The organism is Phenylobacterium sp. (assembly GCF_004299445.1).
In the GTDB taxonomy this organism is placed as follows: Bacteria; Pseudomonadota; Alphaproteobacteria; order Caulobacterales; family Caulobacteraceae; genus Phenylobacterium.
In genome coordinates this window covers 1-54,400 of record NZ_SCTC01000070.1, presented here as the reverse complement: position 1 = coordinate 54,400, position 54,400 = coordinate 1, and the positions used below count along the sequence as shown (strand labels likewise).

General features: G+C 68.5%; 59 protein-coding genes and 1 tRNA gene (1 of these 60 cut by a window edge). 37 read left to right on the top strand and 23 right to left on the bottom strand.

Annotated features, from left to right (window positions below; translation table 11 throughout):
• Positions 1-868: the 5' portion of a phosphoribosylformylglycinamidine cyclo-ligase gene (gene purM, locus EPN98_RS19930; RefSeq protein WP_293364676.1), read on the bottom strand. It extends 158 nt beyond the left edge of the window; 868 of the gene's 1,026 nt are visible here — the first part of the coding sequence; its start codon is at positions 866-868; the stop codon falls past the left edge of the window.
• Positions 869-945: 77 nt separating this feature from the next.
• Here purM and rnd point away from each other — a divergent pair, with 77 nt between their 5' ends.
• Positions 946-2,124, top strand: coding sequence for a ribonuclease D (rnd, locus tag EPN98_RS19925; protein ID WP_293364675.1), 1,179 nt, complete (start codon positions 946-948; stop codon positions 2,122-2,124).
• Between the two features lie 493 nt (positions 2,125-2,617).
• On the opposite strand, the gene EPN98_RS19920 is transcribed toward rnd, so the two are convergent.
• The 6 genes from EPN98_RS19920 to EPN98_RS19895 all read right to left on the bottom strand — a co-directional run bounded on the left by EPN98_RS19920 (position 2,618) and on the right by EPN98_RS19895 (position 10,523).
• The gene (locus EPN98_RS19920; protein WP_293364674.1) at positions 2,618-4,117 is read right to left on the bottom strand and encodes a Ppx/GppA phosphatase family protein; all 1,500 of its coding nucleotides are present in this window, start codon (positions 4,115-4,117) and stop codon (positions 2,618-2,620) included.
• Positions 4,098-6,308: an RNA degradosome polyphosphate kinase gene (locus EPN98_RS19915; protein ID WP_293364673.1), complete on the bottom strand. Its 2,211-nt coding sequence runs from the start codon at positions 6,306-6,308 to the stop codon at positions 4,098-4,100. The genes EPN98_RS19920 and EPN98_RS19915 overlap by 20 nt, the downstream gene beginning before the upstream one ends.
• Before the next feature lie 18 nt (positions 6,309-6,326).
• The gene (locus EPN98_RS19910; RefSeq protein WP_293364672.1) at positions 6,327-7,910 is read right to left on the bottom strand and encodes a CYTH and CHAD domain-containing protein; all 1,584 of its coding nucleotides are present in this window, start codon (positions 7,908-7,910) and stop codon (positions 6,327-6,329) included.
• A 117-nt stretch (positions 7,911-8,027) separates the two neighbouring features.
• Complete coding sequence (locus EPN98_RS19905) at positions 8,028-8,693, bottom strand: DnaA/Hda family protein (RefSeq protein WP_293364671.1); 666 nt, start codon at positions 8,691-8,693, stop codon at positions 8,028-8,030.
• A gap of 85 nt (positions 8,694-8,778) precedes the next feature.
• Positions 8,779-9,543, bottom strand: coding sequence for an arginyltransferase (locus tag EPN98_RS19900; protein WP_293364670.1), 765 nt, complete (start codon positions 9,541-9,543; stop codon positions 8,779-8,781).
• Positions 9,544-9,617: 74 nt separating this feature from the next.
• Positions 9,618-10,523 (bottom strand): flagellar motor protein MotB, encoded by a 906-nt coding sequence (locus EPN98_RS19895; protein WP_293364669.1) that lies wholly within the window; start codon positions 10,521-10,523, stop codon positions 9,618-9,620.
• Between the two features lie 102 nt (positions 10,524-10,625).
• On the opposite strand from EPN98_RS19895, the gene EPN98_RS19890 reads away from it, so the two are divergent.
• Together EPN98_RS19890 and EPN98_RS19885 are read left to right on the top strand one after the other, a co-directional pair.
• A complete protein-coding gene (locus EPN98_RS19890) occupies positions 10,626-11,135 on the top strand; it encodes a GNAT family N-acetyltransferase (RefSeq protein ID WP_293364668.1) in 510 nt (169 codons plus the stop codon).
• 95 nt (positions 11,136-11,230) lie between these two features.
• Complete coding sequence (locus EPN98_RS19885; protein WP_293364667.1) at positions 11,231-12,106, top strand: alpha/beta hydrolase; 876 nt, start codon at positions 11,231-11,233, stop codon at positions 12,104-12,106.
• A gap of 117 nt (positions 12,107-12,223) precedes the next feature.
• Here the strand turns inward: EPN98_RS19885 and EPN98_RS19880 are convergent, their stop codons facing one another.
• Positions 12,224-12,610 carry an NUDIX domain-containing protein gene (locus EPN98_RS19880; RefSeq protein ID WP_293364666.1) on the bottom strand — a complete coding sequence of 129 codons (387 nt, stop codon included), beginning with the start codon at positions 12,608-12,610 and terminating at the stop codon, positions 12,224-12,226.
• Between the two features lie 26 nt (positions 12,611-12,636).
• Between EPN98_RS19880 and EPN98_RS19875 the strand changes: the two genes are divergently transcribed.
• Complete coding sequence (locus EPN98_RS19875; RefSeq protein ID WP_293364665.1) at positions 12,637-13,515, top strand: SMP-30/gluconolactonase/LRE family protein; 879 nt, start codon at positions 12,637-12,639, stop codon at positions 13,513-13,515.
• Here EPN98_RS19875 and hemB read toward each other — a convergent pair.
• Positions 13,512-14,528, bottom strand: a complete 1,017-nt coding sequence (hemB, locus tag EPN98_RS19870; RefSeq protein WP_293364664.1) for a porphobilinogen synthase — start codon at positions 14,526-14,528, stop codon at positions 13,512-13,514. The two genes, EPN98_RS19875 and hemB, sit on opposite strands and share 4 nt — an antisense overlap.
• A gap of 46 nt (positions 14,529-14,574) precedes the next feature.
• The gene (locus tag EPN98_RS19865) at positions 14,575-15,159 is read right to left on the bottom strand and encodes a hypothetical protein (protein WP_293364663.1); all 585 of its coding nucleotides are present in this window, start codon (positions 15,157-15,159) and stop codon (positions 14,575-14,577) included.
• Between the two features lie 121 nt (positions 15,160-15,280).
• Between EPN98_RS19865 and EPN98_RS19860 the strand changes: the two genes are divergently transcribed.
• The 6 genes from EPN98_RS19860 to EPN98_RS19835 all read left to right on the top strand — a co-directional run bounded on the left by EPN98_RS19860 (position 15,281) and on the right by EPN98_RS19835 (position 21,156).
• The gene (locus EPN98_RS19860; RefSeq protein ID WP_293364662.1) at positions 15,281-16,420 is read left to right on the top strand and encodes an isobutyryl-CoA dehydrogenase; all 1,140 of its coding nucleotides are present in this window, start codon (positions 15,281-15,283) and stop codon (positions 16,418-16,420) included.
• Positions 16,417-17,481 carry an enoyl-CoA hydratase/isomerase family protein gene (locus tag EPN98_RS19855; protein ID WP_293364661.1) on the top strand — a complete coding sequence of 355 codons (1,065 nt, stop codon included), beginning with the start codon at positions 16,417-16,419 and terminating at the stop codon, positions 17,479-17,481. Before EPN98_RS19860 ends, EPN98_RS19855 begins: the two co-directional genes overlap by 4 nt.
• A gap of 40 nt (positions 17,482-17,521) precedes the next feature.
• Positions 17,522-18,268: a methyltransferase gene (locus tag EPN98_RS19850; RefSeq protein ID WP_293364660.1), complete on the top strand. Its 747-nt coding sequence runs from the start codon at positions 17,522-17,524 to the stop codon at positions 18,266-18,268.
• A gap of 22 nt (positions 18,269-18,290) precedes the next feature.
• Positions 18,291-19,184, top strand: coding sequence for a 3-hydroxyisobutyrate dehydrogenase (gene mmsB, locus EPN98_RS19845; protein ID WP_366558503.1), 894 nt, complete (start codon positions 18,291-18,293; stop codon positions 19,182-19,184).
• A 198-nt stretch (positions 19,185-19,382) separates the two neighbouring features.
• Positions 19,383-20,612 carry a 5-aminolevulinate synthase gene (hemA, locus tag EPN98_RS19840; protein ID WP_293364658.1) on the top strand — a complete coding sequence of 410 codons (1,230 nt, stop codon included), beginning with the start codon at positions 19,383-19,385 and terminating at the stop codon, positions 20,610-20,612.
• A 79-nt stretch (positions 20,613-20,691) separates the two neighbouring features.
• Positions 20,692-21,156, top strand: coding sequence for a GFA family protein (locus EPN98_RS19835; RefSeq protein ID WP_293364657.1), 465 nt, complete (start codon positions 20,692-20,694; stop codon positions 21,154-21,156).
• A gap of 184 nt (positions 21,157-21,340) precedes the next feature.
• Here EPN98_RS19835 and EPN98_RS19830 read toward each other — a convergent pair whose 3' ends face one another.
• Entirely contained in the window at positions 21,341-21,778 is a 438-nt protein-coding gene (locus EPN98_RS19830; protein ID WP_293364656.1) for a MucR family transcriptional regulator, read from the bottom strand.
• 212 nt (positions 21,779-21,990) lie between these two features.
• On the opposite strand from EPN98_RS19830, the gene glyA reads away from it, so the two are divergent.
• Together glyA and nrdR are read left to right on the top strand one after the other, a co-directional pair.
• Entirely contained in the window at positions 21,991-23,280 is a 1,290-nt protein-coding gene (glyA, locus tag EPN98_RS19825; protein ID WP_293364680.1) for a serine hydroxymethyltransferase, read from the top strand.
• Between the two features lie 31 nt (positions 23,281-23,311).
• Positions 23,312-23,785 carry a transcriptional regulator NrdR gene (nrdR, locus tag EPN98_RS19820; protein ID WP_293364655.1) on the top strand — a complete coding sequence of 158 codons (474 nt, stop codon included), beginning with the start codon at positions 23,312-23,314 and terminating at the stop codon, positions 23,783-23,785.
• A gap of 48 nt (positions 23,786-23,833) precedes the next feature.
• On the opposite strand, the gene EPN98_RS19815 is transcribed toward nrdR, so the two are convergent.
• Complete coding sequence (locus tag EPN98_RS19815) at positions 23,834-24,745, bottom strand: hypothetical protein (protein ID WP_293364654.1); 912 nt, start codon at positions 24,743-24,745, stop codon at positions 23,834-23,836.
• 67 nt (positions 24,746-24,812) lie between these two features.
• The gene (locus EPN98_RS19810; RefSeq protein ID WP_293364653.1) at positions 24,813-25,097 is read right to left on the bottom strand and encodes a DUF4242 domain-containing protein; all 285 of its coding nucleotides are present in this window, start codon (positions 25,095-25,097) and stop codon (positions 24,813-24,815) included.
• Positions 25,098-25,205: 108 nt separating this feature from the next.
• On the opposite strand from EPN98_RS19810, the gene EPN98_RS19805 reads away from it, so the two are divergent.
• The 7 genes from EPN98_RS19805 (at position 25,206) to EPN98_RS19775 (ending at position 30,738) form a co-directional block, all read left to right on the top strand.
• Entirely contained in the window at positions 25,206-26,144 is a 939-nt protein-coding gene (locus EPN98_RS19805; RefSeq protein ID WP_293364652.1) for a LysR substrate-binding domain-containing protein, read from the top strand.
• A gap of 45 nt (positions 26,145-26,189) precedes the next feature.
• Positions 26,190-26,837, top strand: coding sequence for a RibD family protein (locus EPN98_RS19800; RefSeq protein ID WP_293364651.1), 648 nt, complete (start codon positions 26,190-26,192; stop codon positions 26,835-26,837).
• Positions 26,838-26,851: 14 nt separating this feature from the next.
• The gene (locus EPN98_RS19795) at positions 26,852-27,442 is read left to right on the top strand and encodes a riboflavin synthase (protein WP_293364650.1); all 591 of its coding nucleotides are present in this window, start codon (positions 26,852-26,854) and stop codon (positions 27,440-27,442) included.
• 33 nt (positions 27,443-27,475) lie between these two features.
• Entirely contained in the window at positions 27,476-27,940 is a 465-nt protein-coding gene (gene ribH / locus EPN98_RS19790) for a 6,7-dimethyl-8-ribityllumazine synthase (protein ID WP_293364649.1), read from the top strand.
• Positions 27,937-28,398: a transcription antitermination factor NusB gene (nusB, locus tag EPN98_RS19785; RefSeq protein WP_293364648.1), complete on the top strand. Its 462-nt coding sequence runs from the start codon at positions 27,937-27,939 to the stop codon at positions 28,396-28,398. Before ribH ends, nusB begins: the two co-directional genes overlap by 4 nt.
• A 74-nt stretch (positions 28,399-28,472) precedes the next feature.
• Complete coding sequence (gene thiL / locus EPN98_RS19780) at positions 28,473-29,432, top strand: thiamine-phosphate kinase (RefSeq protein ID WP_293364647.1); 960 nt, start codon at positions 28,473-28,475, stop codon at positions 29,430-29,432.
• A 34-nt stretch (positions 29,433-29,466) separates the two neighbouring features.
• A complete protein-coding gene (locus EPN98_RS19775; RefSeq protein ID WP_293364646.1) occupies positions 29,467-30,738 on the top strand; it encodes a sulfatase in 1,272 nt (423 codons plus the stop codon).
• On the opposite strand, the gene EPN98_RS19770 is transcribed toward EPN98_RS19775, so the two are convergent.
• Together EPN98_RS19770 and EPN98_RS19765 are read right to left on the bottom strand one after the other, a co-directional pair.
• Positions 30,726-31,457 (bottom strand): HAD family hydrolase, encoded by a 732-nt coding sequence (locus tag EPN98_RS19770; RefSeq protein ID WP_293364645.1) that lies wholly within the window; start codon positions 31,455-31,457, stop codon positions 30,726-30,728. The two genes, EPN98_RS19775 and EPN98_RS19770, sit on opposite strands and share 13 nt — an antisense overlap.
• 6 nt (positions 31,458-31,463) lie before the next feature.
• Positions 31,464-32,405, bottom strand: a complete 942-nt coding sequence (locus EPN98_RS19765) for a retroviral-like aspartic protease family protein (RefSeq protein ID WP_293364644.1) — start codon at positions 32,403-32,405, stop codon at positions 31,464-31,466.
• A 118-nt stretch (positions 32,406-32,523) separates the two neighbouring features.
• Here EPN98_RS19765 and EPN98_RS19760 point away from each other — a divergent pair, with 118 nt between their 5' ends.
• Both EPN98_RS19760 and EPN98_RS19755 read left to right on the top strand, forming a co-directional pair.
• Entirely contained in the window at positions 32,524-32,961 is a 438-nt protein-coding gene (locus EPN98_RS19760; RefSeq protein ID WP_293364643.1) for a hypothetical protein, read from the top strand.
• 215 nt (positions 32,962-33,176) lie between these two features.
• Complete coding sequence (locus EPN98_RS19755) at positions 33,177-35,321, top strand: sodium-translocating pyrophosphatase (protein WP_293364642.1); 2,145 nt, start codon at positions 33,177-33,179, stop codon at positions 35,319-35,321.
• A 201-nt stretch (positions 35,322-35,522) separates the two neighbouring features.
• On the opposite strand, the gene bamE is transcribed toward EPN98_RS19755, so the two are convergent.
• Positions 35,523-36,014, bottom strand: a complete 492-nt coding sequence (bamE, locus tag EPN98_RS19750) for an outer membrane protein assembly factor BamE (RefSeq protein ID WP_193976405.1) — start codon at positions 36,012-36,014, stop codon at positions 35,523-35,525.
• Between the two features lie 108 nt (positions 36,015-36,122).
• Here bamE and EPN98_RS19745 point away from each other — a divergent pair, with 108 nt between their 5' ends.
• The 6 genes from EPN98_RS19745 to EPN98_RS19720 all read left to right on the top strand — a co-directional run bounded on the left by EPN98_RS19745 (position 36,123) and on the right by EPN98_RS19720 (position 40,085).
• Positions 36,123-36,650 carry a ubiquinol-cytochrome C chaperone family protein gene (locus EPN98_RS19745; protein WP_293364641.1) on the top strand — a complete coding sequence of 176 codons (528 nt, stop codon included), beginning with the start codon at positions 36,123-36,125 and terminating at the stop codon, positions 36,648-36,650.
• Positions 36,647-37,162: a DUF177 domain-containing protein gene (locus tag EPN98_RS19740; RefSeq protein WP_293364640.1), complete on the top strand. Its 516-nt coding sequence runs from the start codon at positions 36,647-36,649 to the stop codon at positions 37,160-37,162. Before EPN98_RS19745 ends, EPN98_RS19740 begins: the two co-directional genes overlap by 4 nt.
• Positions 37,163-37,221: 59 nt before the next feature.
• A complete protein-coding gene (gene plsX, locus EPN98_RS19735) occupies positions 37,222-38,274 on the top strand; it encodes a phosphate acyltransferase PlsX (RefSeq protein ID WP_293364639.1) in 1,053 nt (350 codons plus the stop codon).
• A gap of 1 nt (position 38,275) precedes the next feature.
• On the top strand, positions 38,276-39,256 hold the full coding sequence (locus EPN98_RS19730; RefSeq protein ID WP_293364638.1) for a beta-ketoacyl-ACP synthase III: 981 nt from the start codon (positions 38,276-38,278) through the stop codon (positions 39,254-39,256).
• A 100-nt stretch (positions 39,257-39,356) separates the two neighbouring features.
• Positions 39,357-39,659, top strand: coding sequence for an integration host factor subunit alpha (locus EPN98_RS19725; protein ID WP_293364679.1), 303 nt, complete (start codon positions 39,357-39,359; stop codon positions 39,657-39,659).
• A 15-nt stretch (positions 39,660-39,674) separates the two neighbouring features.
• Entirely contained in the window at positions 39,675-40,085 is a 411-nt protein-coding gene (locus EPN98_RS19720) for a MerR family transcriptional regulator (RefSeq protein ID WP_293364637.1), read from the top strand.
• Between the two features lie 85 nt (positions 40,086-40,170).
• Here EPN98_RS19720 and EPN98_RS19715 read toward each other — a convergent pair.
• The 3 genes from EPN98_RS19715 to EPN98_RS19705 all read right to left on the bottom strand — a co-directional run bounded on the left by EPN98_RS19715 (position 40,171) and on the right by EPN98_RS19705 (position 41,492).
• Positions 40,171-40,247, bottom strand: a tRNA-Pro gene (locus tag EPN98_RS19715).
• A gap of 83 nt (positions 40,248-40,330) precedes the next feature.
• Positions 40,331-41,260: an MBL fold metallo-hydrolase gene (locus tag EPN98_RS19710; RefSeq protein WP_293364636.1), complete on the bottom strand. Its 930-nt coding sequence runs from the start codon at positions 41,258-41,260 to the stop codon at positions 40,331-40,333.
• 34 nt (positions 41,261-41,294) lie between these two features.
• Positions 41,295-41,492, bottom strand: a complete 198-nt coding sequence (locus EPN98_RS19705; protein ID WP_293364635.1) for a DUF2842 domain-containing protein — start codon at positions 41,490-41,492, stop codon at positions 41,295-41,297.
• Positions 41,493-41,583: 91 nt separating this feature from the next.
• On the opposite strand from EPN98_RS19705, the gene EPN98_RS19700 reads away from it, so the two are divergent.
• The 6 genes from EPN98_RS19700 (at position 41,584) to msrB (ending at position 45,943) form a co-directional block, all read left to right on the top strand.
• Positions 41,584-42,615 (top strand): COX15/CtaA family protein, encoded by a 1,032-nt coding sequence (locus EPN98_RS19700; protein WP_293364634.1) that lies wholly within the window; start codon positions 41,584-41,586, stop codon positions 42,613-42,615.
• 192 nt (positions 42,616-42,807) lie between these two features.
• Complete coding sequence (rplM, locus tag EPN98_RS19695) at positions 42,808-43,281, top strand: 50S ribosomal protein L13 (RefSeq protein ID WP_293364678.1); 474 nt, start codon at positions 42,808-42,810, stop codon at positions 43,279-43,281.
• Complete coding sequence (rpsI, locus tag EPN98_RS19690) at positions 43,281-43,772, top strand: 30S ribosomal protein S9 (protein WP_293364633.1); 492 nt, start codon at positions 43,281-43,283, stop codon at positions 43,770-43,772. The genes rplM and rpsI overlap by 1 nt, the downstream gene beginning before the upstream one ends.
• Before the next feature lie 182 nt (positions 43,773-43,954).
• On the top strand, positions 43,955-44,935 hold the full coding sequence (gene argC / locus EPN98_RS19685; protein ID WP_293364632.1) for an N-acetyl-gamma-glutamyl-phosphate reductase: 981 nt from the start codon (positions 43,955-43,957) through the stop codon (positions 44,933-44,935).
• Positions 44,932-45,375 carry a GNAT family N-acetyltransferase gene (locus EPN98_RS19680; protein WP_293364631.1) on the top strand — a complete coding sequence of 148 codons (444 nt, stop codon included), beginning with the start codon at positions 44,932-44,934 and terminating at the stop codon, positions 45,373-45,375. The genes argC and EPN98_RS19680 overlap by 4 nt, the downstream gene beginning before the upstream one ends.
• 73 nt (positions 45,376-45,448) lie before the next feature.
• Positions 45,449-45,943, top strand: coding sequence for a peptide-methionine (R)-S-oxide reductase MsrB (msrB, locus tag EPN98_RS19675; protein ID WP_293364630.1), 495 nt, complete (start codon positions 45,449-45,451; stop codon positions 45,941-45,943).
• A gap of 69 nt (positions 45,944-46,012) precedes the next feature.
• On the opposite strand, the gene EPN98_RS19670 is transcribed toward msrB, so the two are convergent.
• From EPN98_RS19670 to phaC, 4 genes are all read right to left on the bottom strand, one after another.
• A complete protein-coding gene (locus EPN98_RS19670) occupies positions 46,013-46,825 on the bottom strand; it encodes a DUF2807 domain-containing protein (RefSeq protein ID WP_293364629.1) in 813 nt (270 codons plus the stop codon).
• 15 nt (positions 46,826-46,840) lie between these two features.
• Positions 46,841-47,401 (bottom strand): DUF1700 domain-containing protein, encoded by a 561-nt coding sequence (locus EPN98_RS19665; protein WP_293364628.1) that lies wholly within the window; start codon positions 47,399-47,401, stop codon positions 46,841-46,843.
• The gene (locus EPN98_RS19660; RefSeq protein WP_293364627.1) at positions 47,398-47,730 is read right to left on the bottom strand and encodes a PadR family transcriptional regulator; all 333 of its coding nucleotides are present in this window, start codon (positions 47,728-47,730) and stop codon (positions 47,398-47,400) included. The genes EPN98_RS19665 and EPN98_RS19660 overlap by 4 nt, the downstream gene beginning before the upstream one ends.
• A 235-nt stretch (positions 47,731-47,965) precedes the next feature.
• Positions 47,966-49,960: a class I poly(R)-hydroxyalkanoic acid synthase gene (gene phaC, locus EPN98_RS19655; protein ID WP_293364626.1), complete on the bottom strand. Its 1,995-nt coding sequence runs from the start codon at positions 49,958-49,960 to the stop codon at positions 47,966-47,968.
• A gap of 139 nt (positions 49,961-50,099) precedes the next feature.
• Between phaC and EPN98_RS19650 the strand changes: the two genes are divergently transcribed.
• The 4 genes from EPN98_RS19650 to glpX all read left to right on the top strand — a co-directional run bounded on the left by EPN98_RS19650 (position 50,100) and on the right by glpX (position 54,139).
• Complete coding sequence (locus EPN98_RS19650; protein WP_293364625.1) at positions 50,100-50,477, top strand: hypothetical protein; 378 nt, start codon at positions 50,100-50,102, stop codon at positions 50,475-50,477.
• Between the two features lie 141 nt (positions 50,478-50,618).
• Positions 50,619-51,839, top strand: coding sequence for an LL-diaminopimelate aminotransferase (locus EPN98_RS19645; protein WP_293364624.1), 1,221 nt, complete (start codon positions 50,619-50,621; stop codon positions 51,837-51,839).
• Between the two features lie 8 nt (positions 51,840-51,847).
• A complete protein-coding gene (locus EPN98_RS19640) occupies positions 51,848-53,137 on the top strand; it encodes a homoserine dehydrogenase (protein WP_293364623.1) in 1,290 nt (429 codons plus the stop codon).
• 48 nt (positions 53,138-53,185) lie between these two features.
• Entirely contained in the window at positions 53,186-54,139 is a 954-nt protein-coding gene (glpX, locus tag EPN98_RS19635) for a class II fructose-bisphosphatase (protein WP_293364622.1), read from the top strand.
• Positions 54,140-54,400: the final 261 nt, after the last annotated feature.

Genomic DNA, 54,400 nt, shown 5'->3' with positions numbered 1-54,400 from the left:
CAGCCAGCCACTGGAACACCGGCGGCATCGTCCAGGCCTCCCAGTCGAACCGCGGGATCAGGCCCTCGGCGATGCAGCGCGGCGGGTTCTCGATCAGGCCGCCGCCGGTGATGTGGGCCAGGCCCTTCACGCGGCCGGCCTTCAGGTGGGGCAGGACGGTCTTGATGTAGATGCGCGTGGGCTCCAGCAGCGCCTCGGCCAGCGTCTTGCCCTCGGCGAACGGGGCAGGGGCGTCCCAGGCCAGTCCGGAGCGCTCGACGATGCGGCGGATCAGCGAATAGCCGTTGGAGTGCGGGCCCGACGAACCCAGGCCGATCAGGATGTCGCCGTCCTTCTGGTCGCCCAGCCGGGGCAAGACTTTGTCGCGGTCGACGGCGCCCACGCAGAAGCCGGCCATGTCGTAGTCGCCCTCGGCGTACATGCCGGGCATCTCGGCCGTCTCGCCGCCCACCAGGGCGCAGCCGGCCTGTCGGCAGCCCTCGGCTATGCCCGCGACGACGGACGCCGCGGCCTCAACGTCCAGCTTCCCGGTGGCGTAATAGTCCAGGAACATCAGCGGCTCGGCGCCCTGGGCCAGCAGGTCGTTGACGCACATGCCCACCAGGTCGATGCCGACCGTGCCGTGCAGCCCCGTCTCGATGGCCACCTTCAGCTTGGTGCCCACGCCGTCGGTGGTGGTCACCAGCAGCGGGTCGTCGTAGCCCGCGGCCTTGAGGTCGAAGAGGGCGCCGAAGCCGCCCAGCGAGGGCTCGGACCCCGACCTCCGGGTGGATCTGGCCAGCGGCTTGATGCGCTCGACAAGCTCGTTTCCGGCGTCGATCGAGACGCCGGCTTGCGCATAGGTGAGACCGTTTGGCCGTTCGGACATTTACGAACCCGGACTTGGAGTGCAGAGAGACGCGCTTGCGGACTGGAGTCGTCCGCGCGCGGGGCTATAGCTGATTTATGACGCCTATCACTACCACCGCCGAACTCGCGGCGTTCTGCGACAAGATCAAGGGCCAGCCGTTCGTGGCGGTCGACACCGAGTTCATGCGTGAGACCACGTACTGGCCGAAGCTGTGCCTGATCCAGGCCGCGGCGCCCACGGCCGAGGCGTGCATCGATCCGCTGGCCGAGGGTATCGACCTCGAGCCCTTTCTTGAGATTCTGCGCGACGAGAAGATCCTGAAGGTGTTTCACGCCGCGCGCCAGGACGTGGAAATCTTCAACAACCTGCAGGCCATGCCCCGGCCGCTGTTCGACACCCAGGTCGCCGGGATGGCGGCGGGCTTCGGCGAGCAGATCGCCTACGACGCCTTGGTCCGCCAGATGCTGAAGATCGAGCTCGACAAGAGTTCGCGCTTCACCGACTGGGCCCGCCGGCCCCTGACCGACAACCAGCTGACCTATGCCCTGGCCGATGTGACCCACTTGGCGAAGCTCTACCCCATGCTGCGCGAGCGGCTGGAGAAGGAAGGTCGCCTGGGCTGGGTCACTGACGAGATGGCCGACCTGACGGCGCCCGCGAACTACGACGTCGAGCCCGAGAATGCCTGGAAGCGGCTGCGCCCGCGCCGGCACACCGCCAAGTACCTCGCTGTCTATCGTGCGGTCGCCGCCTGGCGTGAGCGCACGGCGCAGCTGCGCGACCAGCCGCGCGGCCGCATCCTGAAAGATGAGGCGATCGACGAGATCGCCACCCAGTCGCCGACCGACGCCGAGGGCCTGGACCGCCTGCGTTCGGTGCCCAAGGGCTTCTCCGGCTCCCGGTTCGGCCCCGATCTGGTGGCGGCGATCCGCGAGGCGTTGAAGGATCCCGAGGCCTACGCGCCGGTGATCGAGAAGGTGCGCCAGCAGGCCTCGCCGGCCGCCGGCGCCGTCGTCGAACTGTTGAAGGTGCTTCTGAAGGCGCGCGCCGAGGAAGCGGGCGTGGCCTCCAAGCTGATCGCCACCGTCTCGGATCTCGAGCAGATCGCCAACGACGACAGCGCTGATGTCGGCGCCCTCAAGGGCTGGCGGCGTGAGGCGTTCGGCGAGGACGCGCTCAAGCTCAAGCGCGGCGAACTGGCCCTCGTGCTGGATGGCTCCCGCGTGCGGGTGGTCGAGGTGCGCCGGGCGCCGAGAGCGGCCTCCGCGGGCTGATCGCCTGTTCCCTGAGGATAACTGAAGCGTCGGATCGTGAAGGTCTTTTGACGCTTGTCCGACCGTTTTCCACAGGTGCTCCACCGTCTGTCGACCCTTCGCTCCACAAGGCTGGAAACCCGGACCGTTGCGCCCCGCACGGGTCTGCGAGACCCTCAACTTGCCGAGAGGGAAAGCGGCGCGGCGGACCGGGCGACCGGGCGGCAAGCGGGCAGGAGGCTCTCCGGATCTGAGGGCGCCAGGGGCAACCCAGGCGAGTTCGGGCCCGGAGGCGGCACGGAAGTCGGAGCGGAGTTCAGCTGGGCGACCAGCGGGACCGAGTGACCCCTTCCACCTCGAAGGCTCAGGTCCCCCAACGGATCTGGATTAGAGGGCGGTGTTCCGGGCGACCGGTGCGCCGCCCTCTTCATTTGGGCCCTGAGGCTTCGGTGTCCTGATAGTCTTGGCCGAAGGTCCGACTGACCGGGGCGCGACCTGCACCCTCGCGCTCCGGTCAGCTCAATTCCAGCTTCAACTTGAGCGCCTGAGCCAGGGTCTGCGCCCGGCGGGTCGTCTGCTCGCCCAACAGCATGTCTTCCCAGCCGGTGAGGGCGGTGACCACCAGGCGGTCGCCGCGGACTGTCAGCGACGACTTTTCAAGCAGCCGCACATTGTGGCCGGAAAGGTCGCAGCCGAGGCGCAGGGCCGAGCCCAGCGCCCGCGCGCGCTGGCGGCGTTCCTGGGTGAGGACGCGCGCGACCGAGGTGTCCGGCGGCTGGGGCGCTGCGGAATGGCGCGAGAAGGCCACCGAGGCCAGGAACACCCGCTCGGCGTGGTTCATGCCGGCCAGCGGCGCGCGCAGCACCTGCTCGAACGCCAGGTCGGCGCGATGGTCGGGGTGCAGCCGTGAGCCCAGTTCGGCCAATCGGCTGGCGGCGGCGGTCAGGATCATGTCGCGCCCGCCGAACAGCGGCGGCAGTTTCTCGAACAGCGGCGCGACCCAGGCCTCCAGCGCGTGGCCCAGCTCGGGAGAGATGCCCCGCTGCGACGTCAGCGCCTCGCAGCCCTCTATGAGGGGGTTCAACTGGCGCGTCTCGGGCGGCATGGCCTCCAGCAGCAGGCCTTCGCGCACGCCATAGGCCGAGATGGTGATTGTCTCGACGCCCAGGCGCTCGATCAGCCGCTCCAGCACCAGGGCCGCGTAGGGAAGGCTGTCGAAGCGCTTCTTCGACAGGCCTTCGATCCGCTCCAGCGAGCTGCGCGACTGGCGCTGGACCAGCCGCGAGAGATCGAGCGCGTCGGCGCCGCTGATCTCGTACTGGTGGGCCACGTGCAGCGGATAGTCCGCGATCTGCATGTGGAGGAGGGCCAGGTTGCGCCAGGCGCCGCCGACGGCGTGGAACTCGGGGCTGGCGTAGCGGTTGGCCAGCGGCGCGAGGTGGTCGTCCACGAGCCGGCGCGTACGCTCGAGGTTCAGGGGTTTGGGGGCGCCGAGGGCGAACGGGCCCAGGGGCAGGGTGACGCCTTCGATATGCGCCATGCCGTTCAGGCGCACCAGTTCCAGGCTGGACCCGCCCAGGTCGCCCACCACCCCCTCGGCGTCGGGCTGCCCGCAGATCACGCCCAGGGCGGCGTAGCGCGCCTCCTCCTCGCCGGACAGCACGCGCACCTCCAGCCCGGTCTCGTCCTTGATGCGCTTGAGAAAGGCCTTGCCATCGGCGGCTTCTCGCACAGCGGCGGTGGCGCAGGCGGTGACCTCATCGGCCTTCCAGCCGTCGAGCACCGAGCGGAACCGGCGCAGCGCGCCGATGGCGGCTTCCACGCCCTCGGGGGAGAGACGGCGCGTGGCGGTCAGGTCCTTGCCGAGGCCGGCGACGACCTTCTCGTTGTAGACAGTCCAGAGCGCACGGCCGTCGACCCGGTAGATCACCAGGCGAACGGAGTTGGATCCGACGTCGATGACAGCCGCCTGACGGCCGTCCGGGCGGCTGGCGCTATCCCCGCGTGGCCACATTTTCGATCGCGCGCGGCATGTCTTTCACTTTCTGCCCGCGACCGGAGAGGCTGGGATTGGTCATGAAGTAGTCGTGCGCCGAAAAAGCGTTCGGGTGGTCCCAGGCAGGATCACGCCTATAGCCGCCGTCGGCATCGAGGGTCCAGCTTTGCGCTTCGTCTTTCAGGTTCGCCAGCATGATCTGCTGGAGAACCTGCTGGTGCACCGTCGGGTTTTCGATGGGCGTCATCACCTCGACCCGGCGGTCCAGGTTGCGCGGCATCCAGTCGGCCGACGACATGTAGAGGCGCGCGTGCTGCGAGGGCATGGGGTGGCCGTTGGCGAAGGCCACGACCCGGCCATGCTCGAGGAAGCGACCCACGATCGACTTCACCCGGATGTTCTCGGACAGGCCCGGCACGCCCGGGCGCAGGCAGCAGATTCCGCGAATGACCAGATCGACCGGCACGCCGGCCTGGCTGGCCTGATAGAGGCCGTCGATGACCTCCGGGTCGACCAGCGAGTTCATCTTGGCCCAGATCGCCGCCGGCTTGCCCGCTTCGGCGTTGGTGATCTCCTGGCGGATCATCTTCAGGAGGTCGCGCTTCATGGTGACGGGCGAGAACGACAGGCGTTCCAGGCCTACCGGCTGGGCATAGCCGGTGACGTAGTTGAACAGCTTGGCGGCGTCCCGGCCGAACGGAGGCTCGGTCGTGAACAGCGACAGGTCGGTGTAGATGCGCGCCGTGATCGGGTGGTAATTGCCGGTTCCGAAGTGGCAGTAGCTGCGCAGTTGTTCGCCCTCCTTACGGACGACGACCGACAGCTTGGCGTGGGTCTTGTACTCGATGAAGCCGTAGACCACGTGGACGCCGGCGCGCTCCAGGTCGCGCGCCCACTTCAGGTTGGCCTCCTCATCGAAGCGGGCCTTGATCTCGATGAGGGCGGTGACGTTCTTGCCGTTCTCGGCCGCCTCGATCAGGGCCGCCACGATCGGGCTGTCCTTGGACGTCCGGTAGAGCGTCTGCTTGATCGCCAGCACGTTCGGGTCGCGGGCGGCCTGGCGCAGGAACTGGACCACCACGTCGAAGCTCTCGAACGGGTGGTGGACCAGGATGTCCTTCTCGCGGATCGCGGCGAAGCAATCACCGCCGTGGTCGCGGATGCGTTCGGGGAAGCGCGGCTCGAAGGGCTTGAACTTGAGGTCCGGCCGGTCGGACGGAATGAGCTGGGTCAGTTCGTCCAGGCCCAGCAGCCCGTCGAACACGATCACGTCCTCGGGGCCCGCTTTCAGGCTCTGCAGGATGAAGGCCCGTAGCTCCTCGGGCATGTCGTCCTCGATCTCGATGCGCACAACCGAGCCAAGGCGCCGCTGTTTCAGCCGGGCCTCGAACTCGCGCACCAGGTCCTCGGCCTCTTCCTCGATTTCGACGTCGCTGTCGCGGATCAGGCGGAACACGCCTTGTTCCTCGATCTCGCAACCCGGGAACAGGTGGTCGAGGAACAGCGTGACCATGCTCTCCAGTGAGATCACCCGACGCTGCGCCTTGCGGCGCGTGGGCCGGCCGGGGGCGACGTCCCAGAACCGCGCGACCTGGGCGGGCAGGGGAGCCAGGGCGTACAGCTGCCGGCCGTCTGACGTGCGGCGGATCTTCAGCACCAGCGAGAAGGCCAGGTTCGGGATGAACGGGAAGGGGTGCGCGGGATCGATAGCCAGCGGCGTCAACAGCGGGAACAGATCCGCGAGGAACCGTTCCTCAAGCGCCACGCGCTCGGCGGGCGTGACCTCATTCGCCGAGATGTAGTGCAGGCCCTCGGCGGCGAGTTCGGCGCACAGTTCGCGCCAGCGGGTCTGCTGGTCGCCCATCAGGTGTCCGGCGGCCTCGTTGACCCTCACCAACTGCTCGGCCGCGGTCAGGCCGTCGAGGCTCAGCGTGCGGACGCCCTCGCGGACCTGGGCCCTGAGACCCGCCACCCGCACCATGTAGAATTCGTCGAGGTTGTTGGCGCTGATGGACAGGAACCGCAGCCGCTCGAACAGCGGATGTCGCAGGTTCATGCTCTCGGCCAGCACGCGCCTGTTGAAGGCCAGCCAGGACAGCTCGCGATTGAAGAACCGGGCCGGGGAACCCCTGAGATCATCGGTCGCCCCCGACGCGGCGTCGCGTGTGGAGGACGCGGCGGCTTTCATCGGTGAGACGTCGTTGGGCATGTTGATTCTCTAACGCGGTCAGGCGCTCTGCAAACGTGGCCTGGAAAGGTTAAGGTCCTTCTTGCGATCGCCCGGCAGCGACCAGAACGGCCTCACCTTGCGATACGCTTTGAACGCGTCGCTGGCTGCATCGATCACGACGTCTTCGTCATGGGTCAGCCGGCCCACCTCCAGCCCGGCGGCGAACGCCAGCTCGCCCGATCGGCGGCCGACGGCGCGCATGGCGATCGTCCGGGCCACGGCCATGTCGTTCAGTTCGCCGAGGTGATCCTGCAGGGTCCGGAGCGCGGCGATGAACCGCGCGCGCCGCTTGGGATGCTCGGGGAAGGCTCCGCCGAAGAACGCCGCCGCATAGCGCAGCTTCTTGGCCAGCTTGCGCAGGTCGTGGCGGGCCTCGACGTCGATCTCTCGGAACTTGTGCGACCTGCGGCGCAGCCGCCGGTCCAGGCGATCCATGACGGGCGCCGCAAGCGCGGTGACGGGTCCCTCGCGTAGCGCGCGCTCGCGGTCGTTGGCCAACCGCTGCCAGCCGCCCACCTCGACCCATTCCCCCAGCATCAGCAGAAGGGCGCGGAACCGGTCCGAGCGGACAGCCGCAAGGGCGTGCTCATAGGCATCGGCCTGGGCGATCCGCAGCGCCCGGAAGAAGGCGGTGCGACCGGCGCTCTCGTCGATCTCGTCGGGTGTGGCGGCGCGCTGCAGGAAGACGTCGAAGTCTCGAGCATCGGCCAGTTCGCCCGCCAGCCAGCGGGTCTCGCTGCGCGCGGCGTTCAGGCCCTCGGGGTCCAGCATCCCGCGAAACACCGACAGCGCCGCACGGAGGCGGCGCAGGCCGACCCGCATCTGGTGCAGGACGTCAGGATTGTGGGCGCGCTGCAGCAGCCGCGCGTTGCCGGCGATCTGAACCAGGGCGTCGCGGGCGATCCGCTGGAAGGCCTCGCCGCCGGTGATTGTCGGGCTGATGGCGGTGTTCTGAGCCTTCAGCGCGGCGACGCCGTCATGACCCACCAGACGGTACCCGCGCTCGGCCTTGCTCTCGAAAGCCAGGGTCAGCGGGGCCTTGCCCAACAACTCGCGCGCCAGGTCGAAGAGCGCCTGCGGCGGACCGGAGAGGAGCTCCAGCTCCATCTCCGCCACCGGCTCCTGGCGGTCGCCGGCCACGATCAGGCCGGTGTCGAAGCTGACCTCAATGCGGACGTCGCCCCGGACCCACAGATGGACGCGGCGCTCCACCTCGACGCTGAAGACCGGCGCGAGCGGAGCGCCGCCGACCGCGGCCTGGGCCGGCGTGTCCGTCAAGGCCGTGAGATCCAGGTCGGGGCCCGGAACCTGCGTCTCCCACTCGTCACGGTCGAAGATGCCGCCGCTGGCGCGGTGCTTCAGGGTCTGGATGTAGGACGATCCCTTGCGCCGGACGCGCAGGCTGAACGCCCCATCGCGCAGCGCCAGGCTTGCCGTGTCGAAATAGACGGCATGAAGCTGGGAGACCTTGGCCTGATCGACGGGGAAGGCTTCGCCCTGCAGCGCCTCGAGGGCGCCGACGCCGAGCTGGAACTTCAGTTCCAGCTCCTGGGCGGCCGTTGCCGGGATCCGCGCAAGCATTCCCAGGTCCCGTCGAACGCGGCCCGATGCGCCGCGCCCAGAACCACTGCCGGAAAACGAATCGCTCTGTCTATCGCGCTGCGAAAGATTCTTCGCGATTCGGCCGAAGCGCCCCCGTCAGAAGTCGAGCGAGCCCTGCGCTTCCAGAATCTGCCGCGCCAGCACGCGGGTCACCGGCCGAAACCCTTCATCGCCGGCCTCGTCCAGCTGCTTGACGATGGCCTTGGCGTCCGGGATCGAGCGGCGCATGCGGGTCAGCAGGTAGGAGTAGACCTCCTCGGGCGGGCGAATGTTGCGGTCACGGAAGAACCGCCGCAGCACGCCCTCCAGCACGATGTCGTCGGGCGCGTCGATCTCGACGACCGGGAAGGCGTTCAGGCGCGAGCGAAGGTCGGGCAGGGCTGTGGGCCACGTCGAGGGTCGGGTCCGGGCGGTCAGCAACAGTCCGCCGCCCTCGCGGGCCGCCAGGTTGAACAGGTGGAACAGGCCCTCTGTGGATGCGCCGCGATCGGCGTCTTCCAGCAGTACCGGGCGCCCCGCGACCGCCTCGACGTCAGGCGTGCGTGGATCGAGGATCAGCGCATCGACGCGTGCAGCCCAGGCGCGCGCCAGGTGAGACTTGCCGACGCCCTTCTGTCCCACAATCGCCAGGCAGCCGCCCTGCCACGCCGGCCAGGCTTCGACGGCGTTGACAGCCAGGGCGTTGGACGGACCCCGGACGAACGCGTCGAACGACGGCGCCTCAGGCTCCTGGCCCAGGCTCAGCCGAAGTTGCCGCGTCATGCGTCGTGCCGGTCGGTTGGTCTCACCCGTGGAATTTAGGCCCCAGGGGCCCGCCGCGCCAGCAACCCGCGCAGTTTGTCCACGACTACTCGGGCTTTGCGCCGTTCAGCTCACGTGCGCCCGCCAGGCTCCAGCCCTCAGGCTTCAGCAACTCGATCGGCGAGAAGCGCACCTTGTAGTCCATCTTCTGCGAACCTCGGACCCAATAGCCCAGGTACACGTAGGGCAGGCTGGTCAGGCCCGCCTGGATCACATGGTCCAGGATCACATAGCTGCCCAGGCTCCGGCGGCTGACGTTCGGATCATAGAAGCTGTAGACCAGCGACAGCCCGTCGTTCATCAGGTCGACCAGCGTGCAGGCGATCAGGTCGCCCGGGCCGCCGTCCTTCGATCGGGTGCGATACTCGATGATGTGCGTGCGGACCGCGGTGTCCTCGACCATCGCCACGTAGTCCGGCCACGTCATCTCGGCCATGCCGCCGTCGGCATGGCGGGCGGTCAGGTAGCGGCGGAGCAGGTCGAACTGCTCCATCGTGGCTTCGGCCTCGACCAAGTGGCGCTCGATGTCCTCGTTGCGGTTCAGGATCTTCCGTTCCGAGCGCGAGAAGACATAGTCGCCGGCCGGAATTCGGGCCGAGACGCAGGCCGAACAGGCCTCACACGCCGGGCGATAGGCGATGTTCTGCGAGCGGCGGAAGCCCACGGCCGTCAGGCTGTCGTTGACGGTGGCGCCGTCCGACAGGGGCAAGTGGGCGAACACCTTGCGTTCGAAACGCTCGGGCAGGTACGGGCACGGGGACGGCGCAGTCAGGAAGAACCGGAGCTGTCGGGTCGGAAAGTGCTGCGTCACGGACCGGGTGTCGCTTTCTCAGGAGAGCGTGTTCGCCGATTAGGCGTCATGCCGGGCCTCGGCGCAAGAACTCCCTACAGCCCCGAATCCTCGGGCAGCACCGGCGCCTCCCGCAGCAGGACGATGGCGATCCGCCGGTTGCCGGGCAGCATCGGGTCGTCGGGATAGAGCGGCTCGGACGCGGCCTTCCCCGAGACCTGATAGACCCGGTCGGCCTCCACGCCGGAACCCTGCAGCACCTTGCGCGAGGCGTCGGCGCGGGCCGACGACAGCGCCCAGTCGCCCTCGGGCTTGGCCCCGTTCGCGCTGGCGCTGGTGTGGCCGTAGATGCTGATCCGGTTGGGCAGCTGGTTGATGGTCTTCGAAATCGCCCGCAGCAGCACCTTGGCCCGGTCGTTCGGCTGGGCCGAACCCTGGTTGAACATCGAGCGACCTTCCTGGTCGATCAGCTGGATGCGCAGACCCTCAGGGGTTTCGTCGATGATGATGTTTTTCGACAGTTCGGCCAGCTCAGGCATCGACTGCAGCGCCTGGCGCAGCGACTGGGCGGCCGACTGGAAGGCGGCTTCCTCCCGCTTGGCCTGGGCCTCGGCCATGGCGGCGGCGGCGGCCTCCTCGGGCGTCTTGCCCTTGCTGCCTTCCTTGGAGTCGCCGGCGTTGGGATTCTGCGAGCTGGGGGCCAGTTCCTCGATCACGTCGCTGGAGCCGGCGCTCTTCGAGCCGTCCGATCCCAGGGCCGAGCCGCCCAGGATGCCGCCGGCGCCCGACATGGTCTGCGAGACGCTGGCCGGGGCGAAGTAGTCGGCGATGCCGCGCTTCTGCTCGGGCGAGGTGGTGTTGATCAGCCACATCAGCAGGAAGAAGGCCATCATGGCGGTCACGAAGTCGGCGTACGCGACTTTCCAGGCCCCGCCGTGGTGCCCGCCGCCGCCGCCCTTCTTGATCTTCTTGATGATGATCGGCTGTTCGCCCACAGCCATGGTTCACCCGCCTTAACTCTGATTCCGCCGCAAATTGCGGGAGGCGCGTTAAGATGGTGTTGCCCGCTGGTTGTTGGGGCCCGCTAGCCGTTGGGGATTGCCTTGGTCGTCCTGGAAACCGAACGCCTGAGCCTGCGCCAGGTCGAACTGGCCGACGCGCGCTTCATGCTGGAACTGCTCAACTCGCCGGGCTTCCTCGAGAACATCGGCGATCGCGGCGTCCGCGACGAGGACCAGGCCCGCGCCTACATTGAGGAGCGCGTCCTGGGCAGCTATCGCGACCACGGCTTCGGCATGTGGCTGGCGGTGCAGAAGGCCGACGGCGCGCCGGTGGGGCTGGCCGGTCTGGTTCGCCGCGAAGGATTGGAAACGCCCGACGTAGGTTACGCCTTCATCCAGAAGGTCTGGGGCCGCGGCTACGCCCAGGAGGCGGCCGCCGCCGTCCTGGCCCACGCCCAGGGGCCGATGGGCATCCCCAAGCTGGCGGCGATCACCACTCCGGAGAACTTCGCCTCGATGGCTGTGCTGCGGAAGATCGGCTTCATCTACCGGGGCATGATCCAGCTGCCCGGAATCGATCGCGAGAGCACGTACTTCACGGCGGGCGACTGACGCGCCGCGGGCGCGGGCGGCTCGCCGATTCTTCCCTTCACTTTCGTCGGGGAAGGAAGCTAGGCCGTGGCGCAGGTTCAGCAGAGGCTCAATCCATGCAAACGCGGTTCGTCGAGGCCAACGGTTTCCGCTTCGCGGTCGATGAGGAAGGCGAGGGCGATCACCTGGCCCTCTGCCTCCACGGTTTCCCCGAGAGCCGGTTCTCCTGGCGCTTCCAGATGCCGGTGCTGGCGCAGATGGGCTACCGGGTCTGGGCGCCCGACCTGCGCGGCTATGGCGAGACCGAGCCCAAGCCCAAGGCGATGAAGGACTACCTCATCGACCGGCTGATGGAGGACGTGGGCGCGCTGATCGACGCCAGCGGCGCCAAGAAGGTCACCCTGATCGGCCACGACTGGGGCGCCGGCCTGGCCTGGGCCTTCGCCGCCAACCGCGTGCGGCCGTTGGAGCGGCTGGTGATCATGAACGTGCCGCACCCGGCGGTGATGGCGGCCCAGCTGCGCACCAACAAGGCTCAGCGCAAGAAGTCCTGGTACATGTTCTTCTTCCAGCTGCCCGGCGTGCCCGAGTGGACGCTGACGGCCAACGACGGCCGCGCCATCCGCCGCGCCTTCTTCGACATGGCCAAGGACAAGACCAACTTCGGTCCCGAGGTGCTGGAGCGTTACGCCAGGGACGCCCAGCGGCCGGGCGCGATCCGCGGCATGGTCAACTGGTACCGCGCGGCGCTGCGCCTGCAGGGCAAGATGGCCGGACCGTGGGATGTGATCGAGACGCCCACGCTCATCATCTGGGGCGAAGAGGATGCAGCCCTGGGGATCGAACTGCTGGACGGGACCGAGGAATACGTCCGCGACCTCACGATCCGCCGCCTGCCGGGCGTCTCGCACTGGGTCCAGCAGGAAGCCCCTCAGAAGGTGAACCCGATCCTGCAGGCGTGGCTTCCGTCGCTCGAGCCCTCCCTCCCTTAATGGGGAGGGACAGCTCGCTGCAGGCGAGCAGGGTGGGGAGGTGTTGATCCTCACCTGCCCCCCAGGACTAGCCCCGACTTCCCCACCCTGGCCGCTCGCGCGGCCTGTCACTCCCCACTAAGGGAGGGAAAGCGCCGGAAGGATCTGCTCCCCTAGCAGCGGTGCGATCGGGACGTCCGGCGGCGCCTTCGGATCGATCCAGAGAAGTTCCTCGATCTCGGCCTGGATCGCGATGTCGCCGGTGATCTCGACGATGTAGGCCGCAGACCGCACCGTCGCGCCAGGCTCGTTCGCCGCCGCCGCCTCGAAGCGACCCAGCAGCGTCGCCGAGAGCAGCTCGACCCCCAGTTCCTCCATCAACTCCCGCGCCAGGGCCTCCAGGTCGCTCTCGCCGGGCTCCAGTTTGCCGCCGGGCAGCATGAACCGTAGCGTCCGACGTTTGCGCACGGTGAGTAGCCGTCCCGTGGCGTCGCGGATGACAGCGCCGACCACCTCGACGATCATCGGGCCAATCCAAGAGAGGAAACGGCATGGGACGGGCGACCAAGGTGCTGGCCGAGGGCATCTATTTCGGCGAAGGGCCGCGCTGGCGTGAGGGCCGGCTGTGGTTCAGCGATTTCTACGCGCATGCGGTGAAGTCGGTGTCGCTGGCCGGCGACGTGCGCGTCGAGTTCGAGATCGACGACCGACCTTCGGGGCTGGGCTGGATGCCCGACGGCTCCATGCTGATCGTCTCCATGACCAGGCGCCAGGTCCTGCGCCGCACGGCGGACGGGGCGATCGTGGTCCACGCCGACCTGGGCCACATCGCCGACTTCCACTGCAACGACATGGTCGTCGATTCCGCGGGCGGAGCCTATGTCGGCAACTTCGGCTTCGACCTGGATGCGGCGATCGCGTCGCGCGGCGTCGAGAACGTGCTGGCCGATCATCCGACCGCGAAGCTGGCCTATGTGTCGCCGACCGGTGAGGTCCGCATCGCCGCCGAGGGCATGCACTTCCCGAACGGCCCGGTCATCACGCCCGACGGCAAGACTCTGATCCTGGGCGAGACCCTGGGCGCGGTGCTCACCGCCTTCGATATCGGCCCGGACGGCGCGTTGTCGAACCGCCGGGTCTGGGCCCCCACCAGCCCCAGCGTGCCCGATGGGATCTGTCTCGACGCGGACGGCGCGATCTGGATCGCCAATCCCATCGCCCCGATGTGCGTGCGGATCGCGGAGGGCGGCGAGGTGCTCGAGATCATCGACACCGGCCAGCCCTGCTATGCCTGCATGCTGGGCGGCGACGACGGCCGGACGCTGTTCATGCTCACCGCCGCCAGCTCGGATCACGAGGCCGCCGCGAAGACGGCGACGGGAAAAATCATCGTGGCGCGGGTGGACAGCCCGCGGGCCGGGCGGCCCTAGGCCCCGAGCAGCCGCGCCGCGCGCGGGGCGAAGTAGGTGATCACGCCCGCGGCGCCCGCGCGCTTGAACGCGCCCAGGCTCTCCAGGATCGAGCGTTCCTCGTCCAGCCAGCCGTTCTGGGCGGCGGCCATGATCATCGCGTACTCGCCCGAGACCTGGAACGCGAAGGTCGGCATCCCGAAGGCGTCCACCACCTGGCGCACGATGTCGAGGTAGGGCATCCCGGGCTTGACCATCACCATGTCGGCGCCCTCTGAGATGTCGAGGGCCACCTCGCGCAGCGCCTCGGCATGGTTGGCGTTGTCCATCTGGTAGGTCTTCTTGTCGCCCGGGTTGTCCACCGAGCCCGTGCCCAGCTTTCCCGAGCCGATGGCCTCGCGGTAGGGGCCGTAGAAGGCCGAGGCGTACTTGGCCGCATAGGACATGATCATCACGTCCTGCAGGCCCTCGCTCTCCAGCGCCTGGCGGATCGCGCCCACCCGGCCGTCCATCATGTCGGAGGGGGCGAGGATATCGCAGCCGGCCTTGGCCTGCATGACCGCCTGGCGGACCAGCGCCTCGATGGTCTCGTCGTTCAGGATGCGGCCGTCCTCAATCAGGCCGTCATGGCCGTGGTCGGTGAACGGATCCAGCGCCACGTCGCACATGATGCCGACCTCAGGCGCGGCGTCCTTCATGGCCTTCACGGCGTTGGCGACCACGCCGTTCGGATCGTGCGCGAGCTTGCCCGTCGCATCCTTCTTGGCCCCGTCGATGTGCGGAAAGACGGCGATGGCCGGTATACCCAGCGCCTTGGCCTCCTTGGCCGCCTTGGCGCACTCCTTGACCGACAGGCGCGCCACGCCCGGCATGGAGCCCACGGGGACCGTGCCTTCGCCCTCATGCACCACCATCGACCAGATCAGGTCGTTCGGCGTCAGCACCGTCTCGCGCACCATGCGTCGGACCCAGTCGGCCTGGCGCAGGCGGCGCATGCGAAGGGCGGGATAGGCGGCGAGGGGCGCGTTCGTCATGGCGGCGCATTTGCAGCCATGCCTTTCAAGACGCAAGCCCGCAGGCTCAGCAGTTGTGCAGCACGTGGCAGCGGATGCCTGGGTATCCCGACATTCCGGGCGCGTCGCGGTAGCGCTTCACGGCCTCGTTGCGGCGGGCTTCGCGGGCGAACTCGTCCGTACCCTCGTTCGGGTCGAAGGCGCGGTTCACGCCCCGGGCGATGGCCTGCTCCCGCTGACAGGCCGGGCCGGTCATGTCCGGATCGGCGACCGGGTCGCAGGCGCTGCGCATCCAGGGCCGGGGCCATTCGCCGTCGGCGAAGACCGGGCCGAACAGGTCGATGCCGCGGTCCTTTGCGCCGACCTCACTGGCGGGAGGGCCGACGTAGCGCGGCGTCACCGGAAAGACGGGTCTGATCACCGGAGCCGCCAGGGCGTCCTCCTGGTCGGCCCGCGACGGCGGCCGAGGCAGCTTCGCGACGTCGAGCAGTTGCACCACGACCGCGGGCGCAGCGGCGTCCTCCGGCGTGCGGTCCTGCCGGAACGCGAACCAGCCGAGAACCAGACCGTGCAGCAGGATCGACAGCACGAACACCAGGGTCCGCCGTCGCGTTCGCTCCGTCCCGACATTGCCGATCGCGACGGCGGCCATGCATGCAATCTCCCGCCCCACAGCCCAGCCGCCAAAAGCGACCGGCATGTGGCGCCGTGGCTCCAGATGGTGACCCAGCGGACGAGTTGACAGCCCGCGCCCGCCGCGCTCAACCGCTGGCATGGATTTCAACCTCTCAGACGACCAGCGGGCGATCGAGGACGCAGCGCGGGCCTTCGCGCTGGCCGAGCTGGCGCCGCACTCGGCGCGTTGGGACGAAGACAAGATCATGCCGCGCGAGGTCCTTCAGGCCGCGGCCGAGCTGGGCTTCGCCGGCCTCTACGTCCAGGAGGACGTGGGCGGCTCGGCCCTGGGCCGCCTCGACGCTTCGATCGTCTTCGAACAGCTCAGCTACGGCGACGTCTCGGTGGCGGCGTTCATCTCGATCCACAACATGGCTTCGTGGATGATCGACCGGTTCGGCTCGGACGACCTGCGCCGCCGCTACCTGCCCAAGCTGACCACGATGGAATTCGTGGCGTCCTACTGCCTGACCGAGCCCGGCTCGGGCTCGGACGCCGCCGCCATGAAGACCACCGCGATGAAGGACGGCGACCACTACGTCCTGAACGGCTCCAAGGCCTTCATCTCGGGCGCGGGCTATTCCGACGTCTACGTCGTCATGGCGCGCACGGGCGGGCAGGGGGCCAAGGGCGTCTCGGCCTTCGTCGTCGAGAACGGCGCGCCGGGTCTCTCGTTCGGCGCCCAGGAGCGCAAGATGGGCTGGAACGCCCAGCCGACCGCCATGGTGAACTTCGACGACTGCCGGGTCTCGGAGGCCAACCGGATCGGGGCCGAGGGCGACGGGTTCAAGTTCGCGATGGCAGGCCTGGACGGTGGGCGGATCAACATCGCCTCGTGCTCGCTGGGCGGCGCGGGCCTCGCGCTCGATACGGCCAAAAGCCACCTCGAGACGCGCAAGCAGTTCGGCCAGGCGCTGAAGGAATTCCAGGGCCTGCAGTGGCGCTTCGCCGACATGGCGACCGAGCTGGACGCCGCCCGCCTGATGGTGCGCCGCGCCGCCCATTCGCTGGACACGAAACACCCCAACGCGACCCAGCACTGCGCCATGGCCAAGCGCTTCGCCACCGACACGGGCTTCGAAGTGGCGAACCAGGCGCTGCAGCTTCACGGCGGCTACGGCTACCTGCGCGACTATCCGCTGGAGCGGATCGTGCGGGACCTGCGCGTCCACCAGATCCTCGAAGGGACCAACGAGATCATGCGCGTCATCACCGCGCGGGAGCTGTTCCGCCAATGAGCGATGCCCCCAGAATCGAGGACGAGGTCCTCTGCCGGATCGAGGGGAAGGTCGGCCGCATCACGCTGAACCGCCCGCAGGCGATCCACGCGCTGACCACGAACATGATCGCGCTGATGACCGAGGCCCTGCTGGCGTGGCGCGAGGATCCGGCCGTCGAGCTGGTGCTGATCGACCACGCCGGCGAGCGCGGGTTCTGCGCGGGCGGCGACATCCGGATGCTGGCCGAGAGCGGCGCCGGCGACGGCGCCAAGGCCCGCAAGTTCTTCTTCACCGAGTACCGGCTGAACCACCTGCTGTTCCATTACCCGAAGCCGCGGGTCGCGATCATGGACGGCATCACCATGGGCGGCGGCGTGGGCCTGTCGCGGCCGTGCCGGTTCCGCGTGGCCACCGAGCGGACCACCTTCGCCATGCCCGAGACCGGCATCGGCCTGTTCCCCGACGTCGGCGGGGGCTGGTACCTCAGCCGGATGCCCGACCACATCGGGCTGTGGCTGGCGCTGACCGGGGCCCGGATCAAGGCGGCCGACTGCGAGCTGCTGCAACTGGCCACGGACTACGTCGAGAGCGCCCGCATCCCGGACCTGAAGGCCGCCATCCTGGCCGAACCCCACCGCACCGAGGCGATCCTCACCGAGTTCGAAGGCGACGCCGGGCGGCCCGCGCTGGCCCAGCACCAGGACGAGATCGCCCGCATCTTCGCCGCGCCCAGCGTCGAGGCCATCGTCGAGGGCCTGGAGAACGCCGGCACCGATTGGGCCGCCGAGCAGCTCAAGGTGATGGCCACCAAGTCGCCCCAAACCATGAAGGTCGCCTTCCGGCAGCTGCAACTGGGCGCCCAGGCCAGCAGCTTCGCCGAGAACATGGCCATGGAGTACCGCATCGGCGCCCGGGTGGTGCAGCGCCACGACTTCCTCGAAGGCGTCCGCGCCGTGATCGTCGACAAGGACAACGCGCCGAGGTGGAGCGAGGCCCGGCCGCACGACGTGAGCGAGGCGACGCTCGACGCGATATTCGCCCCGCTCCCTTCCGATCAGGAATGGTCGCCTCTACGTTGACCGGCAAGGCGGCCAGGACCGGCCGCGGGGAGGAACCGAGATGCGAAAAAAGCTTCTGACGGGCGTGGCCCTGGCCCTTGTCCTGTCGGCCGGCATGGCCCAGGCCGCGCCGTCCGCCGCCGTCACCGCCGCGGTGGCCGACAAGGGCCGCCCCGAGGCCGACACCAAGCGTGACGCCGACCGCAAGCCTGCCGCCATGCTGGAGTTCGCCGGCGTGAAGCCCGGCGATACGGTCGTCGATTTCATTCCGGGCGGCGGCTACTTCACCCGCATCTTCGCCAAGACGGTGGGACCCAAAGGCCACGTCTACGCCATGGGCAACCCGCCGCCGCCGAACGCCACCGCGCCGCCGCCGATCGCGGCCGTGGCCGCCGACCCGCAGTACGGCAACATCACGATCGTCTCGATCGCCGGCGGCGACTTCAAGCTGGACAAGCCGGCCGACATCTTCTGGACGGCCCAGAACTTCCACGACCTCTACGCCCGCCAGCGCAACATCGACGTGCCGAAGGTGGTCAAGGCGATCTACGACAACCTCAAGCCCGGCGGCGTCTTCGTGGTCCTGGACCACCAGGGCGCGCCCGGCGCGCCCATCGACCCCGACGACAAGCTGCACCGCATCGACGGCGCCGCCGTCCGCAAGCAGGTCGAGGCGGCCGGCTTCAAGTTCGAGGCCGAGAGCAACGTCCTGCGCAACCCGGCCGACGACCACACCAAGATGGTCTTCGACCCGTCGATCCGTGGCCACACGGACCAGTTCATCTACAAGTTCCGCAAGCCCAGGTAGGGCGTCAGACCAAGAGGTATCCATGACCCGCGTTGCGTTCATCGGCCTGGGGAACATGGGCGGCGGGATGGCCGCCAACCAGGCGAAGGCGGGGCGCGAGGTCATGGCCTTCGACCTGTCGGCGGCGGCCCTCGACAAGGCTGTCGGCGCCGGCTGCGGCAAGGCCGCCTCGGTGGCCGAGGCCGTCAAATCGGCCGACGCTGTCATCACGATGCTGCCGGCCGGCCCGCACGTCCGTTCGGTCTACGCCGAACAGATCCTGCCCAACGCGCCGAAATCCGCGCTGCTGGTCGACTGCTCCACCATCGACGTCGAGAGCGCCCGCGCCGTGGCGTCCCAGGCCAAGGCCGCCGGTTTCCGCTTCGCCGACGCCCCGGTCTCGGGCGGCACGGCGGCCGCCGACGCGGGCACGCTGGCCTTCATGGTCGGTTGCGACGAGGCCGACTTCGCCGCGGTGGAAGAGGTCATCAAGCCCATGTCGCGCGCCACCATCCGGGCTGGCGACCACGGGGCGGGGCAGGCGGCCAAGATCTGCAACAACATGGTCCTCGGCATCTCGATGATCGGGGTCTGCGAGGCCCTGGCGCTGGCCGAGAAGCTGGGTCTGGACCCTGTGAAGTTCCACGAAATCTCGTCGCAGTCGTCGGGCCAGTGCTGGAGCCTGACCAGCTACTGCCCCTGGCCGGGCCCGGTGCCGACGGCGCCTTCGAATCGCAACTACGAGGGCGGGTTCGCCACCGGCATGATGCTGAAGGACCTCAAGCTGGCGCAGGAAGCCGCCGCGAAGGCCGGCGCGGCCACGCCGCTGGGGGCGACGGCGGAGGGGCTCTACGCCCTGTTTGATCGCTTGGGCGGCGGCGGCAAGGACTTCTCGGCGATTCTCGAAATGCTGCGCGGGAATACGCCGCAGGCGTGATCGCGGCGCCGCTAGGAGCGTGCGTTTGATCGGTGTCAACGACGGGTCCGATCACGAAATTTACGTACCCATTCACGAAAGGTGACGCCGGATTCACCTTCGTGTTTGTGGACAAGGTGAAATCCCGGCGCCAAAAGGCAGTCATATCTCAGGGGCCGGGGAAAGCGCGCTCACGTGCGCGCGACCGGGAACAAGTCGATGGATTACAGGGAAGCCTTCCAAACCGCCTTGGACCGTGTCCGGTCCGAGGGCCGCTACCGGGTCTTCGCCGACCTGAAGCGCCATCGAGGCGAGTTCCCGCGCGCCACCTGGACCCGTGACGACGGCACGACCCAGGACGTCACCGTCTGGTGCTCCAACGACTACCTCGGCCAGGGCCAGAATCCCGTCGTGCTGGACGCCATGCACGAGGCCATCGAAGCGGCCGGCGCCGGCTCGGGCGGAACCCGCAACATCTCGGGCACCACCCACTATCACGTCGAACTTGAGCGTGAGCTGGCCGACCTTCACCAGAAGGAATCGGCGCTGCTGTTCACCTCGGGCTACGTGTCGAACGAGGCGTCGCTGTCGACGCTCTACAAGATCCTGCCCGGGCTGCTCATCTTCTCCGACGAGCTGAACCACAACTCGATGATCAGCGGCATCCGCGCGGGCAAGCGCGAGCAGCGCATCGTCTTCCGTCACAACGACCTGCAACACCTGGAAGAGCTGCTGGCCGCCGCCGATCCGGCGGCGCCGAAGGTGATCGCCTTCGAAAGCGTCTACTCCATGGACGGCGACATCGCCGACATGCGCGGCACCGTGGCCCTTGCCAAGAAGTACGGCGCGCTGACCTATCTCGACGAGGTCCACGCGGTCGGCATGTACGGCCCGCGCGGCGCCGGTGTCGCCGAGCGTGACGGCGTCATGGCCGAGATCGACATCATCGAAGGCACGCTGGGCAAGGCGTTTGGCGTCATGGGCGGCTACATCGCCGCCGATGCGGTCATCTGCGACGCGATCCGCAGCTGGGCCGACGGCTTCATCTTCACCACCTCGCTGCCGCCGGCGCTGGCCGCCGGCGCCGTGGCCTCGATCCGCTATCTGAAGGAACACAACGAGGTCCGCGTGGCCCATCAGGCCCGGGCCGCGGCCCTGAAGGCCAAGATGCTGCGGGCCGGCCTGCCGGTCATGCCCTCGGTCAGCCACATCGTGCCGCTGCTGGTGGGCGATCCCGTCCACTGCAAGATGATCTCGGATATGCTGCTCGAAGAGCATGGCATCTACGTCCAGCCGATCAACTTCCCGACCGTGCCGCGTGGCACCGAGCGTCTGCGTTTCACGCCGTCGCCGGCTCACGACGACCGGATGATGGACGAGTTGGTCGAAGTGCTCGAGAAGCTCTGGGTCCACTGCAACATCGCCCGCGTGGGCGGCGTCGCGGCCTGACAACCGCTCATCGCTTTCCGGCTTTCCGACGCGGCTGCAGCCGTCGATGATGCGCGCCCTGTTTTAGCGGAACGCGTCCATGCTGAACCCGAAGACCTTGCCCTGGAGCGGCGGTTGCCGTTGCGGCCAGCTCCGCTTCGAGGTGACCGAGGCGCCGATGGTGACGATGGCCTGCCACTGCCGCGGCTGTCAGCAGATGACAGGCGGGCCGTATTCCCTCAGCACGCTGATTCCCAGGACCGGCTTCAAGGTCACGGCGGGAGACCCCGTCGTCGGCGGGCTGCATGGCGAATTCCGCCAGATGCACTGCGCCCATTGCCTCAGCTGGGTGTTCACCGAACCGCCGGGGATGCCGATGGTGAATGTGCGGTCGACCATGCTGGACGATGCCGCGCACGCTGCCCCCTATGTTGAAACCTACACGTCGGAAATGCTGCCCTGGGCGGGGACAGGCGCGCCATATCGGTTTGAGAAATTCCCGGAAGACGGCGCGTGGATGCCGATCGTCCAGGAATACATGGCCAAGGCCGCTGGCGTCGGCTGAGGCGGTCATCGGCGCACGAGTGGTGCGACAAGTGCGACCCGCGTCGGTTTGGCGCAATAGGAAAACAACCGAAGCGTGCTCAACTCTCACGCAGGAGTTGGTTCGAGCACAACCCGACGCGAGCCGGTTCCCGGGCGCCCCTGTTGTTGACGCAGGGGCGCTCTAAACCTCGCGGCGACCTGCGCTACTTCCGCCGACGCACGCCGCGGCCCAGGCCGATCTTCTTCGCGAACTCGGACCGACGCGCGGCGTAGGCCGGCGCCACCATCGGATAATCCGGGGGCAGGCCCCAGCGGCGGCGATAATCCTCGGGGCTCATGTCGTAGCGCGAGCGCAGATATCGCTTCAGCATCTTCAGCCTCTTCCCGTCCTCAAGGCAGACGATGTAGTCGTGCTGGACTGAGCGGCCGACCGGTACGGCGGGCTTCTGGCGTTCCTCGGGCGCGGCCGGGGCGGCGGCGCCGCTGACCAGCTGGGTCAGCGCGTGGTGCACCGAGCGGATGATATCGGGCACGGCGTCGGCGGTGACGGCGTTGCGACTGACATAGGCCGACACGATGCCGGCCCCCAGGCGCATCAACTCTTCGCCGGACAGTCCGCCGGTGTCGGATCCTACGCTCATGATCACCCTCTGCTTGATGTACGCGCACGATGAGGCCCGGCGCGGCGTCGCCCCCCGAGCCCTCGGGGGGCTCAACGCCATCGCGCGTGAAAGGTTCCGCAGAATTCCTGCGCACGGCTGCGGTTGGAGCCGGGAGCGATCAGGAGTAAAGGAGGCGCCTTCGCCGGACATAGATTCACGCGTCGCCCCAACGAAAGGCCTTGCCCTTGAACCTGCACGTGCAAACCCAGCCTTCCACCGAAGCGTTCTTCAAGGCCGACGTCGGCCAGGCTGATCCAGCGATCGCGAAGATCCTCGGTGCGGAGCTGACGCGCCAGCAGGAGCAGATCGAGCTGATCGCCTCCGAGAATATCGTCTCGAAGGCCGTCCTCGACGCCCAGGGCTCGGTGCTCACCAACAAGTACGCCGAGGGCTATCCAGGCAAGCGCTACTACGGCGGCTGCGAGGTCGTCGACGAGGCCGAGACGCTGGCGATCGAACGGGCCAAGCAGCTGTTCGGCTGCGAGTACGCCAACGTCCAGCCGCACTCGGGCAGCCAGGCGAACCAGGCCGTCTTCATGGTCACGATGACGCCCGGCGACACGTTCATGGGCATGAACCTCGACCACGGCGGCCACCTGACCCACGGCAAGTCGGTCAACCAGTCCGGCAAGTGGTTCAACCCCGTGGCCTACGGCGTGCGCGCCCAGGATCACCTGATCGACTACGACGAGGCCCGTGAGGTCGCGCTGGCCAACAAGCCCAAGGTGATCATCGCCGGCGGCTCGGCCTATTCCCGCCACATCGACTTCGCCAAATTCCGCGAGATCGCCGATGAGGTGGACGCGATCCTGATGTGCGACGTGGCCCACTATGCGGGCCTGATCGTGGCCGGCGAGTATCCCAACCCGTTCCCGCACGCCCACATCGTCACGACCACCACGCACAAGACCCTGCGGGGCCCGCGCGGCGGCCTGATCCTGACCAACTCCAAGAAGCTCAACACCAAGATCAACTCGGCGGTTTTCCCCGGCCTCCAGGGCGGCCCGCTGATGCACGTGATCGCCGCCAAGGCCGTCGCGTTCGGCGAGGCGCTGCGGCCCGAGTTCAAGACCTATGCGAAGCAGGTGATCGAGAACGCGCGCGCCCTGGCCGACAGCCTGCAGAGCGTGGGCTTCAAGATCGTCTCCAACGGCACCGACAGCCACCTGATGCTGGTGGACCTGACACCCAAGAACGTGTCCGGAGCCCAGGCCGAGATCGCGCTCGAGCGGGCCGGCATCACCACGAACAAGAACTCGATCCCAGGCGATCCGCTGCCGGCGATGCAGACCTCGGGCCTGCGCGTCGGCACGCCCGCCGGCACAACCCGAGGCTTCGGCGTCGCCGAGTTCCGCCAGGTCGGCAAGTGGATCGGCGAGGTCCTGGACGCGGTCGCGACCGGCGAAGACTCCTCCGCGGTCGAGGCGAAGGTGCGGTCGGAAGTGGTCGCCATGACGAGCCGCTTCCCCATCTACTCCTAATAGGGGTAAATGGCCGGGAAGGGGGCTAGATATGCGCTGCCCGTTCTGTGGTCACGACGAAACCCAGGTGAAGGACAGCCGACCGTCGGAAGACGGGGCGGCCATCCGTCGTCGCCGGCTGTGCCCGTCCTGCGAGGGGCGTTTCACAACCTTCGAGCGCGTTCAGCTGCGCGAACTCACGATCCTGAAGCGTTCGGGCCGGCGCGCGCCGTTCGATCGCGACAAGTTGGCCCGCTCGCTGTCGGTGGCCCTGCGCAAGCGCCCCGTCGAACCGGAACGCGTCGAACGCATGATCTCCACGATCGTTCGCCAGCTCGAGAGCATGGGCGAGACCGAGCTGCCGTCGTCGACCATCGGCGAGCTGATCATGAAGCATCTGAAGCAGCTCGATGACGTGGCCTACGTCCGCTACGCCTCGGTCTACCGCGACTTCCGCGAGACCAGCGACTTCGCCCAGTTCCTCAGCGAGGAAGGCCTCAGCGAGGCCCTCGCCGACGAGCGTTGAGAGCGCCGGCCCGCCAGGCCGACGCTCCCCGACTTACTTAAACAGTCGCTAGCAGAAGGCCGGCGCGACCGCGTCGATCTTGGCGCGTCCCTCGGGGCTGATCTCGCCCAGCGCCTTCAGAAAGCCCTGGTTGCGCAGCGCCGAGCCCAGGTACGTCCACCGCTGCGCCTGATGCTGCCGCGCCAGGAAGGTCTCGCGGTCGGCGTCAGGGAGCGTCCGGCCGATCGTGGCCTCCAGCGACGCCAGGTCCAGTTGCGTCTGCTGCGCCAGGCCGCCGTCGATGAAAGCGCCGATCGCCAGGAACGCGTCCACCGCGGCCAGCGTCTTCTCGGGCCCGGCCTTGGTCGCCAGCTCGTGGAAGACCATGGCGTCCAGCTTGGCGTGCTGGGACTCCTCCATCCAGTGGTGCTTGAGCAGGCTCTTGAACTGCGGGTCGAGACCCTCGTCGTCCTCCACGCTCTCCAGCCAGTGCTGCTGTGTGGCCCACTCGATCCCCAGGATGAACAGCGCCATGCCCAGGCCGCCATGACTGCGGATGGCCGACCCGATGTCCTCGGCCGGACCGATGAAGCCGCAGTCCACCTCAAAGCCGGCGCGGAAGGCCTGACGGAAACGGACGAAGAGCTCGATGTGCTTCATCTCTTCCGTCACGAAGTTGGCCAGCGCCTCTGTGCGGTGCGGGTCCTGATCGGGCGTCGAAGGCGCATGCTCTTCGATCACCGGCAGGATGCAGCGCTCCACCAGCTCGAACATGGCCAGGTAGCCGAAGCCTCGGATCTGGTTGAGTTTGAGCCGCTCGGCGGGCGTGAGGAACGACAGTTCCCCTGTGCGTGCAAAGCTCTCGGGCAGGAATGGCCGGGTGAAGTCCATCGGCTTGTCGGGGCCGATGATGTCCTCGATGCGCCAGTTCACGCGCTTCGAGATTTCGAGCAGGCGTTGGTAGTTGTGGCCTTGGATCATGGTTCTTCTCCTCGCGCGGACGCGCAGCCCCTCGGGGCGCGCTGGCCGCGATGGGTGAAGTCCGCCGCTAGTTGTTTGCGGTTGTCGGGTCGATGATCTGCGGGATCTCGGTAATGCGCGTCACCGGGAAGCCGCTGAGTTCGGCGTGGGTGTGGATCGTGTCCTCGCCGTCGGCGAGATAGATGCAGTACGTCCGGTCGCCAGCGACATAGCTCTGCTGCCACTGGACGGTCCCGCCGATCTTCTCGATCGCCTGGTTCGAAGCGCGAGCCACTCCGCACAGCTCGACAATGGACATGCCGCCTATGCCGGGAACATCCCGCTCGACCAGGAACCGTCTGAGTTGGGCCATGGCGCCGTCCCCTGCACTTCCCTCGATGACGTCACTGTCGCTGTCGCCCGGCCGGGACACAATCTAAACAATCTGGCTCTGACTAAAGCTTTTGCTTAGTAAGGTGGGATGGTTGCTCCCACCTACCTGAGGTCTCTCCAAGCCCTGGAACTGGCTGTCCGCAAAGGCTCCTTCGTCGGCGCCGCAGAGCGGTTGGGGATCACGCCGGCCGCCGTCGGTCAGCGAGTAAAGGCGTTGGAGGACTATCTGGGCGTGGAACTGCTCTCGCGGGGACGAGCGGGCCTGCGCGCCGCTCCGGGCCTGCAAACGGCCCTGCCGCATCTCGCGCGGGCCTTCGAGGCGCTTGACGCCGCGGCCCGCGAGCTCGAACTCCAGCGCGGCCACGAACTTCACATCGCCGCGGCCTCCGACTTTGTCGACCTCTGGCTGGCGCCGCGCCTGCATCGCTTCCGCGCCGAGCACCCGAACATCCGATTCAACATCAACGGCGAGGGCGACGCGCCCATGCGCCTCGGCCGCGTGGACTGCGAGATCAGCTACGGCGCGCCGCGTGACGGCGTGGCGACCGACCTGCTGTTCCGTGACTTCGTGGCGCCGATCACTTCCCCCGTGAACCTGGCGCGGACGGCCGGTATCGAAGCCAGAGCCCGGCTGGAAGGCTTTCCGCTGGTGCATCTCGATTTCTGCAAGGATGACCCTGCCGGCCTGTCGTGGCCCGACTGGGTGGCGGCCAACGGAGCCGCCCGCACGGCGCCGGAGCGCGGCATGCGATTCCGGCGGATCAGCGCGGCGCTCGATGCGGTGGCGGCGGATGCGGGGGTCACACTTTGCGGCCTCGCGCTGATCGGCGACCTGCTGGAAGCCGGTCAGGTGGGCTTGCCCTATCCGGTCAGCACGGGACGGTGGAGCCGGCACGGCTTCCGCGCCCGCTTCCGCGCCGACATGGAAGGACGCCGTCACGTTCAGCGTTTCCGCGAATGGCTTCTGGCCGAGAGCGCAGCCACCGCGGCGGCCCTGGCGCTCAGTGTGGGTGGGCCGCCCGACTGAGCCTGGCTTGGCGCCCCGGCGCTTCTCGGCCATGAACGGCGGCGAATGACGATCACCCTCAAGCTCGCGACGTCGCTGGACGCCCGGATCGCCACGGCCTCCGGCGAGAGCCGCTGGATCACGGGCGCGGCCTCCCGCGAGCAGGTGCACCGTCTCCGCGCCGCGCACGACGCCGTGGTGGTCGGCATCGAGACCGCGTTGGCCGATGATCCGGAGCTCACGGTGCGATTGCCGGGCTACACAGGCCGCCAGCCGGCGCGTGTGGTGCTGGACAGCCGCCAGCGGCTGTCGCCCGGCTGCAAGCTGGTCGCGACGGCTCGCGAGACCCCGACCTACGTTGTCACAACCGGCGCGCCCGATCCGGCCCTCGTCGACGCTGGTGTCAGGGTGATCGGGGTTCCGGCGACCGACGCGGCGCGTCCGCACCTCAAGAGCGTAGTGCAAGCTCTTGCCGCAGAAGGTCTTTCGAATCTCTTCGTCGAGGGCGGCGGGCAGGTCGCCGGCAGCTTTCTGCGCCATGGACTGGTCGACGCCATCGAGTGGTTCCGGGCGCCCATCGTCATAGGCGGCGAGGGTCGCCCGGCGATCGGCGACTTGGCCGTTGCGGCGTTGGCCGGGGCGCCCCATTTCCGGCGGGTGGAGGTCACTCAGCTGGGCGACGACCTCTGGGAACGTTACGCCCGCGTGGCATGAAGGGGGCTTGAGCTTTGTTCACCGGCATCGTCACCGACGTGGGTCGCATCCGCAGTGTTCGCGACACCAACCGTGACCGCCGTTTCGAGGTGGAGACGAAGTTCGATCTTTCCACCGTCGATATCGGCGCCTCGATCAGCCACGCCGGCTGCTGTCTCACCGTGGTGGAGAAGGGGCAGGGCTGGTTCGCCGTCGAGGTCTCGGGCGAGACCCTGGGCCTGACCACCCTGTCCGACTGGCATGAAGGTCGGCCGGTGAACCTGGAACGCGCCGCCAGGGTGGGCGACGAGCTGGGCGGCCACATCGTCTCGGGTCACGTCGACGGCGTCGGCGAAGTGCTGTCCATCGAGAGCGAGGGCGGTTCGCACCGCGTGAAGGTGCGCGTCCCCCGTCCCCTGCACCGATTCATCGCGCCCAAGGGTTCGATCACCGTCGAAGGTGTGTCGCTGACGGTCAACGAGGTCGAGGACGACGTGTTCGGCGTGAACCTGATCCCCCACACCTGGGACGTGACCACGCTGGGAACCCTGAAGGTCGGAAGCCGCGTGAACCTGGAGATCGACATGCTGGCGCGATATCTCGCCCGCTGGCGAGAAACGGCCTAAGAGCAGCATCCAATAGCTGCCCAAGGACGATCTATGAGCGACGAACCGATCCGAATCCTCATCGTGGAAGCCCGCTTCTACGACGACCTGGCCGACGCCCTGCTCGAAGGCGCGACCCAGGCGCTGAGCGCGTTCGGCGCCGAGTACGAGGTCGTCACGGTCCCGGGCGCGCTGGAAATCCCCGGCGCCATCGCCCTGGCCGAAGAGGCCGGGCACAAGCCGACGGGCGTGCGTTATGACGGCTACGTGGCCCTGGGGTGCGTCATCCGCGGCGAGACCTATCACTTCGAGATCGTCTCGAACGAGAGCGCCCGCGGGATCATGGACCTGACCACAGGCAAGCGCCTCTGCATCGGCAACGGCATCCTGACGACGGAAGACGAGGACCAGGCCTGGGCCCGGGCGCGCTTCAGCGAAGGCGACAAGGGTGGCGGCGCGGCCCGCGCGGCCCTGACGATGATCGCGCTCAAGCAGCAGCTGATGGGCGGCAAGCGATGAGCCAGCACGCGTCCCGTTCGGTCGCGCGCCTGGCCGCCGTCCAGGCCCTCTACCAGATGGAGGTCTCGGCCATCGGCGTCGAGCACGTGATCCGGGAGTTCACCGAGCACCGCTTCGACCGCGCCCTGGAAGGGGTCGAAGGCGAGGGCGACACCCTGGCCTCGGCCGACGAGAGCTTCTTCGCCGAGCTGGTGCGGGGCGTGGTCGCCGAGCAGCGACGCGTCGACGCCGCGATCGTCAAGCGCCTGGCCGAGAACTGGAAGCTGGACCGGCTGGACGCGACGGTTCGCGCCATCCTGCGCGCCGGCGCCTTCGAGCTGGCCCACCGCCCCGACGTGCCGACCGAAGTGGTGATCGACGAGTACGTCGACGTCGCGAAGAGCTTCTTCGAGGGGACCGAGCCGGGCTTCGTGAACGGGGCCCTGGACGCCGTGGCCCGGGACGTCCGCAAGGGCTGAAGCGCCCGCCACGCAACCGCCACCGAATCTGCCTCAGATGGGGTGGTCCCGAAGTTGGCGGAGAGACGAGGCCGATGTCCGAGCCGCCCAGATCGCTCGACGAGTTCGGAGAGATCGCCCGACTGTTCCTGCCGCTGGCCCGCGGCGCGCCGGGCGCGTTCGAGCTGAAGGACGACGCCGCCGTCATCCCGCAGCGCCCCGGCCACGACACGGTGGTGACCAAGGACGCCATCGTCGAGAGCGTCCACTTTCCGACCGGCGAGGCGCCTGACCTCGTGGCCCGCAAGCTGGTCCGGGTGAACCTCTCCGATCTGGCCGCCAAGGCCGCTGAGCCGTTCGCGGCCTTTCTCGCGGTGAGCTGGCCCGCGCACTACACCCTGCGCGACCGCGAGCGCTTCGTGCTGGGCCTGGCCTCGGACCTTGAGGCGTTCAACGTCGACCTCCTGGGCGGCGACACGACATCGACCCCGGGCCCGTTCACCTGCAGTCTCACCGCCATGGGTTGGGTCCCGACCGGGCGCATGATCCGACGCGCCGGCGCCCGCCCGGGTGACCGGGTCCTGGTCTCGGGCGCCATCGGCGACGCCACCCTGGGCCTGGCCGCGATCCAGGGCGAGGTGTCGGACCCGGACGGCCGGCTGGTCCACCGCTACCGCGTCCCGGAGCCGAGGCTGGATCTGCGCGCCACCCTGCGCCGCCACGCCACGGCCGCGGCCGACGTCTCCGACGGCCTGATCGCCGACGCCCGCCATATCGCCGAGGCCAGCGGCGTCGGCCTGATGCTCGACCTGGACCAGATCCCGCTGTCAGGCGCCGCCGCAACCTGGCTGGAAGGCCAGGAGGACGTCGCCGCCTCGCTTTTGCGCCTGGCCACCGGCGGAGACGACTACGAGATCGTCTGCACCATGCCCTCGGGCGCGACCCGGCCCCGCGGTTTCACCGTCATTGGCGAGGTGCGCGAAACTCCTGGCCTTGAGGTCCGCGCCGCCGGCCGGATCGTGGACCCCGGCGCGGGCGGCTGGACGCACGGCTGAGGCGGTCTAGACTCCCTCGAACAACGGAGGCGTCGTGCGTAAGCCCAATGTGATCATCATCCTGGCCGACGACCTCGGCTACGGCGACGTGGGCTGCAACGGCTCAACGCATATCCGCACGCCCAACATCGACCGGCTGGCGGCCGAGGGCGCGCGGCTGACCGACTTCTACGCCTCGGCCAACGTCTGCACGCCGTCGCGGGCGGGGTTGCTGACCGGCCGCTACGCCATCCGCTCGGGCCTGGCGCACGAGGTGATCCAGCCGGCCGACACCACGGGCCTGCCGCCCGACGAGATCACGATCCCCAGGGCGTTGAAACCGCACTACGCCACCGCGCTCATCGGCAAGTGGCACCTGGGCCACGTCGCGCCACATTGGCCGCCGACGAATTACGGCTTCGATCGCTTCTACGGCCTGGCCTACAGCCACGACATGCGCCCCCTGCAGCTGTTCGAAGCCGACGGGCCCGACGTCACGGCCCACGATGGCCGCGTCGAACTGCCGAGGCTGACCCAGCGCTTGTTCGAACAGACGATGGCCTTCGCCGAAGCCCATCGCGACCACCCGTTCTTCGTGCTGCTGGCCCTGACCGCTCCGCATATCCCGCTGCGCCCGAACCCCGACGACCGGACCGGCTCATCCGCCGGCGACTATGGCGAGGTGGTCGAGGAGATCGACCTGAACGTGGGGCGATTGCTGGACCGTCTGCAGGCGCTGGGCCTCGACGACGACACGCTGGTGGTCTTCACCTCGGACAACGGTCCCTGGTTCGAGGGTTCGTCCGGACCGTTCCGCGACCGCAAGGGAGGCTCGGCCTGGGACGGCGGCTTTCGGGTGCCGCTGGTGGCGCGCCTTCCTGGGCGCATCCCTGCTGGAACCGTCGGGCGTGGGCTGGCCAGCAACCTGGACCTCCTCCCCACGGTGCTCAGCCTCGCCGGCCTGAGCCCGCCCGCCGACCGCGAATTGGACGGCGTCGATCTCGTCCCCGTGCTCACGGGCGGGGAGGGCGGCCACGACGAGATCCTGCTGTTCAACAACAACCACGTGGCGGGCCTGCGAACCGCGCGCTGGAAGCTGGTCGCCCGCTCATACTACCGCGACATGGACATCCCCCTGGATGGCCTGCCGCTGCTGTTCGACATGCAGGCCGACCCGGGGGAGACCTACAGCGTCGCGAGCCTCTACCCGGACGTGCTGGCCGACATGCGCGAACGCCTGGCCCGGGCGCGGGCGAAGTATGAGCCCATCGCCGCCCAGTTCCCGCCCCATGTGGCGCCGGCCAGCGCCAAAGATCACCCGGACTGAGCAAAAAGCCCCGGCAGCTCGCTCAGCGACGCCACGATGTGGTCGGGCGTGCAGGCGGCGTCGGCGGGCAGGCCCAGGCCGAAGCCGTCGCACCACACCGCGGTCAGGCCCAGCGTCTGTGGAACGCGGACTTCCCACTCGAGGTGGTCGCCCACCATCCAGGTCTCGTGGGCCTCGGCGCCGAGGGCCGCCATGGCGTGGTGGTAGGCGCGGGCCTCGGGCTTGCCGAAGCCCATCTCGCCCTCGATCTGGATGTGGTCGAAGTAGTCGGCCAGCCCGAAACGCTCGATCTTCGCCCGCTGCGTCGCCGCCGAGCCATTGGTGACCAGCGCCAGCCGGATACCCAGGTCCTTCAGCGCCTGCAGGCCCTCCAGCGCGCCGGGGAAGCAGACCGTCATGGCGTCACGCGCGGCCGTGAAGTCGGCGGCGAACCGATCCGCCAGGTCGGGGCTCAAGGGCGGCAGGGTCGCGAACGTCTCGCGTACGACGCCGCGACGAGCCTCCGTAATGCTGAACCGCGCCGCCTTGTGCCGCTCGGGATCGCTCCAGAAGGCGGCGAGCGCGTCCTCCAGCCGGGCGGCGACCGCCTCGGGGGCATGGGGCGCCAGGTCATCGGCCAGGTCGCGCGCGATCGACAGCAGCACCTGCGGCCGCTGGCCGGCCGCCAGGATCGTGTCGTCCATGTCGACGAGGATCGCCCGGGGTCTGCGCGAACTCACCGACGGTCAGACGAAGTCGAACCGCACCTGCGATCGTCCGAAGTCCAGCGCCACCTGTTCGAACTGCGACAGCAGGTCGATGCCCAGCACCAGCGCCGGACTGTCCTTCAGGCCCCAGATGTCGAAGACATGCATGTCGGCGCAGGTGACCTGGACGTTGCCCAGATGCAGCCCGCCCAGCCGCAGGAACGGCAGGAACACCGACTCGCCCACGAAGACTTCGCCGGCCAGGGATTCCATCCGGACCTCGCGCGGGGGCTCGGTCTTGCCTTTGCGGGCCTCGGAGGCGCGGACCATGTCGCGGAGCTTACTGTTGCACAGGGTGCCCTGGGCGCCGGAGTCGATGATCGCGCTGATGCGCTTCCCCGAAAGATCCGCGTCGACGATCGTCAGCTGGCCATGTCTCCGCCGGGCGGGCACGACGACGACCTTGCCGGGCTGGCTGTCGTCCTGCTGCGACTTGGTGATGAGCATGGACATCTTCCTGAAGTCCATCTCCAGGCGCTGGCCCTTCAGCCAGTCGACTCCCAGGACGCCGTCCACCTCAGAGCCCTTGATCGGCAGCGCCGGAGCCCGAACGCGCTTGCGGTTGCGGGGCCCGACCTGAAGCTCGTCCAGGGTCACGATCGGCCGTTCGCGGACGCCGACGACCGTATGGACCCTGGCCGTCTCGCGCGACGTAAGCGACAGCTTCTCCATCAGCTTGTGCGAGACGCAGCTGGTGTTCGCGCCGGTGTCGAGCAGGAAGTTGAAGGGCCCGCGGCCGTTCACGTTGACGGGCGCCAGCATGTGCTCGAAGCGCGATTCCGTCAGGGCCAGCTTCGCGGCGGGCTCGTCCGCGTCCGGGAGCTCTACGACGGGCGTGTCGGCGAGGGCCTTGGCGGCGGGCAGAGCGGCGGCGCTCGCGGCGAGGACGCCAAGAGCGGCAGTTCGACGCGTCGGAGACATCTCCCCGTACTCCTCCCTTATGTTCTGGCGGCAGGATACCACCGTTCCGACAGCCTAGCCATGAATGCGACAAGCGGCGCCGGTTGCGCTGGCAACGATGCGGAAAGGCTTTTCGCGCATGGTTTACGAGATGCTGCGCCAGACCCTCATCGCCGTCGCCGTGACCCTAGCGGCCTCTCCCGTCCTCGCCGCCGACAAGAAGGAGGAGGGCAAGGGTGATGTCGGCCAGTACGTCGACCTTCAGCCGGTCGGCCTGCCGATCGTCGTGAACCGGCAACTGGTGAACTATGTCTTCGTCAACGTGCGCATCAACCTGACCTCGGGCGCCAATGTCGCGCGGCTGCGCGAGAAGGAGCCCTATTTCCGTGACGCTCTGGTCCGCGCCGGCCACCGCACCCCCTTCACGCTGGCGTCTGACCTTGGCGCTGTCGACGTTCCGAAGCTGACCGCGGCGCTCACCCGCGACGCGGCCGCGATCGCCGGCCCGGGGCAGATCCGGTCGGTTGTGGTGACAGAGCAGGCGCCCCGGCGGCGGGCTCGGACGCCTGTGGTCTGATCCTGCGCCTTCGATGTGAGCGGTTCCCCCAGCGGCGCCGGTTGCGCCGTTCGTCGAAACCCTATTAGTTTCCGCGGTCTTTCCAGGGCGCGCCTCTGCGCCCGGGACGAAGTTGGGGAAACGCGAAGGGGCAGGGAGCCGGCCTGAGCACGCCCGACCGAGGCGGCCCGTCGGCTTTCCTCCGCGCACACAGTCGCAGAGGGGCGATAGCTATCATGAGTTCTGTTCTATTGTTGGTGATCGGCGCAGGGGCGCTGGCGGTGCTTTACGGCATCCTCCAGACGGTCGCGCTCCTGAAGGCCTCGCCGGGCAACGCGCGAATGCAGGAGATTGCGGCCGCCATTCAGGAGGGGGCGCAAGCCTACCTGAAGCGCCAGTACACGGCGATTTCGGTCGTGGGCGTCGTCGTTCTGGTCGCCCTGTTCGTGCTGATCGGCGCCTACGCCGCCGGCGGCTTCCTCATCGGGGCCGTGCTCTCGGGCGCCGCCGGGTTCGCCGGCATGCTGATCTCGGTCCGCGCGAACGTGCGGACCGCGCAGGCCGCCTCGGAAAGCCTGGCCAAGGGCCTGAAACTGGCCTTCACCTCGGGCGCCATCACGGGTCTGCTGGTGGCGGGCTTCGCCCTGATCGGCGTGGCGGGCTACTACGCCTTCCTCACCGGCTCCCTGGGCCTACAGCCGTCGGATCGCCATGTCATCGACGGTCTGGTTTCGCTGGGCTTCGGCGCCTCGCTTATCTCCATCTTCGCCCGCCTGGGCGGGGGCATCTTCACCAAGGGCGCCGACGTCGGCGGCGACATGGTGGGCAAGGTCGAGGCCGGCATCCCCGAGGATGACCCGCGCAACGCCGCCACCATCGCCGACAACGTGGGCGACAACGTCGGCGACTGCGCCGGCATGGCCGCCGACCTGTTCGAGACCTACGCGGTGACCACGGTCGCCACCATGGTCCTGGCGGCGATCTTCTTCGGCGGCTCGGCGATGCTGGGCAATGTGATGCTGCTGCCGCTGGCCATCTGCGGCGTCTGCATCATCACGTCGATCCTGGGCACCTTCGCGGTGCGCCTGGGCAAGAACGGCTCGATCATGGGCGCCCTCTATCAGGGCCTGATCGTCACCGGCGTCCTGTCGGCGATCGCGCTCTACTTCCTGATCCCGTCGCTGGTGACGGAAGACCTGACGGTGGCGGGCAAGACGTTCAACGCCATGGCGCTGTTCTACTGCTCGCTGGCTGGCCTGGCGATCACCGCCCTGATCGTGATGATCACCGAGTACTACACCGGCACCAACTTCCGCCCGGTGAAGTCGGTGGCCCAGGCTTCGGTCTCGGGACACGGCACCAACGTGATCCAGGGCCTGGCCATGTCGCTCGAGGCCTGCGCGGCCCCGGCGATCGTCATCGTCGTCGGCATCATCGTCACCTACAACCTGGCGGGCCTGTTCGGCATCGCCATCGCCACCACCGCGATGCTGTCGCTGGCGGGCTTCGTGGTCGCTCTCGACGCCTTCGGACCGGTCACCGACAACGCCGGCGGCATCGCCGAAATGGCGGGGCTGCCTCCGGAAGTGCGCGTCACGACCGACGCGCTGGACGCCGTGGGCAACACCACCAAGGCCGTGACCAAGGGCTACGCCATCGGTTCGGCCGGCCTGGGCGCCCTGGTGCTCTTCGCCGCCTACACCGAAGACCTGAAGTACTTCGCGGCCAATGCGACGCCGGGGTCGTTCTTCGACGGCCTGGGCGCGGTGGCCTTCGACCTGTCCAACCCGTACGTGGTGGTCGGCCTGCTGATCGGCGGCCTGCTGCCGTTCCTGTTCGGCGGCATGTCGATGACCGCCGTCGGCCGCGCCGCCCAGTCGGTCGTGGTCGAGGTCCGTCGCCAGTTCCGCGAGAACCCCGGCATCATGACGGGCGAGGTGAAGCCGGAATACGGCCGCGCCGTCGACATCCTGACCAAGGCGGCGATCAAGGAAATGATCGTCCCGTCGCTGCTGCCGGTCGTGTCGCCCGTCGTGCTGTTCTTCGTCATCTACGCCATCGCCGGCAAGGTCGACGCCTTCGCCAGCGTGGGCGCGATGCTGATGGGCGTGATCGTCACCGGCCTGTTCGTCGCCATCTCGATGACGTCGGGCGGCGGCGCCTGGGACAACGCCAAGAAGGTCATTGAAGAAGGCTTCACGGACGTGGACGGCGTGATGCACGGCAAGGGTTCGGAGGCTCACAAGGCCGCCGTCACCGGCGACACCGTCGGCGACCCCTACAAGGACACCTCGGGTCCCGCCGTGAACCCGATGATCAAGATCACCAACATCGTGGCTCTGCTGCTGCTGGCGGTCCTGGCCAACGGCGCGGTCGGCTAGCCCGACCTCGCTGCGGCGAAAAAGAAGAGGCCCCGGAGAGCGTTCTCCGGGGCCTTTTTCTTTCCCTCCCCACCGGGGAGGGACAGGCGGCGAAGCCGCCAGGGTGGGGAAGTGTAGGTCGGAGCGCCGAGGTCGGTGAGGATCGATTCCTCCCCACCCGTCTCGCTTCGCTCGACACCCCCCGCAGGGGAGGGAGGCTCCTTACCGCCGGTCGCCCGGACGGCTGCCGGGGACACCCTCGTCGTCCTGCGGGAGCAGGCCGCCGCGGCCGACGCTGCCCAGCAACTGTTCCAGCACGGTCATCTCGCGGCCACGGGTCGGGGTTTCGCGGTCGTTGAACGCGATCACCTTGCCGTCCTTCAGGGTGTAGACGTTCACCGTCTCCACCATCTCGGTGTCCTTGTTGAACGTGATGGCCGTCACGTTGCGGGCGGTCACCTGCGGCCGCCGGAACGCCACGCGCTCCTTGATCTGGTTCACGTAGAACCAGACGTTCGGGTCGAAGGTGGACTGCACCGACGGCGAACCCAGCTTGGCGCGCACGGTCGACTTGGTGTCGGTTCCGACCTTCACGTCCTTGGGATCGGAATCGATGGCCTGGAAGCCGGAATAGCTGGTGATGGGCGAGCACGCCGAGAGGCCGCCCGCGAGGGTCACGGCGGCGAGGAGGGCAAGGGCGGCGTGGCGGGACATCAGGACTCGTTTCTGGCGACCAGACGGCAAGAGGCTTTGACCTATCGCCGGCCGCCCCTTAGTTCAATGCGCCCTTTAGTTCCCACTCGGGGCAAAATCGAGGCCTCCATGCTCAAGCGCCTGTTCAAACCGAGGCACGCGGTGGCCGCGGGGCGCGCCCTGTACGCCCAGACCGTGGCGCAGTCGCGCACCCCGACCCTCTACGCCGACCTCGGCGCGCCCGACACGCCCGAGGGCCGGTTCGAGATCTACAGCGTGCACGTCTACCTGCTGCTCGAGCGGCTGAAGGGGCAGGGGCCGCTGGCCGCCGAGACCGCTCAGGCGCTGTTCGACACCTATGTGAGCGCGCTGGACCATGCGTTGAGAGAGCTTGGCGTGGGCGACCTTTCGGTGGGCAAGAAGATCCGCAAGCTGGGCGAAGCCTTCTACGGACGGATCAATTCCTACGAGACGGCGCTGGCCGCGCTGCCCGACACGGCGCCGCTGGAAGCGCTCATCGGCCGGACGGTCTACGAAGGCGGCGAGGCGCCTCAGGCGCGCGCCTTCCGCGCCTATGTGCTGAAGCAGCGCGAAGCCCTGGCGCTGCAGTCCGTCGACGCGCTGTGCGCCGGCCAGGTGACCTGGGTCGCGCCGTGACCTGGTCCGTGATTGTCAAGCTGCACGAGGTGGCCCGCGGGCCGGTCCGCCTCGATCTCGAGCCCACCGCCGAACAGCGGGCCGAGATCGCCAGGACGCTGAAGCTTCAGAGCCTGCCGGTCTTCAAGGCCCAGGTCACGGTGAAGCCCTGGCTCGACGGCGCCGAGCTGGCCGGCCGATTCGACGGGATGGTCGAGCAGATCTGCGGCATCACGCTCGAGCCCTTCCAGCAGGACATCTGGGGCGCCATCGACCTGCGCGTCGTACCGCCCGGCAGTCCACACGCGACCACCACGGACGGCGGTGAGGTTGAGCTGGATCCCGACGGTCCTGACGCGCCGGACGTGCTCGAAAGCGACGCCATCGACGTGGCGGCCTATGTCGTCGAGCACCTGGCGCTCGAGATCGACCCGTTCCCCCGGAAGCCGGGCGCGACGTTCGAATATCAGGCCCCGGAAGCCGAAACCTCGCCGTTCGCCGCGCTGAAGAAGCTCACCGACCCAAAGGCTTAGTTTCCACTGCGACCACGTCCCGCTAAGGTCGCGGCGAATCCTCTGGGGACGGACTTCACTTGAGCCAGCCGCTGGTTATCTCGGTCGACGCCATGGGCGGCGACCACGGGGCGAGTGTGGTCGTACCCGCCTGTGCTCAGGCGCTGGCCGACAACCCCCAGGTCCGTCTGCTCCTGCATGGCGACGAAGCCGTCCTGAAGCCGCATCTCGCCAAGCACCCCCTGCTGGCGCAGCGGTGCGAGGTGCGCCATGCCGACAAGGTCATCGCGATGGACGAGAAGCCGGCCCAGGCCATGCGCCGGGGCAAGGGCTCGTCCATGTGGAACGCCGTCGAGGCGATCCGCGACGGCGCGGCGGTCGCGGCTGTCTCGGCCGGCAACACCGGCGCGCTGATGGCCATCTCCAAGCTGATCCTGCGGATGAGCGCCGACCTGGACCGCCCCGCTCTGGTGGCCTCGATCCCGCACGCCAGCGGTGTCACCACCTTCCTGGACGTCGGCGCCAACGTGGACTGCGACGCCGGACGGTTGGTCGAGTTCGCGATCATGGGCGAGGCCTACCATCGCGCAGCGCACGGCGTGGCGCGTCCGTCCGTGGGCCTGCTCAACGTCGGCTCCGAGGAAATGAAGGGCCACGAGGAGGTCCGCGAGGCCAACCGCATCCTCCGCGAAGGCGGCATCGACCTCGACTACAAGGGCTTCGTCGAGGGCGACGACCTCACCGCCGGCACGGTCCAGGTGGTCGTGACCGATGGCTTCACGGGGAACGTTTCCCTCAAGGCCATGGAGGGCGCGGCCAGGTTTATGTACAGCGAGCTCCGCGCCGCGCTGGGCCGTGACCTGATGACGAAGGCGGGCTTCGTGCTGGCCCGCAGTTCGCTGCGCCAGTTCCGCGACAGGATCAGCCCGCCGCCGGCCGCGCCGCTGCTCGGTCTGAACGGTCTGGTGCTGAAATGTCATGGCGGCGCCGACGAGCGCGACTTCGCAAAAGCCATCCGCGCCGCGGCCGATGTGGCGCAAAGCGGGTTTGCCTCCGAGATCGAACGGAATATGAGGCGGCTTCCCGCCGCGCTTGCCGATGCGGGCCCCTCCGCCGCGGATGGAGCCGCCTGAAGTGTCCAAAGTCCTGCGTAGCGTCGTCACTGGGGTCGGCGGCTATCTGCCCGATCGGATCGTCACGAACGACGAGCTGTCGAAACTGGTCGACACCTCCGACGAATGGATCCGCGAACGCACCGGTATCCGCCAGCGCCGCCAGGCGGACGACGGCACGCCGGTCTCCGATCTGGCCGTCGAGGCGGCGAGACGCGCCCTGGAGGCGGCCGGCCGCACGCCGGACGACGTCGACCTGATCATCGTGGCCACCACCACGCCCGACCTCACGTTCCCCGCCGTGGCCACCATCGTCCAGCGCAAGCTGGGTTGCCCCATCGGCATCGCCTTCGACGTCCAGGCGGTCTGCTCGGGCTTCGTCTACGCCCTGTCGGTCGCCGACGGCTTCACGGCCCGCGGTCGCAGCAAGTGCGCCCTGGTCATCGGCGCCGAGACCATGACCCGGCTGATGGACTGGACCGACCGCGGCACCTGCGTGCTGTTCGGCGACGGGGCCGGGGCCGTCGTCGTCGAACCCGGCGAGGGCGACGGCACGACGGCCGACCGCGGCCTGCTGGGGTGGGCGCTGCGGGCCGACGGCACGAAGCAGGAGCTGCTGTACGTCGACGGCGGCGTCTCGACCAATCGCCAGACCGGCTACCTGCGCATGCAGGGCAATCAGGTGTTCCGCCACGCGGTGGTCAACATCTCCGAGGCGGTCGTCGCCGCGGCCGCCAACGCGGGCGTCGATGTGCCCAGCGTCGACTGGTTCATCCCGCACCAGGCCAACCAGCGGATCCTGGAGGGCGTGGCGCGGCGGCTGGGCATCGACGAGGCCAAGGTGATCTCGACCGTGGCCGAACACGCGAACACCTCGGCGGCCTCGATTCCGCTTGCGCTGGACCAGGGCCTGAAGGACGGTCGCATTCGCCCCGGACAGTTGCTGCTCCTGGAGGCCATGGGCGGCGGATTGACCTGGGGCGCCTGCGTCCTGCGTCTTTGACGATCGCTTAGGCATAAGCTGTAAAGCGTGACTTGAAGTCTTTGTGACAATAGGACAATCAGGAACCATGAACGACGTGGCGGCGGGGACCAGGGCGATCATGAAGGGAGCGACCGTCACACGGGCGGATCTGTGCGAGGCCGTGCACGAGCAGGTGGGCCTGACCCGCCAGGATTGCTCAGAGCTGGTCGAACGCGTGCTCGAACTGATGTGCGTGGCCCTGGAGAAGGGCGAGCAGGTCAAGCTTTCGGGCTTCGGCGTGTTTCAGGTCCGGGCCAAGCGGGCCCGCATGGGCCGCAATCCCAAGACCGGCGAACCGGCCGCGATCGATCCGCGCCGCGTGATCGGTTTCCGGGCGTCGCAAGTGATGAAGGCTCGCGTCGACCGCGCGTTGTCGCGGTAGGGGCCGTGTAGTCCGGTGGCCAAGGGGCCCGACGCTTTCCGTACGATTTCCGAAGCGGCGGATGAGCTTCATGTGCCCCAGCATGTGCTCCGGTTCTGGGAAACCAAGTTCACCTTCATCAAGCCGATGAAGCGCGCCGGTGGACGGCGCTTCTACCGCCCCTCCGACATCGCGGTGCTGCGCGGCGTGCGCCGCCTGCTGCACGACGAGGGCTACACCATCAAGGGCGTCCAGAAGCTCCATCGCGAGCAGGGCGTGAAGCGTCTGGTGGCGGCAGGCGAGGGGACGGCGGTCGCGTCGCCCGCGGAGAAGCCGGCGCCGGCGCCCAAGCCTGCGAAGCCCACGGGCGACAAGACCGCCCTTCTCGAAGCCCTGCGCGACCTCGAGACCGCCAAGGCCCGCCTGGACGGCCTGCTCAAGGGCTGAACCCGATCCGTTTGCGCGCAGGGCCGCCGGGCGCCTCGCCGCGCGCATTGCCGTCTGCGATCCAGGAAATCTCGCCGCCGGACGCTGGTCGGAGCGACAGGATTTGAACCTGCGACCCCTTGACCCCCAGTCAAGTGCGCTACCAAGCTGCGCCACGCTCCGTCGGCCCAGCGGCGAGGGGCGTCTTCTAGCGGAACCGGGAATGAGGGCAACGGGAAAGTTTGCCGCGCCGCCCGGTCGCCCCGCTACCCCGCGATCGCCCGCGCGTTGATCCCCGAGCCCAGCTCGAACGTCGCCCCGGTCGCGCCATAGGCCGCCGTGCGGCGCGTCAGCCCCGTGGCGGTCCGCAGGCGCATCGTGGCCTCGATGCCGGTGCAGTGGCCCAGCAGCATGAACTTCACGCCCGCCGTCTTCAGTTCGGCCCCGGTCCAGTCCAGCCGCGCATCGTTCAGGCCGAAGGTGTGCAGGCCGCCGATCAGGGCCAGCATCGGCTTGCCGCCGGCCAGCGCGCGGGCGCGGCGGGTGATGTTGATGACGCCGGCATGGCCGCAGCCCGTCAGCGCGACCACGCCGTCGGCGGTGTCGAACACCATGGCCATGTCCTCGGGCACGTTGTCCTCGGCGCCGCTGGCCAGCTTCCAGCCGACGGGGAAGTTCTTCTCGTCGGTTTCGCGCGGCACGGGGCCGGTCAGCCAGACGCCGGGCAGCAGCTCTTCTGCGCTCTTGTGGACCACAAAGGTCGCGCCGCTCGCCTCCACGGCCGCCTTGAACGTCGCGGTCTCGGGCCGGAATCCCTGGGATCCGCCTTCGAAGAAGCCTTCGGCCACGTGCACGCGGCTCAGCGCCTTGGGGTTGCCCGCCGCCAGCGCCTTGCGCAGCACCAGGAAGCCGCCGGTGTGATCGCCGTGGTGGTGGCTCAGCACCACGTCCTCGATCCCGGTCAGGTCCACCTTCAGATCGCGGGCGTTGGCCAGCACCGTCTCGGGCCGCGCGCCGGTGTCGTAGAGGATCTTCCGGCCGTCCACCTCGACCAGGGCCGCATAGCCCCACTCGCCGATGCCCTGGTCGGCCATCATGGTCGACAGCACGGTGACCTTCAGCTTGCCCACCTGGGCGGCCAGCGCGGGCAGGGGCGCGAGCAGGAGGACGGCGAGGGCGATCAGCAGGCGCGTCATGGAGCCTCCGGAGAACACGGAGGCCCAGCTTAGGTCAGCCTTCGCGGTTCATCCACCGGATCAGCGGGAACAGCGGCACGCCCCAGGCCGTCCCGAAGACGCCGTAATACAGCGCCTGGGCCGCCCAATGCTTGGGCACCATGTCGCCCACCAGGACGACGGTGACGCTGTAGGCGACGAGAAACGCGAGGATCGCGATCATTCCCAGGAATTTGCGCAGGCGGGGAGACATGCCTCCTCATAGAGCGCTGGGCGTCGGCGCGTAAGCCCGCTAAAGGACCGCGGCCAAAGTTCGGCCGGAAAGCTGCGCCAATCGCGACACCATGATTTCGTTCCTGAGTTCGGACCGTTCCAAGCCTGTCGCCATCTGGCTGTTCGTCGTGGCCGCCATGGTGCTCGCCATGGTGATTGTCGGCGGCGCCACGCGCCTGACGGACTCGGGGCTCTCGATCACCGAGTGGAAGCCGGTCACCGGCGCGCTGCCGCCGCTGTCGGAAGCCGACTGGCAGGCCGAGTTCGACCTCTACAAACAGATTCCGCAGTACAGCCAGCTGAACGCCGGCATGACCATGGCGGAGTTCCAGACCATCTACTGGTGGGAGTGGTCGCACCGGCTGCTGGGCCGCCTGGTCGGCCTGGTGTTCTTCGTGCCGTTCGCATGGTTCGCCATCCGGCGGCAGCTGCCGCGACGGCTGTTCCTGCGCCTGGGCGGCATCTTCCTCCTGGGTGGGCTGCAGGGCGCTGTCGGCTGGTGGATGGTGGCCAGCGGGCTGACCCACCGCGTCTCGGTCGCGCCGGAGCGCTTGATGGTCCACCTGGGGCTGGCGTTCGCGCTGCTGGGCCTTGTGATGTGGACCGCGTTCGACGCCTGGGCCGGCACGGCCCGTCAGACGCTGCCCAGTCCTTGGGGCCGGCGCGCCGCGGCGCTGCTGGGCCTCATCTATCTGCAGGTGCTGCTGGGCGCGCTGGTGGCCGGCAACGACGCCGGGCTGATCTACAACGACTGGCCGCTGATGAACGGGGCGCTGATCCCCGACGACTACCTTGGCGCCAACCTCTGGGCCACGCTCGCTCACAGCCAGGGCGCGGTGCAGTTCAATCACCGGATCGTGGCCTACCTCCTGACCGGCGCAGCGCTGGCGATGGGGTTTTTCGCCTGGCGCTCCACCTACCTGGCGCGGGAATCCAAGCTCCTGGCGGTCGCGGTGGCCGCCGCCGTCGGCCTCCAGGCGATCCTCGGTGTCGTCACCCTGGTGATGCGCGCGCCGGTGGGACTCTCCATCGCCCATCAACTGGCCGCCGCCCTGGTCCTGATGCTCGCGGTGGCCTTCGCCTGGCGTGTCCGCCGCGTCTGAGGGGGCGAAACCGGGCGGAAAAGACGCGGTATTATATTACCGTTATGAGATTATCGTGTTAAAACAATGGGATGTCGCATTTCATGCGCGTCGTAGCGCATTGACAGGGCGATCCCTTTTCGGCATATGCCGCGCCTCACGTCGGGCCGCGTCCAGCGAACCCGCATTCGTTCTATTGGATCGTCCCTCATGCTGAAGAGCACTACGGCTTCGCTGAAGCCCGCCGAGGTCGAGAAGAAGTGGATCGTGATCGACGCTCAGGACGCCGTTGTCGGCCGTCTGGCTTCGTTCATCGCCATGCGTCTTCGCGGCAAGCATCGCCCTGACTACACCCCGCACGTCGACTGCGGCGACTTCGTCGTCGTCGTGAACGCCCACAAGGTGAAGTTCACGGGCAAGAAGGCCACCGACGAGGTCTACTACTGGCACACCGGCCACCCGGGCGGCGTGAAGCAGCGGACCCCGGCCCAGATCCTGGCCGGCAAGTATCCCGAGCGCGTCCTGCAGAAGGCCGTCGAGCGCATGCTCCCCAAGGAGAGCCCGCTGGCCCGCAAGCAGCTGACCCACCTGCGCATCTACAATGCTCCCGAGCACCCGCACGCGGCGCAAAATCCCGAGACCATCGCGTTCGCCGACCTGAACGCCAAGAACGTGCGGAGCGCGTAATGAGCGAAGCTGAAAAGCCGACCGAAGTCGCCACCGGCTTCGACGCCCTGAAGGGCATGGGCACCCAGGCGGAAGCCCCGGTGCACGAACGCAAGGTCGACGCCCAGGGCCGCGCCTACGCGACCGGCAAGCGGAAGAACGCGGTCGCCCGCGTCTGGATCAAGCCGGGCAAGGGCACGATCACCATCAACGGCCGTGACCAGTCGATCTACTTCGCGCGTCCGGTGCTGCGCATGATGATCGCCCAGCCGATGGAACTGACGGATCGCGCCGGCCAGTTCGACGTCATCGCCACCGTGGAAGGCTCGGGCCTTTCGGGTCAGGCGGGCGCCGTTCGCCACGCCATCTCCAAGGCCCTGACCTATTACGAGCCCGGCCTGCGCGCCGTGCTGAAGCCGCACGGCCTCCTGACCCGCGACCCCCGCGTCGTGGAGCGGAAGAAGTACGGCAAGGCCAAGGCCCGACGCAGCTTCCAGTTCTCGAAGCGCTAATCCGCGCCGCGAAAACTCGCGTTTGCGGAAGGGGCGCTTCGGGCAACCGAAGCGCCCTTTTCATTTGAACCGCAGAGATCGCGGAGACACGCAGAGTGTCGGGGGCGATCACGAGATCTCCGCGTATCTCTGCGATCTCTGCGGTTGAGTATCGGGGCTTTGGCCCGCACTTGGGGACCACGATGACCCACACGATCTTCATCGACGGCGAAGCCGGCACCACGGGGCTCCAGATCCGCGACCGGCTGGCCAGGCGCGCCGATCTCGAGGTGCTCTCGATCGATCCTGCGCGGCGCAAGGACCCCGAGGCGCGCCGCGAGCTGCTGAACGCCGCCGACGCCGTGGTGCTGTGCCTGCCCGACGACGCCTCGCGTGAGGCCGTGTCGATGCTGTCGTCCAACAAGGTCAAGGTGATCGACGCCTCCACCGCCTTCCGGACGGCGCCGGGCTGGACCTATGGCTTCCCCGAGATGTCGCCCACCCAGCGCGACGCGGTGCGCAACGCCACGCGGGTGTCGAACCCCGGCTGCTATCCCACCGGCTTCATCGGCCTGGTGCGTCCGCTGGTGGCCGCGGGCCTGATCCCGGCCGACTTCCCGCTGACCGTGAACGCCATCTCGGGCTACTCGGGCGGCGGCAAGGGCCTGATCGCCGAGTTCGAGGACAACGCGCCGCCGGCCGACACCAACGACGCCTTCCGCGCCTACGGCTATTCGCTCGTCCACAAGCATCTGCCCGAGATGAAGATCCACACGGGCATCAGCCACCACCCGGTGTTCGCGCCGTCGGTCGGCCGCTACGCCCAGGGGATGCTGGTCGAGGTGCCGCTTCAGCTCTGGGCGATGCCCGGCAAGCCGTCGCCCGCCGACCTGCACGTGGCGCTCGAGGCCGCCTACGCCGGCGAGGCCTTCGTCCAGGTCGCCAGCGGGATGGAGTGCGCCGAGCTCGCCAAGACCCGCGCCGGGGCCGGCGGCTACGTCCAGGCGCTGGATCCCCAGGCGCTGAACGGCACCAACAAGATGCGCCTGTTCGTGTTCGGGAACGCCGACGGCAGCCAGGCCCGCCTGGTCGCCCTGCTGGACAACCTGGGCAAGGGCGCCTCGGGCGCGGCGGTGCAGAGCCTCAACCTGATGCTGGGCCTGCCGGAAGGCGAGGGCCTGTGATCCTGCGGCCGGCGACGCCTGACGACGCGCCGGCCCTCGCAGCCATCCATATCCTGGCGATGCGGACGCTCGCCTTCCTGCCTCAGCTCCACACGGTCGAGGAGGCGGCCGTCTGGATGTCCGGGACTGTGCTGCCGGCCCACCGGGTCACGGTCGCGGAAGCAGACGGCGAAGCGTGCGGCTACATCGCCTGCTCGGAGGGCTGGATCGACCAGCTCTATGTCCATCCTGACCACCACGGCCGTGGCGTCGGGGCGCGGCTACTCGAGTCGGTGCTGGCCGAAGGGGGCTCGCGACAGCTCTGGACCTTCCAGCAGAACGCCCGCGCCCGGGCGTTCTACGAGTCTCGCGGGTTCCGCGCCGTCGAGTTCACCGACGGCTCGGGCAACGAGGAGAAGACTCCAGACGTCCGCTACGTATGGGACGGGCCATCGGCCTAGCGCAGCGGCTGTTATCGGTTCCATGCCCAGGACGGACTTGAAACCGCCGCCCTTCGTCGTGCGTAATCGCGTCATGAACACGCTTCTCGACCGCCGCGGCTTCCTGGCCGCCGTCTCCGCCCTGGCCCTGGGCGCCCCGGCCACGTCCCTGGCCGCCGCCAAAGACGCGTACGCCAACTCGCCGTTCCGCAAGATCACCGACGCCGAATGGAAGAAGCGGCTGCCGCAGGACAGCTACGCCGTGCTGCGCCAGGAGGCGACCGAGCGTCCGGGAACCAGCCCGCTCAACAAGGAAAAGCGCAAGGGGACGTTCGTCTGCCTCGGCTGCGCCCTGCCGCTGTTCAAGTCCGAGACGAAGTTCGAGAGCGGCACCGGCTGGCCCAGCTTCTACCGCGCCTTGCCGGGCGCCGTCGGCACCAAGACCGACTACAAGATCGGCGTCGCGCGCACCGAGTACCACTGCGCCCAGTGCCTGGGCCACCAGGGCCACGTCTTCGAAGACGGCCCGCGCCCCACGGGCCTCCGCTACTGCAACAACGGCCTGGCGCTGAAATTCATCCCGGCCTGATCCCAGACAAGAAAAGACCCGGGCGCATCCGCCCGGGCCAGGTTGGCTGGGGTGCTCTGAGGTCCCGCCTTAGGTCTTCGCGCCCTTGGGTGACGGCGCAGGCGGCGGGGTCGGGGGCGGCGGGGGACTGGGGGCGGGGCCCTCGCTCTGGTGGATCTCGCCGGAGCCCGAGACGTCGGTCTCCAGCTTGCCCGGGCGGGTCAGCAGGCGGATGTCGCCGCGGCCCGAGATGTCCAGGTCGGCCCAATCGGTGGGCGCGATGGTGGCGTCGGCCGAGCCCGAGATGTCGACTTCCGCGCCCTTGGTCTTCAGCCTGCCCAGGTCGGCGTCGCCGCTGCCCGACAGGTCGAGCGACACCTGGTCTGTCTCGCCCGCCGCGGTGATGTCGGCCGAGCCCGAGACGTTCAGGTTCAGCTTGGGCTGGCGGTAGCCCTCGATGGTCAGGTTGTTGCTGCCCGAGATGTCGAAGGTCGAGATGTTGGGCGCGCGGACCACGATGTCCAGCTTGGTGCGGTGGGTGCTGTGGCCGCGGTCCTGGTACTTGATGGTGTCGCCCACCACGACCACGTGGTCGATCAGGCGCGCGGGGCCGGTGATGGTCACCGTCGCCGGGCCGTCGGCCTGGACGTAGCGGACGTCGGCCGCCAGATCGAGGTCCAGCCGGTCAGAGCCGGACCATTCCAGCGTGCGGGTGGCGTCGTCGCCCCAGCGGTCGGACCGGTCGTGGTCGTGATGATCGCCCCAGTCCCAGTCATTGTCGCCGGCGATTCTCCAGCCGCCCTTCGCGACGAAGTCGGGTCCGCCCAGGGCGACGGCTGCGGAGAGGGAGGCCACCGAGAGCACGAAGCCTGCGATGGCGATCATGAAGAGAACGCGGATCATCGGTCTGGCTCCGGCTTAAGCTTCGAGGGCCGGCTTCAGCAGCCGGTAGTGGAGGCGGCCGTACCAGACCAGCGCGTTCATCAGGCCGATCGAGATGATCGTCAGGATCGCGCCGGCCGAGGCCGAACCGGCCATGAAGCCGATGCCGCCCAGGATCGCGACGCCGGGTCCGCCCGGCGGGTCCATGAACGGCCCCCCAGCGAACATGAAGGCGCCGACGAAGAAGCAGACGATGATCGCCACGCCGAACCCGATCAGCGCCGCGCCGACGCCCATCAGGACCGGCAGCAGGATCAGGATGTCGATGGCGCCCAGGCCCAGCACCGCGAACACCGCCGCCGCCGCCGCGCCCGGACTGCGCTCTTCGCGCCAGCGGGCCATGGTGCTCTCGGCGCGGATCTCGCGGGCCAGCCGGTCGGGGTCGCCCAGGGCCGCGGCCACTTCAGCCTCGGTGCGCCCGGCGGCCTCGCCGTCGTTGAAGTGGGCCTCGTAGTCGGCCACGATATCGGTCACGGACTGCGCGGGCAGGCCGCGAAGCCCCTCGCGCAGCCGGGCCAAGAAAGCCTGGCGTGTCATGCCTTCGCCCCTCCAAAGACGATCTGGTCAACGGCGCCCGAGAACGAGGTCCAGGCGGCCTTCTGACTGTTGAAGCTCTGCCGTCCGGCCTCAGTGAGCCGGTAGTACTTGCGCGGCGGGCCGGCGGGGCTCTCGACGAGATAGGTCTCGACGAGGCGTTCGGCCTGCAGGCGGCGCATGAGCGGATAGATGGTGCCTTCGCCCATGCCGATCGCGTCGGCGAGCGAGCTGGCGATCTCGTAGGCGTAGTTGTCGCTGGCGTGGAGCAGGGCCAGAACGCAGAGTTCAAGGGCCCCTTTCTTCAGCTGGATCTCGATGGCCTCGGGCACGTCAGGTGCTCCTTCCTTGCCCATGAGGTACGGCAAGGTAGTGAGTGACGCAAGGTAGCTGGCATTAAACCTTAGTAAGGGTCGGGATGGGCCTTTCCCTCCTCGCCGCGGAGGGACAGCTCGCCGGAGTCGAGCCGGGTGGGGAAGCGCGGGCCAGGCTCAGACGTCGATTGAGATCGCCACGTCCTCACCCTGATCGCTTTGCGATCCGTCCCTCACCGAGGGGGAGGAACGCCTAGCTCTTCACCTTCACGTACGTGCCCGGCGCATCGCCCAGCGGGGGCAGGGGGCCCTTGGCTGGGTCGCGGGCAGGGATCTTCTTGCCCGACTTCGCGGCCAGCCACTTGGCCCAGTGCGGCCACCACGACCCCGGCGTTTCGACCGCGCCGGCCTGCCATTCCTCGAGCGTGGCGGGCAGCTTGTCGTTGGTCCAGTGCTGGTACTTGTTGGCGACGGGCGCGTTGATCACGCCGGCGATGTGGCCTGAGCCCGCCATCGTGAACGTCGTCGGGCCGCCGAACAGCCGCGCGCCCTTGAACACCGAGCGGGCCGGGGCGATGTGGTCCTCCTTAGAGGACTGCACGTAGATCGGGATCTTCACCTTCGAGAGATCGATCTGGACGCCGTCCAGCGTCAGCTCGCCCTTGGCCATGGCGTTCTCGCCGTAGAAGCGGCGCAGGTAGAAGGTGTGCAGCGTCTTCGGCATCCGCGTCTGGTCCGAATTCCAGAACAGCAGGTCGAAGGGCTTGGGCTCCTTGCCCAGCAGGTAGTTGTTCACGAAGAACGACCAGATCAGGTCGTTGCCGCGCAGCGCGTTGAACGTGTCGGCCATCGTCTGGCCCGACAGCACGCCGCCGCCCTCGTCCATCTTCTGCTCGAGGTCCTTGAGCCAGTCCTCGTTCGTGAACAGCAGGAGGTCGCCGGCCTCGGAGAAGTCCTGCTGGGCGGCGAAGAAGGTGGCTGAGCCGATGGATGTGTCGCCCTTGGCCGCCATGTGCGCCAGCGTCGCCGAAAGCAGCGTCCCGCCAATGCAGTAGCCGACCGTGTTCACGTGATCGACCCCGGTCTGCTTCAGCGTCGCGGCGACACCTTCGTAGATGCCCTGGCGCATGTAGTCTTCGAAGGTCTTGGTCGCGAGCGTCGCGTCGGGGTTCACCCACGAGGCCACCAGCACCGTGAAGCCCTGGCTCGCCAGCCACCGGATCAGCGAGTTCTCGGGCCGCAGATCCATGATGTAGAACTTGTTGATCCACGGCGGGAAGATCAGCAGCGGGATCTCGTAGACCTCGTCGGTCGATGGAGAAAACTGCAGCAGTTCAATGATTTCGTTCCGGAAGATCACCTTGCCCGGGGCCGTGGCCACGTTCTCGCCGATCTTGAACATGTCGTAGTCGGTCTGGGCGATCGACAGCGAGCCGCCGCCGCGCTGCAGGTCGGCCTGGAAGTTCTCCATGCCCTTCACCAGGCTGGCGCCGCCGGTGCTCATCACCTCGCGCAGCGCCGTCGGGTTCGAGGCCAGGAAGTTCGAGGGCGAGAACGCGTCGGTCAGCATCTTCATGAAGAACTCGACCCGGCGCTTCTCCAGCGGGTCGACGCCGTCCACCTCGGCCACCATCCCGTTCAGGAAGTTCGCGGTCAGCAGGTACGACTGCTTGATCACGTCGAAGACCGGATTGTCGGACCAGTCGGGGTCGTTGAACCGCTTGTCGCCCTTGGCCGGCGAGACGATCGGGTCCGGGGTCTCGCCCGAAGCGCGCCGCGCCGTGGACTGCCACAGGTCGAGATAGCGCGAGAACAGGTCGGCCTGGGCCCGCATCATCCGGTCGGGCTGGGCCGCCAGGCGGCTCATCACCTGGGTCAGGGCGGGGCCCACGTGGAACGGGTCCGGCGACAGGGCCGCCGGCCGGTCGGCCTGGCGCAGCGCCATCTCGGCGATCGCGCCCTGGGCGGTGATCGCGGCCTTGGCGAGGTTCATCGACAGCTGCTCGATCTGGGCGCGCTGGTCGGCGGTGAAGGTCGCGGGGTCGAAGCCGGGCGGCGCGAAACCGGCCCCCGGGAAGCCCGCGGGCGCGGGTCCGGCGGAGGACGGCGGCGGCTGCGGCTGCGGCGGGGCGTCCTTGAAGGTCTTCGATTCGGGCGCGGCGGCCTTCGCGGTCTTGTCGGCCTTGGCGGCCTTCTTCGCGCCGGTCTTCTTCGCGCCCTTCTTGGACGGGGCGGTCTGTTCGCTCATCGGGTCGCTCTCCCAGCCGGCGGGAGCGACGTCACGCGCGCTCTTTCGCCGTCAACGATCATCGCATAAGACCTTGGCGCAAATGAATGCCCCGCGCCCGCCTTTTTCGACTGCCGCCCGGTCCATCGCCCTCTGCGGCGTGTGCGCGATCGTGGCCGGCTGCACCGGCGTGCCCTTCACCGACGCCAAGATCGACCCCGCCTCGCCGGTGGCCGCCGACGTCGCGAAGATGACCCGCGCCGACGGCAAGTTCCCCACCTTCGCCGGCATTCCCGCCAAGCCCAAGGATGTACGCCCGCTGACGCAGTACGGTCGCGACGCCGACTCGGTGCTGGCCGAGCGTGACGCGCTCATCGCCGCCACCGAGCCCTCGACCTGGACGTTGCAGGGCACCGACGAATTCGCCGAGCGCGCGCGCCGGGACGCCGGACCACAGATCGAGCCGCCGAATCCGGGCGACGCCGAAGCCTTCGCCCGCGAGTTGCGCGAACGAGCTACCCCGCCTCCGCCGCGCTGAGCTCTTCCGGGGGCGAAACGCGCCGCGCGAGGCATAAAAATCCCCAAGCTGGGTTGGCGGACTCCCGCCCGGAGTCTATCGAAGCCCTGACGTCAGCTCGCAGATCGGCCGCAGGGCGTTCGCGGCGAAAGAGCTCTACCTATGACACCTGAATTCCACCGTATCCGACGCCTCCCGCCCTACGTGTTCGAGGAGGTCAACAAGATCAAAGCCCGGCTCCGTGGCCAGGGCGTCGACATCATCGACTTCGGCATGGGCAATCCCGACATGCCGACGCCGAAGCATATCGTCGACAAGCTGATCGAGACGGCGCGCGACCCCAAGGCCGGCCGCTACTCCGCTTCGAAGGGCATCAGCGGCCTGCGCAAGGCCATGGCCGGCTACTACGGCCGCCGCTTCGGCGTGAAGCTGGACCCGGACCGCGAGGTGATCGCGACGCTGGGATCCAAGGAAGGCTTCGCCAACCTGGCCCAGGCGCTGACGGCGCCCGGCGATGTGGTGATCTGTCCGAACCCCGCGTACCCGATCCACGCCTACGGCTTCATCATGGCCGGCGGCGTGATCCGCCACGTGCCGGCCGGCAGCCCCGAGGAGTACCTGTCGGGCATCAGCCGCGCCGTGAAGCACTCGGCGCCGCCGCCCAGCGTGCTGATCGTCAGCTACCCGTCGAACCCGACGGCCCAGTGGGTCGACCTCGACTTCTACAAGGAAGTCGTGGCCCTGGCCCGCAAGCACGACCTCCTGGTCCTGTCCGACATCGCCTATTCCGAGATTTACTTCGACGACAACCCGCCGCCGTCGCTGCTGCAGGTGGACGGCGCCAAGGACATCGCGGTCGAGGTCAACTCGCTCAGCAAGACCTTCGCCATGGCCGGCTGGCGCGTGGGCATGGTCGTGGGCAACGAGCGGATGTGCGCGGCCCTCGGACGCGTGAAGTCCTACCTGGACTACGGCGCCTACACGCCGATCCAGGTGGCGGCGGCCGCGGCCCTGAACGGTCCGACCGACTGCATCGACGAGATCCGCGGCATCTACAAGGCGCGGCGCGACACCCTGGTGGAATCGATGAGGCGCGCCGGCTGGGACATCCCCGCGCCGCCCGCCTCGATGTTCGCCTGGGCCAAGCTGCCGCCCCAGTACGAGGCGGCCGGCTCGATGCTGTTCTCCAAGCTTCTGGTCGAGGAGGCGGGCGTCGCCGTGGCCCCCGGCGTCGCGTTCGGCGAGTACGGCGAGGGCTATGTCCGCATCGGCCTCGTCGAGAACGAGCAGCGCATCCGCCAGGCCGCCCGCAACGTGAAGAAGTTCCTGTCCAACTCGGACGAGATCCTGGGACGGGCGCACAACGCCCTGGCCGCCCAATGAGCGAACCCATGGACCGAAAACCCTGGGGCATCGGCGTCGCGGGCCTGGGCACCGTGGGCGCGGGCCTTCTCACGTTCCTCTCCGAGAACCCGGACTTCGCGCCGGCCGGCGGCATGGCCTACGTCAGCGGCGTCTCGGCGCGCTCGCGCTCGCGGCCGCGCCCGTTCGACATCTCAGGCCTGCCCTGGTTCGACGATCCGGTCGCGCTGGCCACGGCCGAGTCGACCGACATCTTCGTCGAGCTGATCGGCGGGTCGGACGGCCCGGCGAAGGCGGCGGTCGAGGCGGCGCTGAAGGCCGGCAAGCCGGTGGTCACCGCCAACAAGGCGCTGATCGCCGAGCACGGCGCCGAACTCGCGGCCCTGGCCGAGGCGCAGAACGTCCCCCTGCTGTTCGAGGCGGCGGTGATGGGGGGCGTGCCCGCCGTGAAGGTGGTGCGCGAGGCCCTGGTGGGCGACGACATCCACTCGATCTCGGGCATCCTGAACGGCACCTGCAACTACATCCTGACCGAGATGGAGGCCACCGGCCGCTCGTTCGAGGACGTGCTGGCCGAGGCCCAGCGCCTGGGCTACGCCGAGGCCGACCCGACGATGGACGTGGGCGGCTTCGATGCGGCCCACAAGATCACCATCCTGGCCGCCCTGGCCTTCGGCTGCGCGCCCAACTACGCCGCGGCCGAGATCGAGGGCATCGATCAGGTCGCCCTGCTCGACATCCGCATGGCCAAGGACCTGGGTTACCGGATCAAGCTGGTGGCCTCGGCCGAGCGATCCATCCATGGCGCGCTGGTGCGGGTGCATCCCACGCTGGCCCCGCTGGACCATCCGCTGGCTCGCGCCGGCGGCGCCCTGAATGCGCTCTTCATCGAGGGCGAGCGGACGGGCCGCATCTTCCTCCAGGGCCCCGGCGCGGGCGCCGCGCCCACGGCCGCCGCCGTTTCGGCCGACATCGCCGACGTGATCGCCGGCGCGGTGCGTCCTGTGTTCCAGGCCCCCGCCGCCACGCTCGCGCCGTTCGACCCGGTCGACCCGTCCAAGCTGATGAGCCGCGCCTACCTGCGCTTCCTGGTGAAGGACGAGCCGGGCGTCATCGCCGCCGTGTCCGAGACGCTGGCCGAGGCCGGGGTTTCGATCGAAAGCTTCCTGCAGAAGCCGACCGAGGGCGCCGAGGGCGTGCCGATCGTGCTGACGACCCACGCGGTGGCGGAATCGGTGCTTACCGCCGCCGTTGACCGCATCGCAGGACTTCCTGCCGTACTTGACCGTCCGCGACTGTTGCGGATCGCCCGCATCTAGGTTTGATACCGCCTCCGATAGAGAGGCGTCTTTGGGGTTGGAGACGACATGAGTTCTGAAGTTCTGGACCGCAATCTGATCATGGACGCGGTCCGGGTCTGCGAGGTCGCCGCCATCGCCGCCTGGAAACTGGCCGGTCGGGGCGACGAAAAGGCCGCCGACCAGGCCGCCGTGGACGCCATGCGCACCGCGCTGAACGACCTCGACATCGACGGCGAGATCGTCATCGGCGAGGGCGAGCGCGACGAAGCGCCCATGCTCTACATCGGCGAGAAGGTCGGAAAGGGCAAAGGCGCCAAGATCGACATCGCGCTGGACCCGCTGGAAGGCACGACGCTCACCGCCAAGGCCATGGCCAATGCGCTGGCCGTGATGGCCTGGGCGCCCAAGGGCAGCCTGCTGAACGCGCCCGACACCTACATGGACAAGATCGCCTGCGGTCCCGGCTATCCGGCCGGCGCGATCGACCTCGACAAGAGCCCGGCCGAGAACGTCCAGGCGCTGGCCAAGGCCAAGGGCGTCGATCCCAGCGAGATCACCGTCTGCGTGCTGGACCGTCCGCGCCACGCCGACATCATCGCCTCGGTGCGTTCGGTGGGCGCGCGCGTGCACCTGATCACCGACGGCGACGTGGCCGGCGTGATCAACACGGCCGATCCGGACACCGGCGTCGATCTCTACGTGGGGCAGGGCGGGGCGCCTGAGGGCGTGCTGGCCTGTGCGGCGCTGAAGTGCGTGGGCGGCCAGTTCCAGGGCCGCCTGGTGTTCCGCAACAACGACGAGAAGGCGCGCGCCGCCCGCGTGGGGATCACCGACTTCGACAAGAAGTACGACCTGCACGAGATGGTCCGCGCCGACGCGATCTTCGCGGCCACGGGGGTCACCAAGGGCGCGCTGCTGGACGGCGTCACGGTCTCGGGCGGCTTCGTGCACACCCACACCCTGGTCATGAACTCCGCGACCCACACGGTCCGCGAAGTCCGGATGAAGCGTCCGGCGTAGGGGCCGCGCCCCCGCCCTGTCATCCCGGTTTGGCGCTCCACCCTCTTTCTGAACGTCATGGCCGGGCCCGTCCCGGCCATGACGATCTGGGAAAGATTGGAAGCGAGGCGCGCTTCTACGACCGTTTCTGTCGTACCCCCGTGTTCCACTCGCGATCATGTCCGAGCCCACGCCCGACATCTTCGAAGAGGACCAGCTGCTGGCCCAGACGGCCCGCATGGACTTCGCCTTCGCCCGCCACGTGCAGCAGAAGGCGCTCGC

Bases quoted from the DNA above. Each gene is read 5' to 3' on its own strand.
- thiL (WP_293364647.1), top strand. From the start codon at position 28,473: ATGTCCGAGCCGCCCAGATCGCTCGACGAGTTCGGAGAGATCGCCCGA.
- hemA (WP_293364658.1), top strand. From the start codon at position 19,383: ATGGATTACAGGGAAGCCTTCCAAACCGCCTTGGACCGTGTCCGGTCC.
- rpsI (WP_293364633.1), top strand. From the start codon at position 43,281: ATGAGCGAAGCTGAAAAGCCGACCGAAGTCGCCACCGGCTTCGACGCC.
- hemB (WP_293364664.1), bottom strand. From the start codon at position 14,528: ATGACGAACGCGCCCCTCGCCGCCTATCCCGCCCTTCGCATGCGCCGC.
- EPN98_RS19800 (WP_293364651.1), top strand. From the start codon at position 26,190: ATGACGATCACCCTCAAGCTCGCGACGTCGCTGGACGCCCGGATCGCC.
- msrB (WP_293364630.1), top strand. From the start codon at position 45,449: ATGAACACGCTTCTCGACCGCCGCGGCTTCCTGGCCGCCGTCTCCGCC.
- ribH (WP_293364649.1), top strand. From the start codon at position 27,476: ATGAGCGACGAACCGATCCGAATCCTCATCGTGGAAGCCCGCTTCTAC.
- EPN98_RS19710 (WP_293364636.1), bottom strand. From the start codon at position 41,260: ATGACGCGCCTGCTGATCGCCCTCGCCGTCCTCCTGCTCGCGCCCCTG.
- EPN98_RS19745 (WP_293364641.1), top strand. From the start codon at position 36,123: ATGCTCAAGCGCCTGTTCAAACCGAGGCACGCGGTGGCCGCGGGGCGC.
- EPN98_RS19640 (WP_293364623.1), top strand. From the start codon at position 51,848: ATGGACCGAAAACCCTGGGGCATCGGCGTCGCGGGCCTGGGCACCGTG.
- nrdR (WP_293364655.1), top strand. From the start codon at position 23,312: ATGCGCTGCCCGTTCTGTGGTCACGACGAAACCCAGGTGAAGGACAGC.
- EPN98_RS19865 (WP_293364663.1), bottom strand. From the start codon at position 15,159: ATGGCCGCCGTCGCGATCGGCAATGTCGGGACGGAGCGAACGCGACGG.
- EPN98_RS19705 (WP_293364635.1), bottom strand. From the start codon at position 41,492: ATGTCTCCCCGCCTGCGCAAATTCCTGGGAATGATCGCGATCCTCGCG.
- EPN98_RS19700 (WP_293364634.1), top strand. From the start codon at position 41,584: ATGATTTCGTTCCTGAGTTCGGACCGTTCCAAGCCTGTCGCCATCTGG.
- EPN98_RS19910 (WP_293364672.1), bottom strand. From the start codon at position 7,910: ATGCTTGCGCGGATCCCGGCAACGGCCGCCCAGGAGCTGGAACTGAAG.
- phaC (WP_293364626.1), bottom strand. From the start codon at position 49,960: ATGAGCGAACAGACCGCCCCGTCCAAGAAGGGCGCGAAGAAGACCGGC.
- nusB (WP_293364648.1), top strand. From the start codon at position 27,937: ATGAGCCAGCACGCGTCCCGTTCGGTCGCGCGCCTGGCCGCCGTCCAG.
- EPN98_RS19920 (WP_293364674.1), bottom strand. From the start codon at position 4,117: ATGTGGCCACGCGGGGATAGCGCCAGCCGCCCGGACGGCCGTCAGGCG.
- EPN98_RS19885 (WP_293364667.1), top strand. From the start codon at position 11,231: ATGCAAACGCGGTTCGTCGAGGCCAACGGTTTCCGCTTCGCGGTCGAT.
- EPN98_RS19915 (WP_293364673.1), bottom strand. From the start codon at position 6,308: ATGCCCAACGACGTCTCACCGATGAAAGCCGCCGCGTCCTCCACACGC.
- EPN98_RS19815 (WP_293364654.1), bottom strand. From the start codon at position 24,745: ATGATCCAAGGCCACAACTACCAACGCCTGCTCGAAATCTCGAAGCGC.
- EPN98_RS19855 (WP_293364661.1), top strand. From the start codon at position 16,417: ATGAGCGATGCCCCCAGAATCGAGGACGAGGTCCTCTGCCGGATCGAG.
- EPN98_RS19875 (WP_293364665.1), top strand. From the start codon at position 12,637: ATGGGACGGGCGACCAAGGTGCTGGCCGAGGGCATCTATTTCGGCGAA.
- EPN98_RS19895 (WP_293364669.1), bottom strand. From the start codon at position 10,523: ATGGCTGTGGGCGAACAGCCGATCATCATCAAGAAGATCAAGAAGGGC.
- EPN98_RS19830 (WP_293364656.1), bottom strand. From the start codon at position 21,778: ATGAGCGTAGGATCCGACACCGGCGGACTGTCCGGCGAAGAGTTGATG.
- EPN98_RS19835 (WP_293364657.1), top strand. From the start codon at position 20,692: ATGCTGAACCCGAAGACCTTGCCCTGGAGCGGCGGTTGCCGTTGCGGC.
- EPN98_RS19760 (WP_293364643.1), top strand. From the start codon at position 32,524: ATGGTTTACGAGATGCTGCGCCAGACCCTCATCGCCGTCGCCGTGACC.
- EPN98_RS19850 (WP_293364660.1), top strand. From the start codon at position 17,522: ATGCGAAAAAAGCTTCTGACGGGCGTGGCCCTGGCCCTTGTCCTGTCG.
- EPN98_RS19755 (WP_293364642.1), top strand. From the start codon at position 33,177: ATGAGTTCTGTTCTATTGTTGGTGATCGGCGCAGGGGCGCTGGCGGTG.
- EPN98_RS19670 (WP_293364629.1), bottom strand. From the start codon at position 46,825: ATGATCCGCGTTCTCTTCATGATCGCCATCGCAGGCTTCGTGCTCTCG.
- EPN98_RS19905 (WP_293364671.1), bottom strand. From the start codon at position 8,693: ATGACGCGGCAACTTCGGCTGAGCCTGGGCCAGGAGCCTGAGGCGCCG.
- EPN98_RS19725 (WP_293364679.1), top strand. From the start codon at position 39,357: ATGAAGGGAGCGACCGTCACACGGGCGGATCTGTGCGAGGCCGTGCAC.
- bamE (WP_193976405.1), bottom strand. From the start codon at position 36,014: ATGTCCCGCCACGCCGCCCTTGCCCTCCTCGCCGCCGTGACCCTCGCG.
- rnd (WP_293364675.1), top strand. From the start codon at position 946: ATGACGCCTATCACTACCACCGCCGAACTCGCGGCGTTCTGCGACAAG.
- mmsB (WP_366558503.1), top strand. From the start codon at position 18,291: ATGACCCGCGTTGCGTTCATCGGCCTGGGGAACATGGGCGGCGGGATG.
- argC (WP_293364632.1), top strand. From the start codon at position 43,955: ATGACCCACACGATCTTCATCGACGGCGAAGCCGGCACCACGGGGCTC.
- EPN98_RS19860 (WP_293364662.1), top strand. From the start codon at position 15,281: ATGGATTTCAACCTCTCAGACGACCAGCGGGCGATCGAGGACGCAGCG.
- EPN98_RS19665 (WP_293364628.1), bottom strand. From the start codon at position 47,401: ATGACACGCCAGGCTTTCTTGGCCCGGCTGCGCGAGGGGCTTCGCGGC.
- EPN98_RS19765 (WP_293364644.1), bottom strand. From the start codon at position 32,405: ATGTCTCCGACGCGTCGAACTGCCGCTCTTGGCGTCCTCGCCGCGAGC.
- EPN98_RS19880 (WP_293364666.1), bottom strand. From the start codon at position 12,610: ATGATCGTCGAGGTGGTCGGCGCTGTCATCCGCGACGCCACGGGACGG.
- EPN98_RS19645 (WP_293364624.1), top strand. From the start codon at position 50,619: ATGACACCTGAATTCCACCGTATCCGACGCCTCCCGCCCTACGTGTTC.
- EPN98_RS19810 (WP_293364653.1), bottom strand. From the start codon at position 25,097: ATGGCCCAACTCAGACGGTTCCTGGTCGAGCGGGATGTTCCCGGCATA.
- glpX (WP_293364622.1), top strand. From the start codon at position 53,186: ATGAGTTCTGAAGTTCTGGACCGCAATCTGATCATGGACGCGGTCCGG.
- EPN98_RS19805 (WP_293364652.1), top strand. From the start codon at position 25,206: ATGGTTGCTCCCACCTACCTGAGGTCTCTCCAAGCCCTGGAACTGGCT.